The 56,443-nt window shown below is 62.5% G+C and carries 54 protein-coding genes and 1 tRNA gene (1 of these 55 running past the window's edge); 25 read left to right on the forward strand and 30 right to left on the reverse strand.

Features of this window, described 5'->3' with window-relative positions; translation table 11 throughout:
* The 4 genes from AAGS40_RS01540 to AAGS40_RS01555 all read left to right on the forward strand — a co-directional run.
* On the forward strand, positions 1-492 hold the 3' end of the coding sequence (locus AAGS40_RS01540) for a COX15/CtaA family protein (RefSeq protein ID WP_345812759.1). It extends 618 nt beyond the left edge of the window; the window shows 492 of its 1,110 coding nt (coding positions 619-1,110); its start codon lies off the left edge, out of view; it ends in the stop codon at positions 490-492.
* A 5-nt stretch (positions 493-497) separates the two neighbouring features.
* Complete coding sequence (cyoE, locus tag AAGS40_RS01545; RefSeq protein ID WP_345812760.1) at positions 498-1,403, forward strand: heme o synthase; 906 nt, start codon at positions 498-500, stop codon at positions 1,401-1,403.
* 4 nt (positions 1,404-1,407) lie between these two features.
* On the forward strand, positions 1,408-2,046 hold the full coding sequence (locus tag AAGS40_RS01550) for an SCO family protein (protein ID WP_345812761.1): 639 nt from the start codon (positions 1,408-1,410) through the stop codon (positions 2,044-2,046).
* A gap of 226 nt (positions 2,047-2,272) precedes the next feature.
* Positions 2,273-3,085 (forward strand): MetQ/NlpA family ABC transporter substrate-binding protein, encoded by an 813-nt coding sequence (locus tag AAGS40_RS01555; protein ID WP_345812762.1) that lies wholly within the window; start codon positions 2,273-2,275, stop codon positions 3,083-3,085.
* Between the two features lie 170 nt (positions 3,086-3,255).
* On the opposite strand, the gene AAGS40_RS01560 is transcribed toward AAGS40_RS01555, so the two are convergent.
* Positions 3,256-4,182, reverse strand: a complete 927-nt coding sequence (locus tag AAGS40_RS01560; protein ID WP_345812763.1) for a bifunctional helix-turn-helix transcriptional regulator/GNAT family N-acetyltransferase — start codon at positions 4,180-4,182, stop codon at positions 3,256-3,258.
* Between the two features lie 369 nt (positions 4,183-4,551).
* Here AAGS40_RS01560 and AAGS40_RS01565 point away from each other — a divergent pair, with 369 nt between their 5' ends.
* The 5 genes from AAGS40_RS01565 (at position 4,552) to nagE (ending at position 12,061) form a co-directional block, all read left to right on the forward strand.
* On the forward strand, positions 4,552-5,286 hold the full coding sequence (locus tag AAGS40_RS01565) for a GntR family transcriptional regulator (RefSeq protein ID WP_345812764.1): 735 nt from the start codon (positions 4,552-4,554) through the stop codon (positions 5,284-5,286).
* A 135-nt stretch (positions 5,287-5,421) separates the two neighbouring features.
* Positions 5,422-6,525, forward strand: a complete 1,104-nt coding sequence (gene nagA, locus AAGS40_RS01570) for an N-acetylglucosamine-6-phosphate deacetylase (RefSeq protein ID WP_345812765.1) — start codon at positions 5,422-5,424, stop codon at positions 6,523-6,525.
* Positions 6,518-7,525: an SIS domain-containing protein gene (locus AAGS40_RS01575; protein ID WP_345814461.1), complete on the forward strand. Its 1,008-nt coding sequence runs from the start codon at positions 6,518-6,520 to the stop codon at positions 7,523-7,525. The genes nagA and AAGS40_RS01575 overlap by 8 nt, the downstream gene beginning before the upstream one ends.
* 11 nt (positions 7,526-7,536) lie before the next feature.
* Positions 7,537-10,128 carry a phosphoenolpyruvate--protein phosphotransferase gene (gene ptsP / locus AAGS40_RS01580; protein WP_345812766.1) on the forward strand — a complete coding sequence of 864 codons (2,592 nt, stop codon included), beginning with the start codon at positions 7,537-7,539 and terminating at the stop codon, positions 10,126-10,128.
* Between the two features lie 127 nt (positions 10,129-10,255).
* Entirely contained in the window at positions 10,256-12,061 is a 1,806-nt protein-coding gene (nagE, locus tag AAGS40_RS01585; protein ID WP_345812767.1) for an N-acetylglucosamine-specific PTS transporter subunit IIBC, read from the forward strand.
* Positions 12,062-12,267: 206 nt separating this feature from the next.
* On the opposite strand, the gene cydX is transcribed toward nagE, so the two are convergent.
* The 5 genes from cydX to rpoH all read right to left on the reverse strand — a co-directional run bounded on the left by cydX (position 12,268) and on the right by rpoH (position 16,731).
* Positions 12,268-12,396: a cytochrome bd-I oxidase subunit CydX gene (gene cydX / locus AAGS40_RS01590; protein ID WP_345812768.1), complete on the reverse strand. Its 129-nt coding sequence runs from the start codon at positions 12,394-12,396 to the stop codon at positions 12,268-12,270.
* A 28-nt stretch (positions 12,397-12,424) separates the two neighbouring features.
* Positions 12,425-13,561 carry a cytochrome d ubiquinol oxidase subunit II gene (gene cydB / locus AAGS40_RS01595; RefSeq protein WP_345812769.1) on the reverse strand — a complete coding sequence of 379 codons (1,137 nt, stop codon included), beginning with the start codon at positions 13,559-13,561 and terminating at the stop codon, positions 12,425-12,427.
* A 34-nt stretch (positions 13,562-13,595) separates the two neighbouring features.
* A complete protein-coding gene (locus tag AAGS40_RS01600) occupies positions 13,596-15,191 on the reverse strand; it encodes a cytochrome ubiquinol oxidase subunit I (RefSeq protein ID WP_345812770.1) in 1,596 nt (531 codons plus the stop codon).
* Entirely contained in the window at positions 15,181-15,441 is a 261-nt protein-coding gene (cydP, locus tag AAGS40_RS01605; RefSeq protein WP_345812771.1) for a cytochrome oxidase putative small subunit CydP, read from the reverse strand. Before cydP ends, AAGS40_RS01600 begins: the two co-directional genes overlap by 11 nt.
* Before the next feature lie 354 nt (positions 15,442-15,795).
* Positions 15,796-16,731: an RNA polymerase sigma factor RpoH gene (gene rpoH / locus AAGS40_RS01610; protein WP_345812772.1), complete on the reverse strand. Its 936-nt coding sequence runs from the start codon at positions 16,729-16,731 to the stop codon at positions 15,796-15,798.
* A 366-nt stretch (positions 16,732-17,097) separates the two neighbouring features.
* On the opposite strand from rpoH, the gene AAGS40_RS01615 reads away from it, so the two are divergent.
* Together AAGS40_RS01615 and AAGS40_RS01620 are read left to right on the forward strand one after the other, a co-directional pair.
* On the forward strand, positions 17,098-17,661 hold the full coding sequence (locus AAGS40_RS01615) for an acyloxyacyl hydrolase (RefSeq protein WP_345812773.1): 564 nt from the start codon (positions 17,098-17,100) through the stop codon (positions 17,659-17,661).
* A gap of 43 nt (positions 17,662-17,704) precedes the next feature.
* Positions 17,705-18,088: a nuclear transport factor 2 family protein gene (locus AAGS40_RS01620; protein ID WP_345812774.1), complete on the forward strand. Its 384-nt coding sequence runs from the start codon at positions 17,705-17,707 to the stop codon at positions 18,086-18,088.
* A 147-nt stretch (positions 18,089-18,235) separates the two neighbouring features.
* Here AAGS40_RS01620 and ybiB read toward each other — a convergent pair whose 3' ends face one another.
* A complete protein-coding gene (gene ybiB / locus AAGS40_RS01625; protein WP_345812775.1) occupies positions 18,236-19,207 on the reverse strand; it encodes a DNA-binding protein YbiB in 972 nt (323 codons plus the stop codon).
* Between the two features lie 249 nt (positions 19,208-19,456).
* Between ybiB and AAGS40_RS01630 the strand changes: the two genes are divergently transcribed.
* Together AAGS40_RS01630 and maiA are read left to right on the forward strand one after the other, a co-directional pair.
* On the forward strand, positions 19,457-20,155 hold the full coding sequence (locus AAGS40_RS01630; protein WP_345812776.1) for a fumarylacetoacetate hydrolase family protein: 699 nt from the start codon (positions 19,457-19,459) through the stop codon (positions 20,153-20,155).
* A gap of 23 nt (positions 20,156-20,178) precedes the next feature.
* Positions 20,179-20,823, forward strand: coding sequence for a maleylacetoacetate isomerase (gene maiA, locus AAGS40_RS01635; protein WP_345812777.1), 645 nt, complete (start codon positions 20,179-20,181; stop codon positions 20,821-20,823).
* Between the two features lie 142 nt (positions 20,824-20,965).
* On the opposite strand, the gene ftsY is transcribed toward maiA, so the two are convergent.
* Positions 20,966-22,111 carry a signal recognition particle-docking protein FtsY gene (gene ftsY, locus AAGS40_RS01640; RefSeq protein ID WP_345812778.1) on the reverse strand — a complete coding sequence of 382 codons (1,146 nt, stop codon included), beginning with the start codon at positions 22,109-22,111 and terminating at the stop codon, positions 20,966-20,968.
* Between the two features lie 262 nt (positions 22,112-22,373).
* Between ftsY and rsmD the strand changes: the two genes are divergently transcribed.
* The 3 genes from rsmD (at position 22,374) to AAGS40_RS01655 (ending at position 23,941) form a co-directional block, all read left to right on the forward strand.
* Positions 22,374-22,997, forward strand: a complete 624-nt coding sequence (rsmD, locus tag AAGS40_RS01645; protein ID WP_345812779.1) for a 16S rRNA (guanine(966)-N(2))-methyltransferase RsmD — start codon at positions 22,374-22,376, stop codon at positions 22,995-22,997.
* A gap of 110 nt (positions 22,998-23,107) precedes the next feature.
* Positions 23,108-23,620 (forward strand): pantetheine-phosphate adenylyltransferase, encoded by a 513-nt coding sequence (coaD, locus tag AAGS40_RS01650; protein ID WP_345812780.1) that lies wholly within the window; start codon positions 23,108-23,110, stop codon positions 23,618-23,620.
* A 63-nt stretch (positions 23,621-23,683) separates the two neighbouring features.
* Positions 23,684-23,941: a YfhL family 4Fe-4S dicluster ferredoxin gene (locus tag AAGS40_RS01655; RefSeq protein WP_345812781.1), complete on the forward strand. Its 258-nt coding sequence runs from the start codon at positions 23,684-23,686 to the stop codon at positions 23,939-23,941.
* A 95-nt stretch (positions 23,942-24,036) separates the two neighbouring features.
* Here the strand turns inward: AAGS40_RS01655 and hisC are convergent, their stop codons facing one another.
* From hisC to AAGS40_RS01695, 8 genes are all read right to left on the reverse strand, one after another.
* Positions 24,037-25,116 (reverse strand): histidinol-phosphate transaminase, encoded by a 1,080-nt coding sequence (hisC, locus tag AAGS40_RS01660; RefSeq protein WP_345812782.1) that lies wholly within the window; start codon positions 25,114-25,116, stop codon positions 24,037-24,039.
* Positions 25,117-25,183: 67 nt separating this feature from the next.
* Positions 25,184-25,786, reverse strand: a complete 603-nt coding sequence (gene pth / locus AAGS40_RS01665) for an aminoacyl-tRNA hydrolase (RefSeq protein ID WP_345812783.1) — start codon at positions 25,784-25,786, stop codon at positions 25,184-25,186.
* A gap of 160 nt (positions 25,787-25,946) precedes the next feature.
* On the reverse strand, positions 25,947-26,567 hold the full coding sequence (locus AAGS40_RS01670) for a 50S ribosomal protein L25/general stress protein Ctc (protein WP_345812784.1): 621 nt from the start codon (positions 26,565-26,567) through the stop codon (positions 25,947-25,949).
* 162 nt (positions 26,568-26,729) lie between these two features.
* A complete protein-coding gene (locus AAGS40_RS01675) occupies positions 26,730-27,686 on the reverse strand; it encodes a ribose-phosphate pyrophosphokinase (protein ID WP_006048037.1) in 957 nt (318 codons plus the stop codon).
* Between the two features lie 46 nt (positions 27,687-27,732).
* Positions 27,733-27,809: transfer RNA gene (locus AAGS40_RS01680), tRNA-Gln, on the reverse strand.
* A gap of 52 nt (positions 27,810-27,861) precedes the next feature.
* Positions 27,862-28,743: a 4-(cytidine 5'-diphospho)-2-C-methyl-D-erythritol kinase gene (ispE, locus tag AAGS40_RS01685; protein ID WP_345814463.1), complete on the reverse strand. Its 882-nt coding sequence runs from the start codon at positions 28,741-28,743 to the stop codon at positions 27,862-27,864.
* 64 nt (positions 28,744-28,807) lie between these two features.
* The gene (lolB, locus tag AAGS40_RS01690) at positions 28,808-29,440 is read right to left on the reverse strand and encodes a lipoprotein insertase outer membrane protein LolB (RefSeq protein ID WP_345812787.1); all 633 of its coding nucleotides are present in this window, start codon (positions 29,438-29,440) and stop codon (positions 28,808-28,810) included.
* Positions 29,440-31,281 (reverse strand): tetratricopeptide repeat protein, encoded by a 1,842-nt coding sequence (locus tag AAGS40_RS01695; protein WP_345812789.1) that lies wholly within the window; start codon positions 31,279-31,281, stop codon positions 29,440-29,442. The genes lolB and AAGS40_RS01695 overlap by 1 nt, the downstream gene beginning before the upstream one ends.
* A gap of 87 nt (positions 31,282-31,368) precedes the next feature.
* On the opposite strand from AAGS40_RS01695, the gene mutM reads away from it, so the two are divergent.
* Both mutM and mutY read left to right on the forward strand, forming a co-directional pair.
* The gene (mutM, locus tag AAGS40_RS01700; protein WP_345812790.1) at positions 31,369-32,199 is read left to right on the forward strand and encodes a bifunctional DNA-formamidopyrimidine glycosylase/DNA-(apurinic or apyrimidinic site) lyase; all 831 of its coding nucleotides are present in this window, start codon (positions 31,369-31,371) and stop codon (positions 32,197-32,199) included.
* Positions 32,200-32,205: 6 nt separating this feature from the next.
* Complete coding sequence (gene mutY / locus AAGS40_RS01705; protein ID WP_345812791.1) at positions 32,206-33,330, forward strand: A/G-specific adenine glycosylase; 1,125 nt, start codon at positions 32,206-32,208, stop codon at positions 33,328-33,330.
* A 47-nt stretch (positions 33,331-33,377) separates the two neighbouring features.
* On the opposite strand, the gene AAGS40_RS01710 is transcribed toward mutY, so the two are convergent.
* From AAGS40_RS01710 to kdsD, 11 genes are all read right to left on the reverse strand, one after another.
* Positions 33,378-34,013, reverse strand: a complete 636-nt coding sequence (locus tag AAGS40_RS01710) for an LON peptidase substrate-binding domain-containing protein (RefSeq protein WP_345812792.1) — start codon at positions 34,011-34,013, stop codon at positions 33,378-33,380.
* A 39-nt stretch (positions 34,014-34,052) separates the two neighbouring features.
* Complete coding sequence (gene rapZ / locus AAGS40_RS01715) at positions 34,053-34,946, reverse strand: RNase adapter RapZ (RefSeq protein ID WP_345812793.1); 894 nt, start codon at positions 34,944-34,946, stop codon at positions 34,053-34,055.
* Between the two features lie 190 nt (positions 34,947-35,136).
* The gene (gene hprK, locus AAGS40_RS01720; RefSeq protein ID WP_007179412.1) at positions 35,137-36,105 is read right to left on the reverse strand and encodes an HPr(Ser) kinase/phosphatase; all 969 of its coding nucleotides are present in this window, start codon (positions 36,103-36,105) and stop codon (positions 35,137-35,139) included.
* A 120-nt stretch (positions 36,106-36,225) separates the two neighbouring features.
* A complete protein-coding gene (locus tag AAGS40_RS01725) occupies positions 36,226-36,741 on the reverse strand; it encodes a PTS sugar transporter subunit IIA (RefSeq protein WP_345812794.1) in 516 nt (171 codons plus the stop codon).
* A gap of 273 nt (positions 36,742-37,014) precedes the next feature.
* A complete protein-coding gene (raiA, locus tag AAGS40_RS01730) occupies positions 37,015-37,371 on the reverse strand; it encodes a ribosome-associated translation inhibitor RaiA (RefSeq protein WP_345812795.1) in 357 nt (118 codons plus the stop codon).
* Positions 37,372-37,542: 171 nt separating this feature from the next.
* A complete protein-coding gene (locus AAGS40_RS01735) occupies positions 37,543-39,057 on the reverse strand; it encodes an RNA polymerase factor sigma-54 (RefSeq protein ID WP_345812796.1) in 1,515 nt (504 codons plus the stop codon).
* Positions 39,058-39,298: 241 nt separating this feature from the next.
* On the reverse strand, positions 39,299-40,084 hold the full coding sequence (gene lptB / locus AAGS40_RS01740) for an LPS export ABC transporter ATP-binding protein (RefSeq protein ID WP_345812797.1): 786 nt from the start codon (positions 40,082-40,084) through the stop codon (positions 39,299-39,301).
* A complete protein-coding gene (lptA, locus tag AAGS40_RS01745) occupies positions 40,081-40,752 on the reverse strand; it encodes a lipopolysaccharide transport periplasmic protein LptA (protein WP_345812798.1) in 672 nt (223 codons plus the stop codon). Before lptA ends, lptB begins: the two co-directional genes overlap by 4 nt.
* 30 nt (positions 40,753-40,782) lie before the next feature.
* Positions 40,783-41,382 (reverse strand): LPS export ABC transporter periplasmic protein LptC, encoded by a 600-nt coding sequence (gene lptC, locus AAGS40_RS01750; protein ID WP_345812799.1) that lies wholly within the window; start codon positions 41,380-41,382, stop codon positions 40,783-40,785.
* Positions 41,379-41,939, reverse strand: a complete 561-nt coding sequence (locus AAGS40_RS01755) for an HAD family hydrolase (RefSeq protein WP_345812800.1) — start codon at positions 41,937-41,939, stop codon at positions 41,379-41,381. Before AAGS40_RS01755 ends, lptC begins: the two co-directional genes overlap by 4 nt.
* The gene (gene kdsD, locus AAGS40_RS01760) at positions 41,939-42,922 is read right to left on the reverse strand and encodes an arabinose 5-phosphate isomerase KdsD (RefSeq protein WP_345812801.1); all 984 of its coding nucleotides are present in this window, start codon (positions 42,920-42,922) and stop codon (positions 41,939-41,941) included. The genes AAGS40_RS01755 and kdsD overlap by 1 nt, the downstream gene beginning before the upstream one ends.
* A 161-nt stretch (positions 42,923-43,083) precedes the next feature.
* Here kdsD and AAGS40_RS01765 point away from each other — a divergent pair, with 161 nt between their 5' ends.
* The 5 genes from AAGS40_RS01765 (at position 43,084) to purU (ending at position 48,328) form a co-directional block, all read left to right on the forward strand.
* Entirely contained in the window at positions 43,084-45,087 is a 2,004-nt protein-coding gene (locus tag AAGS40_RS01765; RefSeq protein ID WP_345814464.1) for a cation:proton antiporter, read from the forward strand.
* Positions 45,088-45,199: 112 nt separating this feature from the next.
* Positions 45,200-45,766: an adenine phosphoribosyltransferase gene (locus AAGS40_RS01770; protein ID WP_345812803.1), complete on the forward strand. Its 567-nt coding sequence runs from the start codon at positions 45,200-45,202 to the stop codon at positions 45,764-45,766.
* A 58-nt stretch (positions 45,767-45,824) separates the two neighbouring features.
* Positions 45,825-46,439 carry a LysE family translocator gene (locus tag AAGS40_RS01775; protein ID WP_345812804.1) on the forward strand — a complete coding sequence of 205 codons (615 nt, stop codon included), beginning with the start codon at positions 45,825-45,827 and terminating at the stop codon, positions 46,437-46,439.
* Between the two features lie 53 nt (positions 46,440-46,492).
* A complete protein-coding gene (locus AAGS40_RS01780; RefSeq protein WP_345812805.1) occupies positions 46,493-47,341 on the forward strand; it encodes a DUF4743 domain-containing protein in 849 nt (282 codons plus the stop codon).
* Positions 47,342-47,458: 117 nt separating this feature from the next.
* Positions 47,459-48,328: a formyltetrahydrofolate deformylase gene (gene purU, locus AAGS40_RS01785; protein WP_345812806.1), complete on the forward strand. Its 870-nt coding sequence runs from the start codon at positions 47,459-47,461 to the stop codon at positions 48,326-48,328.
* A gap of 98 nt (positions 48,329-48,426) precedes the next feature.
* Here the strand turns inward: purU and AAGS40_RS01790 are convergent, their stop codons facing one another.
* From AAGS40_RS01790 to uvrA, 3 genes are all read right to left on the reverse strand, one after another.
* On the reverse strand, positions 48,427-49,662 hold the full coding sequence (locus AAGS40_RS01790; RefSeq protein WP_345812807.1) for a PepSY-associated TM helix domain-containing protein: 1,236 nt from the start codon (positions 49,660-49,662) through the stop codon (positions 48,427-48,429).
* A 180-nt stretch (positions 49,663-49,842) separates the two neighbouring features.
* Positions 49,843-50,928: an AI-2E family transporter gene (locus AAGS40_RS01795; protein ID WP_345812809.1), complete on the reverse strand. Its 1,086-nt coding sequence runs from the start codon at positions 50,926-50,928 to the stop codon at positions 49,843-49,845.
* 33 nt (positions 50,929-50,961) lie between these two features.
* The gene (uvrA, locus tag AAGS40_RS01800) at positions 50,962-53,835 is read right to left on the reverse strand and encodes an excinuclease ABC subunit UvrA (protein WP_345812810.1); all 2,874 of its coding nucleotides are present in this window, start codon (positions 53,833-53,835) and stop codon (positions 50,962-50,964) included.
* A 356-nt stretch (positions 53,836-54,191) separates the two neighbouring features.
* Between uvrA and AAGS40_RS01805 the strand changes: the two genes are divergently transcribed.
* Complete coding sequence (locus tag AAGS40_RS01805; RefSeq protein ID WP_345812811.1) at positions 54,192-55,379, forward strand: MFS transporter; 1,188 nt, start codon at positions 54,192-54,194, stop codon at positions 55,377-55,379.
* Positions 55,380-55,511: 132 nt separating this feature from the next.
* A complete protein-coding gene (locus tag AAGS40_RS01810; RefSeq protein WP_345812812.1) occupies positions 55,512-56,051 on the forward strand; it encodes a single-stranded DNA-binding protein in 540 nt (179 codons plus the stop codon).
* Positions 56,052-56,443: the final 392 nt, after the last annotated feature.

Here is a 56,443-nt window from a genome sequence, read left to right on the forward strand (position 1 = left end):
ATCCTGCTGATCGCGCAGATCGCGCTGGGCGGTTGGGTCAGCACGAACTACGCGGTGCTGGCCTGTACGGACTTCCCGACCTGCAACGGCCAATGGATTCCGTCGATGGATTTCGCGCACGGCTTTCACCTGTGGCGCGCGCTTGGCATGACCGGCGACGGCGACATGATCACGCAGGACGCTCTTGTCGCCATTCACTGGACGCACCGCACTTTTGCGATCGTCGTGGTCGCCTATCTCGTATGGCTCGCGCTGAAACTGCGCCGCTTCGAGTCGCTGCGGCGGCCGGCGAACGGCGTGCTGCTGGTGGTGTTGATCCAGTTCGTGACCGGGCTGTCGAACATCGTTCTGCAATGGCCGTTGCCCATTGCTGTCGCGCATAACGGGGGAGCCGCGATCCTGCTGCTTCTGCTCGTTATGTTAAACTTTCGGATCGCTTATAGCCGTCCCGGCCGTGCTGCGCTTCCTGCGCGCGACGCCGCGCCAGCGTGACCCACATGGACAGCACAACACTCTCCCAAACGCCCGGTAGCCGGGTCTCCCAGTACATCGCCCTGACCAAGCCGCGCGTCACGCAACTCGCGGTCTTTTGCGCCGTCATCGGTATGTTTCTGTCAACGCCCGGCATGGTGCCCTGGACCGTTCTGATCGGCGGCACGGTCGGCATCTGGCTGCTGGCCGGTGCGGCCTTCGCGATCAATTGTCTCGTCGAGCAGAAGATCGACGCGAAAATGCGTCGCACGTCGTGGCGGCCGTCCGCTCGCGGCGAGATCACCACTTCGCAGATCCTGCTGTTCTCGGCGGTGCTGGGCGGCCTCGGCATGTGGACGCTTTACACCTATGCCAATCCGCTCACCATGTGGCTGACGCTCGCCACGTTCGTCGGTTACGCGGTCATCTATACGTTGCTGCTCAAGCCGGCCACGCCGCAAAACATCGTGATCGGCGGCGCGTCGGGCGCCATGCCGCCGGCGCTCGGCTGGGCCGCGGTCACAGGCCATGTTCCGGGCGACGCGTGGATTCTGGTACTGATCATTTTCGTGTGGACGCCGCCGCATTTCTGGGCGCTCGCACTTTATCGCCGCAAAGATTACGAAAACGCCGGCCTGCCTATGCTGCCGAACACGCACGGCGAGAAATACACGCGTCTGCATATTCTGCTGTACACCGTGATCCTGTTCGCCGTCACGATGATGCCGTTCATCTCCGGCATGAGCGGGGCCGTGTATCTCGTGGCCGCGGTGTTGCTCGGCGCGGTCTTCCTCGCTTATGCGTGGAAGATCTATCGCGAATACTCTGACGATCTCGCACGCAAAACCTTCCGCTATTCGATCGTCTATCTGTCGTTGCTGTTCGCCGCACTGCTGATCGACCACTATGCGCGCGTCGTGATCGGCGCGTAACACCATGCTGACAAACCGTTTCACGCGTTCGGCGCGTTCGGCACGTGCTCTCGTGCGTGCCGTTCTGATTTCCTGCGCGCTAGGCGGCGCGGTGTTGGCGGCGGGTTGCGGCAAGCAGCCGCCTGCTTTCACGAATCTCGACATTACCGGCAACACGCAATTCGCGAGCAACTTCTCGCTGCCCGACACGTCCGGCAAAATTCGCACAATGGCGGATTACAAGGGCAAAGTGGTGGTGCTGTTCTTCGGCTACACGCATTGTCCGGATGTGTGTCCGACCACAATGGCCGAACTGTCGCAAGCGCTGCAGCAACTCGGTCCCGAAGACGCGAAGCGCGTGCAGGTGCTGTTTGTCACCGTCGATCCGGATCGCGACACGCCCGCTCTGCTCGCGCAATACGTGCCGGCGTTCAACCCGAGTTTCGTCGGCTTGCGTCCTGCCAATCAGGCACAACTCACGCAGATCACCAAAGACTTCCGCGTGTATTACGCGAAGGTGCCAGGCAAGACGCCCGACAGCTACACGATGGACCACACGGCGGCGAGCTACGTGTTCGACACGGACGGCAAACTGCGTCTTTTCGCGCGAGACGGCCAGGGCGCAACGCCTTGGGTGCACGACATCAAGCTTCTGCTCGACTGATTCGCTCAAACGCGGCAACGTGCCGCCGGTCAGCCAAAGACCGGCAAATGGGTGCCGGGCGCAACGCGCGTTGCAGCGCGTGGCATACCCATATGCGATCGTGATATTTCCCATTGCGTTGCGCTTATGAGACCATTTGCGGTCCAGTTGGCGGCGCAGGCCATCAGCCAGACCGCCGCCGGCTTCAACCGAATCTGACATCGATCAGAGAGAACGCGAGAATCACATGCAGCGCAGAAACATCATCAAAGCCCTCTCCGCAGTCATCGCCGGTGCGGCGATTTTCAGTAGTGTCGGCGCGCACGCCGACGACAAGGTGATCAAGGTCGGCACGATCGGCGGCCCGGATGCGCAGATCTGGGAAGTCGTCACCAAAGTAGCGAAGCGTGAAGGCCTGAACGTGAAGGTCGTCGAATTCAATGATTACGTGCAGCCGAATGCCGCGCTCGATGCCGGCGATCTCGACGCCAACAGCTTCCAGCACCAACCCTATCTCGACAGTCAGATCCAGCAACGCGGCTACAAGATCGTGAGCGCCGGTCTCACCTACATTTCGCCGCTCGGCATCTATTCGAAGAAACTGAAGTCGTTGAAGGACTTGCCGCAAGGCGCCAAGGTCGCGGTGCCGAACGATCCATCGAATGAAAATCGCGCGTTGCTGTTGCTGCAGGCACAAGGCGTGATCAAGCTCAAAGCCGGCGCGGGCACGAAGGGCAATAACGCGACCGCGCTCGACGTGGCCGAGAATCCGAAAAAGATCAAACTGCTCGAACTGGACGCCGCGCAACTGCCGCGCTCATTGTCGGACGTCGACGCGGCCGCAATCAACACGAACTTTGCGCTCGCCGCCGGTCTGCAGCCGACCAAAGATGCGATCGCGCTGGAAGACATCCACAGCCCGTATGCGAATCTGATTGCCGTGCGCACGCAGGACAAAGACAAGCCGTGGGTCAAGAAACTCGTGGCCGCATACCAGTCGCAAGACGTGCGGCAGTTCATCAACACGCAGTTCAAGGGTTCGGTGGTGCCGTCGTTCTAAGCGGATCGCCCAGTCGGGCGTGAAGAACGCGGCTGAACAGCCAGGTATAGCTGGCCGCAGTCAGATCAGAAACGCCACGGCAAATCCGTGGCGTTTTTTTTGCCCGTTGTCCGTCGCCCGTCGCCCGTCGCCCGTCGCCCGTCGCCCGTCGCGTGCTGTAGCGTGACTTTCTAAAGATTCAGTTCCCAACGCTCGATCGTCAGATCCTTGCCGAAGCGTCGCTCCGGTGACGCCGCAACAACCTTGAAGCCGGTGCGCTCGCACAGTTGACGCGGCTCGATCAGGCTGCTCGCCGTGGTCAGCGTGAGTTTGGTGTAGCCCGCACGGCGAGCGAAACGCAGGCACGCGTTGATGAGCTGTGTACCAATACCGAGCCGCTGCATGTCCGGTTCGACCCACAGCAGACGCACACCGGCGACCGTCGTCGAAACACTGACGAGACACACGGAGCCAACCACCAGTCCGTTCTGATCGGCGACCCAGCACATTTCGCGCACCGGATCACTGCGCTGCGTGTAGTCGGCGACCACCCTGGCAAGCAGCCCTTCGAACGATTGATCCCAGCCGTGCTGTGAGCGAAACCATTGCGCCTGCCGATGCACGAGCCAACCACATTCGCCGGACTGAGGCTGCCGCAACACGACGAGTTCGTGCGACGGCTCTGCACCGAGAAGCCGTTCGATGGTCTTCATCGCGGTGATCAGTTGTTCCTGAGCAAGCGGATTGAGTCCGGCGAGGAGCGATGAGACCTCTTTGATGGCGGCGGTGTCGAGCGGCGCGTAGGCGGCGTGGCCGGATTCGGTAAGCGAGATCAGCGACTGACGCGCGTCGAATTCCGACGGACGCCGGGTGATCAGACTGCGCCGTTCGAAGTTGGTGAGCAGGCGGCTGAGATAGCCGCTATCGAGTGCCAGTGATCGCCCAAGCACAGAAGCCGTCTGCGCCCGCCCACGGGAGAGCTCGTGCAGCACACGCACTTCAGTCAACGAGAACTCGCTCTTCGCCAGATGCTCGTGCAAAGCACCAATATGCTGAGTGTAGAAGCGGTTGAAATGGCGGACGGCCTGAGCGCGTCGTAGCGCCTCGGAATCTGTCAAATGCGGCTCCCCCGGAATTGTTATGGCTTGGGTACACAGCACTATATTGGAACCGCGGTGATTAAAAAAGGCACGCAAGCGCTGCGCAGCCTCCACTGGTATTAAAGAGGTCTTCGCAATGACTGCGCTTCTCGTTTTGCGCAGCGAAAAAATGCGTTTCCGTGCGGGCCGGTACGGTGTGTACGGGTAAATCCTGGTCAACCAAAACCCCCTGCCGGGCGCCCGAATAATCGCAGGAACGCCCGTCCAGCAAGGATTTGAGCCCCATCATACCAACATGAGACCACTAGATTGACTGGTATTATGTTGGTTATATAATGGGCTCTCATTTCGTTGCGCCGCTTTTCTTCTGTCGACCGCCGGAGCCCCATGGAAACTCGCTGGTCCGCCCTTATGCCTGACGCTCGCAACGTCACGCCGCTCTATTTGCAGCTCGCGCGCAATCTTGCGACGGCAATCCATTGCGGCGTGTGGTCAGCGGGTGAGGCGCTGCCGTCGGAGCGTACGTTGTCGGACGCCATCGGCGTCTCGCGCATTACGGCGCGCAAGGCGATCGAGCTACTGGTCGAGCAGGGGCTGATCCGGCGGGCGCGCGGCGCGGGCAGCTTCATTACGCCGCGCGTTGAGGATCCGCTTTCCCGCCTCACCGGCTTCACGAAAAAGATGCAGCAGCGCGGCTTCCGGCCGGACTCAGTGTGGCTCGAGCGCGATATCCGCGCCGCCAATCGCGACGAACTGGTGCATCTCGGGCTGTCGCCCGGCGCCGTGGTAGCGAGTCTGCGGCGGCTGCGCCGTGCGGACGGCATCGTGATGGCGGTGGAGCATTCGGCGCTGCCGGTCGCGATCGTGCCGGATCCGCAGGCGATCGGCGTATCTCTTTACAGTTATCTGGAACAGCGCGGTGCAGCCGTGGTGCGCGCGCTGCAACACTTTCGGGCGGTGAACGCGTCGAGCGAAATCGCGTCGTTGATGGATATCGAACCCCGCTCGGCGCTGCTGGTCATTACGCGTATTGGCTACAGCGCGGACCAGCGCGCAATCGAATTGACTGACACCTATTGCCGCGACGACTACTACGACTTCGTCGCCGAACTGCGCACCTGAAGCGACACCTCTGAACCTGGCGCCCGGGCTGCGCGCCTGAATGGCAAGCGGACCCGGCCATGACGCCTGCCGCCCGAGCGGCGCCAGCCAACCCGATTCAGTCACATCACGTATCACGCCTCATCAGAGAGACACATGCTGACCGGAAACATACTCACTACCGACGGTTGGATTCACGGCACGCTCGAATACGAAAACGGCCGTATCACGTCGCTGACGGGCGAGCCCGTCGATCCGTCCAGGAACGACGCGCCGTACATCCTGCCTGGCTTCATCGATCTTCACGTGCATGGCGGCGGTGGTTCCGACGTGATGGAAGGCGGCAACGCCATCGAGGCCATCACGCGCACGCATGCGCGCCACGGCACCACGAGCCTGCTCGCCACCACGATGACTGCGCCGCGCGACGAACTGATGAGCGTCGTGGCGGGCCTCGGCGACAACGCGCGGGTTCGCACGCCGGGCGGCTCGCGCGTGCTCGGCGTCCATCTGGAAGGGCCGTACATCAACCCCGGTAAGCTCGGCGCGCAGCCGGACGCGGCCGTCTCCGCGGTGATGGACGAAGTGCTGAAGTACCTGTCGATCGCACCGATTCGCGTGGTCACGCTGGCGCCGGAAATCGCAGGGCACATGGAGATCATCTCCGAAATGGCGGCGCGCGGCGTGCGCGTGCAACTCGGCCATTCGCTCGGAACTTACGACGACGCAGTCGCCGCGCTCAAACATGGCGCGTGTGGCTTCACGCATCTGTTCAACGCAATGTCGCCGCTGCATCACCGCAATCCTGGCCTCGTCGGCGCGGCGCTCGCGCACGCTGAATTCGCCGAGATCATTCCCGATCTGCTGCACGTCCATCCGGGCGCGATTCGCGCTGCGTTGCGCGCGATTCCGCGTCTGTACGTGGTGACGGACAGCACGTCGGCCACCGGCATGCCCGACGGTGAATACCGTCTCGGCAGCCAGCACGTGACCAAGTGCCTCGGCGGCGTGCGCCTTGCCGACGGCACGCTCGCCGGCAGCACCCTGACGATGGATCAGGCGCTGCGCAATCTCGTGTCGATCGGTCTGCCGATCGACGACGTATCACACCGTTTGTCGCGCTACGCCGCCGACTATCTCGGCATCGAAGACCGCGGCCGCATCGCGCGCGGTGCGTGGGCCGACGTTGTCGTGTTCGATCGTGAACTGGCGTTGACCGCGACTTACGTCGAAGGAGAAGCAATTGTCGAATATGCTTAAAGAGGCGCTGGCGTCCGCTGAAACGGTCGCCGCGCAACTCTCGGACACCTCGCGCGTCGAGGCGCTCGCAGCCAGGCTCGCGCAGCAGCCGCGCCACGTGGCGCTGACAGTCGCACGCGGCAGCTCGGACCATGCGGCAAGCTATTTCGCCAGCCTGACGATGAGCCGCCTGGGTGTTCCCGTCGCGTCGCTGCCGATGTCCGTCGCCACGCTCCAGCAGGCGCCGTTGCAGGTGCGCGATCAGCTCGCGCTCGCGTTTTCGCAGTCGGGCAAGAGCCCGGATCTGGTCGGCACGATGGAGGCGTTGCGCAGAGCCGGCGCGCTGACCGTCGCCGCCGTCAATGCGCCGGGCTCGCCGCTCGCCGACGCCTGCGAATTCCATCTGCCGCTCGTTGCCGGACCTGAGCTGAGCGTCGCGGCGACAAAAAGCTATATCGCGATGCTGTCGATCGCCGCGCAACTGGTCGCGCATTGGCAGAAAGACGCCGAACTGCTCGCCGCGCTGACTACGCTGCCTGAGGCGCTGCAAGCCGCGGGCAAGCTGGACTGGTCGACGGCTGTCGAAGAACTGCGCGGCGTGGAACGCATGATCGTGATTGGCCGCGGTTTGGGCCTCGCGATCGCGCAGGAAGCCGCTCTCAAGCTGAAAGAAACGTCCGGCATCCAGGCCGAAGCGTTTTCGAGCGCGGAAGTGCGGCACGGTCCGATGGAACTGATCGACCGCGATTACCCGTTGCTGGTGTTCGCACCGCGCGGCCCGGAGCAGGCCGGCCTGCTGCAACTCGCCCGCGACATGCAGGCGCGTGGCGCGCGCGTGCTGCTCGCCGCGCCCGCCGACGTGCCCGAAGCGACGCTGCCGCTCGCCACTACCGCCCACGCGGCGCTCGATCCGATCGCCGCAATCCTGTCCTTTTACGTGATGGCCGCCGGCCTTGCCGCCGCGCGCGGGCGCAATCCTGACGCGCCGCGCCATCTCAACAAAGTCACCGAAACTCACTGACGAGACATCAGATGCGACGTGTCGAGGAGTCCCGCTTGAAGAGCCATTCTGAAGGCCACATTGTTTTGCTCGCGCCGATGACCGGTCCGGTCGTGCCGCTCGCCAACGTGCCCGACCCTGTGTTTTCGGGTGGCATGTTCGGCGACGGCATAGGCGTCGATCCGCTCGAAGGCCGCCTCGTCGCGCCGTGCGACGGAATCGTCACGCATCTCGCGCGCACCGGCCACGCGGTCACGATTGCGACCGGGGAAGGCGCAGAAATTCTGCTGCATATCGGTATCGACACAGTCGGACTGAACGGCAAGGGTTTCGCGCCGATGGTCGAGCAGGGCGCCCGGGTGCGTGCCGGCGACATCCTGATCGAGTTCGACCAGGACCAGATCGCGCTGAATGCGCCAAGCCTCGTGTCGGTGATCGCAATCGCGAATTCGGACGCTTTCGAGATCATTGAGCGCGTGCAGGGCGGCGTGCTGAAGGCGGGTGAAACGCCCATGCTGATCCTCCGCGCGCGTGACGGCGCGGCAGCCAAGGCGTCGCGCGAGGCGAGCGCGACCAACGTGACGGAGGAGGCCCGTGCCAACGTGACGCTGATTCACGCCGGCGGCTTGCATGCGCGTCCGGCGGCACGGGCTCGTGAAGCGGCGCGCAGCTTCGACGCGCGCGTCGAAGTGCGCTACGAAGGACGCAAGGCGGCGATCGAAAGCGTAGTCGGTCTGCTCGGACTGGGCGCTGGGCAAGGCGCGACTGTCGAGCTGCTCGGCGTGGGTCCGCAAGCGCGCGCCGCGGTCGATGCGATCGCGCACGAACTCACGCGTGAAGCGCACGGCGAAGTGGAAGAGAAGCCGGCGCGCACGCCGTCACCTGCGCCGCAAGCGGCGGCGCGTCCGTCCGGCGAAACGCTTGCACCGAATACGCTCGCGGGCGTGTGCGCGGCGCCGGGCGTCGCGCTCGGCAAGCTGGTGCGCTGGGACGACGCCGATATCGATCCGCCCGAGCAGGCAACCGGTACGTCGGCAGCGGAAAGCCGTTTGCTCGACCGGGCGATTGCCACTGTCGACGCGGATCTCGGCACCACGGTGCGCGATGCGTCGCAACGCGGCGCGGTTGGCGAGGCGGGCATTTTCGCGGTGCATCGCGTGCTGCTGGAAGACCCGACGCTGCTCGATGCCGCGCGCGATCTGATCAGCCTCGGCAAGAGCGCCGGCTTTGCGTGGCGCGAAGCGATCCGCGCACAGATCGCGATCCTCGCCCGGATCGAAGATGCGCTGCTCGCGGAGCGGGCGGCGGACCTGCGCGACATTGAAAAACGCGTGCTGCGCGCGCTTGGTTACACGAACGCGGCGGCGCGCACGCTGCCCGATGAAGCGGTACTGGCGGCCGACGAGTTCACGCCCTCCGACCTTTCGTCGCTCGACCGGTCGCGCGTGACTGCATTGGTGATGGCACGCGGCGGCGCGACCTCGCATGCGGCGATTCTCGCGCGCCAGGCGGGCATTCCGGCACTGGTCGCCGTGGGCGATGCGTTGCACGCGATTCCGCCAGGCTCGCAAGTGGTAGTGAACGCCACGGCCGGGCGTCTCGAATTCGCGCCGACCGAACTCGATGTGGAACGCGCGCGCGCTGAACGCTCGCGCCTTGCGGACGTGCGCGAAGCGAATCGCCGCACCTCGCAGCAGGCAGCGCTCACGTCGGATGGGCGCGCGATCGAAGTGGCCGCGAACATCGCCACGCTCGACGATGCGAAGGCCGCTGTCGCAAACGGCGCCGACGCGGTCGGTCTGTTACGCACCGAGCTGCTGTTCATTCACCGTGCGGCGGCGCCGACCACCGACGAGCATCGCCAGAGTTATCAGGGCATCGTGGATGCACTGAGCGGCCGTACCGCGATTATCCGCACGCTGGATGTCGGCGCGGACAAGGAAGTCGATTATCTGACGCTGCCGCCCGAGCCGAACCCCGCGCTCGGCCTGCGCGGCATTCGCCTCGCGCAGGTGCGTCCCGATCTGCTCGACGATCAGTTGCGCGGGCTGCTGGCCGTGCAGCCGCTCGGCGCAGTGCGCATCTTGCTGCCGATGGTGACCGATGTCGGCGAACTGATCCGGATTCGCGCGCGCATCGATCAATTCGCGCGCGAAATGGGCCGCACGGAACCGATCGAAGTCGGCGTGATGATCGAAGTGCCGTCGGCGGCGCTGCTCGCCGATCAGTTGTCGAAGCACGCGGATTTCCTGTCGATCGGCACCAACGATCTGACGCAGTACACGCTTGCGATGGACCGCTGTCAGGCGGACCTCGCCGCGCAGGCGGACGGTCTGCATCCAGCTGTGTTGCGCCTGATTTCGGCGACCGTGCAAGGCGCTGACAGGCACGGCAAATGGGTCGGCGTCTGCGGCGCGCTGGCGGGCGATCCGCTCGCGGTGCCGCTGCTCGTCGGTCTCGGCGTGACCGAGCTGTCGGTTGACCCGGTTTCCGTGCCGGGCATCAAGGCACGTGTGCGCAATCTCGATTATCAGCTGTGCCGCCAGCGCGCCCAGGATGCCCTGGCGCTCGAATCGGCACAGGCGGTAAGAGCAGCAAGTCGCGAAACCTGGCCTTTGGACTGAAGTCCGCACGGTCGGCTGCCAGCTTCGCTTACCAGACGCTCATGGCGACAAAACCTAACGACGGCGGTCGGTCACGGCCGTCGTCCAACAACGACGTTTAACGAAGAGACAAGGATTGGAGGTATCAATGGATGGGAATCCGTTTTTGAAAATTCAGCGCCTGGGACGCGCGCTGATGCTGCCGATCGCGGTGCTGCCGGTGGCCGGCCTGCTGCTGCGCCTCGGCCAGCCCGATGTGTTCAACATCAAGATGATCGCCGACGCCGGCGGTGCGATCTTCGACAACCTGCCGCTGCTTTTCGCCATCGGCGTGGCGGTTGGCTTCGCGAAGGACAACAACGGCGTGGCGGGCCTCGCGGGCGCGATCGGTTATCTGGTCGAAGTCGCGGTGATGAAGGACATCAACGACAAGCTCAACATGGGCGTGTTGTCCGGGATCGTGGCGGGTATTGTCGCGGGCTTGCTGTACAACCGGTACAAGGACATCAAGCTCCCGGATTACCTCGCGTTCTTTGGCGGGAAGCGGTTCGTGCCGATTGTCACCGGGGTGGTGTGTCTGGTGCTCGGTATCGTGTTCGGCTACGTCTGGCAGCCGGTGCAGGGCGTGATCGACACGGCCGGCCATTGGCTGACCACGGCGGGCGCGCTTGGCGCATTCGTGTTCGGCGTGCTGAACCGCCTGCTGCTCGTGACCGGCTTGCATCACATCCTGAACTCGCTGACGTGGTTCGTGTTCGGCACGTTCACGCCGCCCGGCGGCGCGCCGGTGACGGGCGACCTGCATCGCTTCTTCGCGGGCGATCCGACCGCGGGCACGTTCATGACGGGCTTCTTCCCGGTGATGATGTTCGGCTTGCCGGCCGCGTGTCTCGCGATGTTCCACGAAGCACCGAAGGAGCGCCGCGCGGTAGTGGGCGGCCTGCTGTTCTCAATGGCGCTGACCTCCTTCCTGACCGGCGTGACCGAGCCGATCGAGTTCAGCTTCATGTTCCTCGCGCCGGTGCTGTATGTGATCCACGCATTGCTGACGGGTCTGTCACTCGCGATCTGCTCGGCGCTCGGCATTCACCTCGGCTTCACCTTCTCGGCTGGTGCAATCGACTATGTGCTGAATTACGGCCTCTCGACCCGCGGCTGGTGGGCGATTCCGATTGGCCTCGTGTACATGGTCGTGTACTACGGGTTGTTCCGCTTCTTCATCCGCAAGTTCAACATGGCGACGCCGGGCCGGGAGCCGGCAGCAGCGGACGAACCGGTGGAATCGTCAGCGGCCGGCGGTTTCGTTTCGCCGGTAGCGGGCGCCGCAGTGCCGCGCGCGCAGCGTTATATCGCGGCGCTGGGCGGCGCAGCGAATCTCTCTGTAGTGGATGCCTGCACGACGCGTCTGCGTCTTTCGGTGGTGGACTCCAACAAGGTCTCGGAAAGCGAACTGAAGACGATCGGCGCACGCGGATTACTCAAGCGCGGCGCGACCAACGTGCAGGTGATCATTGGGCCGGAGGCGGACATCATCGCCGATGAAATGCGGACGGTCATTGCACAGGGTGGCGATGCGGTGGGCAAGCCTGCCGCTGCTGGTGGCGCTGCCGTTGCGCCTGCGAGGGCCGCTGCTCCGGCCGTCGCGACGCCGCAGGCACATGTGGCAACCGGCGCGCAAGGCGGTCCGCTCGATCCCGATCCGCTGCGCTGGCTCGCCGTGTTCGGCGGCGCGGGCAACGTGGTCTCGCTGGATGCGGTGGCGGCGACGCGTCTGCGCATCGTCGTCAGCGATCCGACGGCGGTGGATCGCCAACGCCTGTCGACGCTCGACACGGCTTGGGTGTCGGCGGATACGTTTCATGTGGTGGTCGGCGAAGCGGCGCAACGCTACGCCGCACAGCTGGCGACGCGCGTGTCGCCGGCCGGCGGCGGCGCCACGCCGTTGCCTGCCTGAGCGGACACCGAAGGAGCGGCTTGCGCCTTTGCGCTACTGTCAATCGCTTGGCCGTAGAGCGCTGGAGTAGTAGCCGTGATACGGCAGTCGTGAGAAGGCAGCCATGAAAAAGCAGCCATGAAAAAGCGGCACGCCGGATTGAATCCAGCGTGCCGCTTTTGCGATTACCGCCTGACAGACGTACGCGGCAGTCAGGCCACCTCTACCTAGTGCGCTGATGTGCGCGTTTTCGGCGCCGTCGTGTCCAACGGCTTACGCGATTCCAGCCACATCACATTGATGACGCCGAACGCCAGCGCCACGCCAATCCCAAGAATCCAGCTGAAGTACCACATCTTTAACTCCTATGATCCGGCTGCCCGGTCAGTACATCGTGTGATGGTTTTCTTCGATGGCTGCCGCCGTGACCTTGCCGCGCATCACGCGATACACCCAGCTCGTGTAGATCAGGACGATCGGCAGAAACACGACGACCGCGACCAGCATGATTTGCAGCGTCATGCGGCTCGACGTCGAATCCCATACGGTGAGACTGCTGCGGCCGTCGAGCGACGAAGGCATGATGAACGGAAACATCGAGAAGCCGGCCGTCAGAATCACGCCAATGATCATCAGCGACGTGGACAGAAACGCGCTTTTCTCGAAGCGCGAGCGCGCCAGCAGCAACGCCAGCACGCCGCCGACGATTCCCGCCACCGGTGCGATCGCCATCCACGGATAGTTGGCGTAATTCGTGAGCCACAGGCCCGGTGCGCCGATCACATTCTTCTCGAGCGGATTGGCTACCGCGTCGAGCGGCGGCGCGTCGATGACCTGATAGCCGCCGATCATCGTCGCGATCAACGCCCCGGCGATCACGAACAGCACCACGCCCGCAAGCGCCGCGATTCGCAATGCGAGCGACGCGCGCTGGGCGACGATGCCGTCCGTCTTCATTTTGATGAAGGCTGCCCCGTGCGCGGCCAGCATCGACACGCTGACCAGACCGCATAGCACCGCAAACGGATTGAGCAGTCCGAAAAAGCCGCCGTGATAGGACACGCGCAGATCGGTGTCGAACGAGAACGGCACGCCTTGCAGCAGGTTGCCGAATGCGACGCCGAACACGAGCGCCGGTACGAAGCCGCCGACGAAGAGCGCCCAGTCCCACGCGGTGCGCCAGCGCGGGTCGTCGCGTTTGCCGCGATAGTCGAAGCCGACCGGGCGGAAGAACAGCGAGAACAGCACCAGCAGCATCGCAAAGTAAAAGCCCGAGAACGACGCGGCGTACACGAGCGGCCACGCGGCGAACATCGCGCCGCCGGCCGTGATGAGCCACACCTGATTGCCTTCCCACGTGGCACCCACGGTGTTCACGACGATGCGCCTTTCCCCATCCGTTTTGCCGACGAACGGCAGCAGAATCGCGGCGCCCATGTCGAAGCCGTCGGTGAGCGCAAAGCCGATCAGCAGCACGCCGATCAGCACCCACCAGATCAGTTTGAGGGTTGCGTAATCCATGATGATCTTGTCCTCGATGCGGTGTGGCGGCGAATCAGGCAGCCGAGTTGGACGGCAGCGGCTGATGCAGCGGCTGGTTGAGTTCGTGGTGATAGCGGCCCGTGTGCAGCGACGACGGCCCGAGCCGCGCGTACTTGAACATCAGCGTGATTTCGATGATGAACAGCACGGTGTAAAACACCACGAAGCCGGCAATACTCAGGTACAGATCACTCGCGGTGAGACTCGAAGCAGAGAGGTTGGTCGGCAGAATGCCCGCGATGGTCCACGGTTGACGGCCCACCTCGGCGACGATCCAGCCGAACTCCGCCGCTAGCCACGGCAACGGAATGGCCCACACGGCCCAGCGCAGGAACCAGCGACGTTTGTCGAGCAGCAACGAGCGTTGCGCACAGAACCAGAAGGCCGCGACGAACGTGGCGAGAAACAGCACGCCGAGCCCGACCATCACGCGAAACGAAAAAAACACGGGCGCGACGGGCGGGATGGTCTTCTTCGCGGCTTGCCTGATCTGAGCGGGCGTGGCGTCGGTGACGGCGGCGGTGAACTGCTTGAGCATCAGACCGTAACCGAGGTCCGCCTTGTGCGCTTCGAATGCGGTTTTGGTTTCGTCGGTCACGTCGCCCTGCTTGAGCTTTTGCAGCGCGGCGTAGGCCAGCATGCCGTTGCGGATCCGCACTTCGTTGTGTGCCATCAGATCCTTCAGGCCGACTACGGGCTCGTCGATCGAACGGGTTGCGATCAGGCCGAGCGCGTAGGGCACGCGGATCGCATAGTCGGTGCGCTCCTCCTGCTGGTTCGGAATGCCGATGATCGTAAACGGCGCCGGTGCGGGCGCGGTTTCCCACTCGGATTCGATCGCGGCCAGCTTCACCTGCTGCACTTCACCGGTGCGGTAGCCGGATTCGTCGCCGAGCACGATCACGCACAGTGTCGACGCGAGCCCGAAGCCCGCGGCGATCGCGAACGAACGCAGCGCGAATTCAGTGTCGCGGCGCTTGAGCAGATACCACGACGAAATCCCCAGTACGAACATCGACGCCGTCACATAACCGGCGGAAACGGTGTGCACGAACTTGACCTGCGCAACCGGGTTGAACAGCACGGAGAAAATGCTGTCGAGTTCCATCCGCATGGTTTCGTAGTTGAAGGTCGCGCCGACCGGATTGTTCATCCAGCCGTTGGCCACGAGAATCCATAGCGCGGACAGGTTCGACCCGAGTGCCACGAGGAACGTGACGATCACGTGCTGCACGCGCGAGAGCCGGTTCCAGCCGAAAAAGAACAGCCCCACAAAGGTCGATTCGAGGAAGAACGCCATGAGCCCTTCGACCGCGAGCGGCACGCCGAAAATGTCGCCCACGTAGTGCGAGTAGTACGACCAGTTGGTGCCGAACTGAAATTCGAGCGTGAGACCGGTCGTGACACCCATCGCGAAATTGATACCGAAAAGCTTGCCCCAGAACTGGGTCATGTCCTTGTAGATCTGTTTGCCGGTCATCACGTAGACCGACTCCATGATGACGAGCAGCCACGACAGACCGAGCGTGAGCGGCACAAAAAGGAAGTGGTAAAGCGCCGTGATGGCGAACTGGAGGCGCGACAGTTCTACGACATCGCTAACGGGCATGTTGGTCACCTTGAGACGGATGCGCGGCGGGCGCGAAGAGCAGCGCCTGTGCGACTTGCTCAGGCGGCAGCGACATGTGCTGCGCCTGTGGATGGTTAAAGAATGTGTATTTGAGCGCCATTAGCAGTACGAACTTGATGGACAGCACGATGGCGATATCCCGCGCCAATGTCGGACCGCGTACCCACGCCGCAAACCGCTTGCGTAGGGTCGAGCGGAGCGTGTTGCGGCGATGGAGGACTATGGTCATGATCGGTCGAAGGCAACTTCACACCGGAATTCCGGCTGGCCCCAGACCGTGAACGATCTGGCGAGTGCGTCCCGATATTAAGAGGATCGACGCGACGCGCGTGATCCGACCGTGCGGCATTGCGTCGCGAACGACATCCCTTTCAAACAGTATTGGTAGGGAGTTTGAGATACGTCAAGAAAGTGCACTTTCTTTGCCCGATCGCAACCCAAGGCGAGCACACGCGAAAGCGTTGCCAGGTGGGCCGCCGGGCAAGCCGCGCGGCAGACGAAAAAAAGCCCCGCCATCTTGCGAAGGCGGGGCTTTCTAACTGGCTGCGCGCCGGGAGGTCCGGCGTGCGTTTATGCTCTGGCGTTATGCGTACTCGGTCAATGCGCCGCGCATTTTCTTCATGGCGCTTGCTTCGATCTGGCGAATACGTTCCGCGGACACACCGAACTCGTCCGCCAGTTCGTGCAGCGTCGAGCCGCCCGAACCGTCGTCTTCTACCTTCAGCCAGCGTGCCTCGATAATGCGGCGGCTGCGGGCGTCGAGCGCGTCCAGCGCGCTTGCAATGCCGTCGCTTTGCAGCTTGTCGCGCTGACGCGAAGCCAGCACGGCGGTCGGCTCGCTGTGCGAGTCGGCCAGATAAGCGATCGGCGCGTAAGACTCTTCGCCGTCTTCGACCTGACCTTCCAGCGCGATATCGCCGCCAGAAAGGCGCGTTTCCATCTCTGCGACTTCCTCGCGCTTCACGTTCAGTTCTTTGGCGAGACCTTCGATCTCGTCTGGCGTGAAAGCGCCCAGGCCTTGCTTGTGGCTGCGCAGGTTGAAGAACAGCTTGCGCTGCGCCTTGGTGGTGGCCACTTTCACCATCCGCCAGTTGCGCAGAATGTATTCGTGGATCTCCGCCTTGATCCAATGCATCGCGTACGACACGAGACGTACGTTCTGCTCCGGATCGAAGCGCTTGACGGCCTTCATCAGGCCGATGTTGCCTTCCTGGATCAGATCGGCGTGCGGCAGACCATAGCCGAGATAGTTGCGCGCGATCGACACGACCAGCCGCAAGTGCGACAGGACGAGACGGCGCGCGGACTCCAGATTGTCCTGCTCGCGAAATTCGGTGGCGAACTGGCGTTCTTCCGCCGGCGTCAGCATCGGAATCCGATTAACGGCCTGGATGTAGGCGTCGATATTGCCCAGCTGGCCGGGCAGCAGCGAGGAATGCGAGAGCGCCAGCGCACCTGCCGGAGCGGCCTTAGCCGACGACGGGCTCAAAGTACTCGGAAGGGTCATTGCATGGCTCACGTGAAAAACTCCTTTGGAATCAGACAAAAGCGTATTCAGTTAAACGACTCCAGCGTTGGATGTTAGCACTCTGAATTGCCGAGTGCTAATACTTAGAGGCCGTAGGGGCATCCAAGTTCCGTAGATTCCTATTGAAATTTAGGTTTCGATAGTCATTTTACGCTTCTGCGCCCAAACATGTGGTAGCCGTATTATTTACCTGACAATTGGCCTTCACGATAATAATTGACCGACAATTCCAAAATTTGAAGCAACTAATTGCAGAAAATTAGATTTCTTCAGATGATCCGCGCGAGCCAGTTTGTCTTTAGAATAGCCAAAAAACTGTTACAGATTGTTCAACTTTCGACGGATCTCGGGTGTTAGATGGACAACAAAAAGAAAGCATTGCGTGGCCTGGCTCTAAAAGGGGCAGTTGCCGCTGTCCTGTTCGGTGCCGCAGGAATGGCCTCGGCCGATCAATTCGGCGTGCAGGTTGCGGCGGGTACAGCCGACCATCATGTCAAGAAGCTCGATCTGGGTCTGGTCTGGGATCCGGATTTGACGTGGTGGCACATCGGCTCATGGCACTTCGCGCTGATCGGCGAAGCGCACGCAGCCTGGTGGCATACCGACGAAGGGGATGTGCACGAGAACATCGGCGAATTCGGGGTGACGCCGTTCATCCGCTTCATCAGGGGCGCGGGGTATGTCCGGCCTTTTGTCGAGGCGGGCGTGGGCGTGCGGCTGCTGACCCATCCGCGTATTACTTCTGACTTCACGATGTCGACGGCGTTCCAGTTCACGCCGACGGCCGGGGTCGGCCTGCAGATCGGGAACCACCAGCAGTACCAGGTGGGTTACCGTTTCCAGCATATTTCCAACGGCGGTATCAAAGAGCCGAATCCTGGTATAAATTTCCACCAGCTATATTTGCAATATAACTTCTGACGACCGTGGCCATGTTCGGCTGACCGGTGCAAGGGGCTGAGCAATGGCTGGAAAGACGATCGAAGCGATCCGCGGGCTGGAGCGGGAGCGTTTTCGTGCGATGGTCGACGGCGACGGACCCTCACTCGACGCCCTCATCGCCGACAACGTGAGCTACGTGCACACCAACGGCAAGCGCGAGACGAAGCGGCAGTTCATCGACGGAATCACGGCCGGGCGCCGCCGCTATCGGCAGATCGAAGTCCAGTCCCAGGACGTGCTGCCGGTTGGCCGTGAAACCTGCGTCGTCACGGGCCGCGCGCTGATCGAGATGGAAGCGAATAACGGCGCCTTGCTGTTTCCGATCGCGTACATCGCGATTCATGCGCAGGAAGAAGGGCATTGGCGGCTGATCGCGTGGCAGGCGACGCGTTGCGCAATCGAATAGGGCTTCATCACGCAGCGTGCCTGTCGCTTTTTGCGTCGACGCGCCGATCGACTTGCCGCCGCAACCGCGTTGCCAACCCGCGCGCGAATCAACATACCTGAAAAACGTAGCGTAACGCCGCACCTTCCGTTGAGCGGCTGGCGCGCTTTAACGCGCGACTTTCGCCACGCCCGCAATCAGCTCGACCTGCCGCTCGATCGCGCTTGGAACGGGTGCTTCGCCGCGCAACACGGCGGCGATCCACGTGGCCGTGGTGGCGGCGTCGCGCGCTTCGGGCAACTCGACCTCCGGCGCATCGGACGACGAACGTTCGTGCGGCACGAGCGTTTCGCACACGCCGTCGTGCAGCCAGTCCACCTGAACCTGGCGGCGCGTATCGGCCACCGCCTCCCCTTCGGTGCCGCGCGCGAGCAGTGCGCCACCCGCGGCCGCGTCCGGATGCGTATTGAACAGTTGCGTGAGGCTGTCGCGATATGGCGGATGCGTGTAGTTGACGAGGCGCAGGCCCGCGGGCGCGAACGGCTGAAGGATTTTCACGAGCGTATGCGTGGAATTGCGCACCCCCATCCGGCGACGCAGCGACAGCAACCGCGCGAGCTTCGGCGCGAGCACGTCGATTGGCGCAAACGCGAGCCGGCGCGCGGCAAGACCCTCTTCGATATCGGCGTGCGAGCCCGCGTGCGGAATGTGCAGATGTGTGAATATTTCTGCGCTCGTGACACGGCCGGGATCTTCCGTCACGCCATGCACCAGCACCGGCACGCCCTCGCGTGCAAGCAGCAACGCGAGCAGAGGCACCAGGTTCGGCTGCTTGCGCGCGCCGTTGTAGGTCGGGATCGCAACCGGCCGGAATGCGCCGTTCGGCGCATGAATCGGCTCGAACGATGCGTGCGCGCCGGCCAGCATGGCCGCGAGTTCGTCGGCGGTCTCGCCTTTCACCCGGTAGGCCAACAGCACGGCGCCTAGTTCGAGTTCGGCGACGCGGCCGTCCAGCATGGCTGAATAGAGCGCCCGTGTGTCGTCGGCGGTGAGCGCGCGGGCTCCATTCGGGCCGCGCCCGATTTCCTTGATGAAGCGGGCGCAGGGGAACGGCGTGACGGTGTCGGCGGAGTCGGTCATGGGCGCAAAGAGGGCGGTGCGGCGTCTCGTGGTGAACCGCCAGCCGCCGCGATCGAAGATAGTGTCGCCTATGAGTATCGCATCTATGGCGGCCCGGCAAGGTGTCGCACGAGGCGACCGGATGTTCGGCCGCTCTGCCGCGTCGCACGCACGGCGCCTGGGCGCGCGTTACACTCGTTGTTTTAGCGCGGTGCCGGCCGCAAGCGCTGGCGCTGTCAGTCGCCCCCAGTCATGAAAACGGAGAATCGGATGAGTTACGTCTTTGCGCCCGCACCGCAGGTCGCGGTGCCGGTGGTCGGGTCCAGCGAGCAGTTTCCGGTGCGGCGCATTTACTGCGTGGGCCGCAACTACGAGGCGCACGCGCGCGAAATGGGCCACGATCCGGACCGCGAGCCGCCGTTTTTCTTCGCCAAGCCGGCCGACGCCGTGCTGTATGTCGCGCCGGGCAACACGGGTGAATTTCCGTATCCGTCACAATCGAAAAACGTTCACTTCGAGATGGAAATGGTGGCGGCGATCGGCAAGGGCGGCAAGAACATTCCGGCCGAAAGCGCGCTGGACCACGTGTACGGCTACGCGCTCGGGCTCGACATGACGCGCCGCGATCTGCAGGGCGAGGCGAAAAAGCTGGGCCGTCCGTGGGACACGGCGAAGGGTTTCGACCATTCCGCGCCGCTCGGGCCGATCCATCCAGTCGCGACGGTTGGGCACATCGGCCAGGGCGCAATCTGGCTGTCGGTCAACGGCGAAGAAAAACAGAAATCGGACGTGTCGCAACTGATCTGGTCGGTGGCCGAAACGATCGCTTATCTGTCGACGTTATTCGAGCTTCGGCCAGGCGACCTGATTTTCACCGGCACGCCTGAAGGCGTCGGCGCCGTGGCGAAGGGCGATCTGATGAGAGGCGGCGTGGACGGCCTGGGCGAACTCAGCGTGCGCGTCGTCTGACGCACGGCCGGAGGAGACACGATATGAAGCTCTATAGCTACTTCCGCAGCTCGGCGTCGTACCGGGTGCGCATTGCGCTCAACATCAAGAACCTGCCTTACGAGTACCTGCCGGTTCACCTCGTGCGCGACGGCGGCGAGCAGCTCAAACCGGAGTATCGGAAGGTGAATCCGGACGCCATTGTGCCGACCTTCGTCGACGGCGATGACGTGATGCCGCAGTCACTGGCGATCATCGAATATCTGGAGGAAACGCATCCGAAGCCGGCGCTGCTGCCCGATTCGGCGGTCGATCGTGCTTATGTGCGGTCCGTCGCGTTGCAGGTGGCGTGCGAGATTCATCCATTGAACAATCTGCGCGTGCTGAAGTATCTGAAGCACACCTTGCATGTCGACGACGACGCGAAAGACGCGTGGTACAAGCATTGGGTCGAGGCCGGTTTTGCGACGCTTGAAGCGCACCTCGCCGGCGACGGCCGCACCGGCAAGCTCTGTTTCGGCGACACGCCCACGCTGGCAGATACCTGTCTAATTCCACAGGTGTTCAACGCACAGCGCTTCAAGATCGACACAGCCCAATTTCCGACCATCCAGCGCATTTACGATCACGCGATGCAGATTGATGCGTTCGCGCGCGCCGCGCCGGGCGCGCAGCCGGACGCGGAATAAGCGCGCGTTCCTGCGATGAAAAAAGGGCGCTTCGTTTGACCGGAGCGCCCTTCTTTATCTGAATTTCTTGAAACCGGCGACGCGCCGCTCGGTCGCACCGCAGCACAGCCTGCCGGCGCGGCGGAAAGCTTCGGGACGTCGCTCAACCGCCCAGCAACGCGTCCGAAAACTCTTCGGCGCTGAACGGCTGCAAATCTTCCACCTTCTCGCCAACGCCGATGAAGTACACCGGGATAGGGCGCTGGCGTGCGATCGCGGCGAGAATGCCGCCTTTCGCCGTGCCGTCGAGCTTGGTGACGACCAGACCGGTGAGGCCGAGCGCGTCGTCGAATGCTTTGACCTGCGCGAGCGCGTTCTGGCCGGTATTCGCGTCGATGACGAGCAGCACTTCGTGCGGCGCGCCGTCCATTGCCTTGCCAATCACGCGTTTGACCTTGCGCAGCTCTTCCATCAGATGCAACTGGGTTGGCAGACGGCCGGCCGTATCGGCCATCATCACGTCGATCTTGCGGGCGCGCGCCGCGCCGACCGCGTCGAAAATCACCGCTGCCGGGTCGCCACTTTCCTGCGACACCACCGTCACGTTGTTGCGCTGACCCCAGATCGCAAGCTGCTCGCGAGCGGCCGCGCGGAACGTGTCGCCCGCTGCCAGCAGCACGGACTGATTGAAACTTTGCAGATGCTTGGCAAGCTTGCCGATGCTGGTGGTTTTACCTGCGCCGTTCACGCCCGCGATCATCATCACGAGCGGCTGCGCGTGGCCGAGCATCAGCGATTTTTCGAGCGGCTTGAGCAACTCGATCAACAGTGCGCGCAGCGCGGCCTTCACCTGTTGCGGCTCGGTGAGGCGCTCGGTGCGCACTTTCTCACGCAAGGATTCGAGCAGGAATTCGGTGGCGTCGATACCCGCGTCCGACATCAGCAGCGCGGTTTCGAGTTCTTCGTAAAGATCTTCGTCGATCTTCGTGCCGACGAAGATGCCGGTCAGGCTCGAACTTGTCTTCGACAATCCCGTTTTCAGGCGCGTGAGCCACGAGCGTTTCGTGCCGGCGTCCTGCTGCGGAGGCGGAACGATCTCAATGGACTCTTCGGCTTCGATCCCGGCTTCCGGCTCGACCGGCGCCGCGACCGGGTGCGGAAAGTCGGCCGCAGGTGCCTGTGACACGGCAGGTACGACTCGCGGGTCTTCAAAACTGTCCGGTGTCAGGTCGTCTGACGCCGACGGCGATTCGTCCGGCGCGTTATCGGACTCTTTCGAACCCTTGAATCGTTTGAAAAAGCTGAACATGATCTGGCATGGTGAGAGCGCGCGCCGATGCGCACGGCCGGCGTGAACCCGGCGGAAGCGGCAGGCGGCGTTGCGATGCGGGATGCAAGGCGCTGGAAGTCCCGCATTTTATCAGGCGCGCCGCCGACCGTCGTATCGGCCGATCGGCCAGGGTGGACGCGGCCTGGCCCTGTGGTAACGTTGGCGTTCCGGCCCCGGCGCCCAGGCTTCGTTTTCAGGCGTGCCTACTCGTCGCGGGCGCCCACCACGTCATTGATACTGCATGCCTCGCTCCACACCCTCTCGCGCCCACGGCGCCTCGTCCAAAGGCGGCAAGCCGCACGCCATTCGCATCATCGGCGGCGACTGGAAACGCACCCCTTTGCCCGTACTGGATCTCGACGGCCTGCGTCCTACGCCCGACCGCGTGCGCGAAACGCTGTTCAACTGGCTCGGTCAGCGGCTGGACGGCCAGCGGTGCCTCGACCTGTTCGCCGGCAGCGGCGCGCTGGGTTTCGAGGCCGCGTCGCGCGGCGCGGCACGTGTGGTGATGGTGGAGCGCAACGCGCGGGCAGCCTCGCAATTGCGCGCCAATCAGGAGCGCCTCACCGCGCGCACGATCGAAATAGTGGAGGCCGACGGCTTGCGCCTTGCCGCGAGTCTCGCCCCGGGTTCGTTCGATGTCGTATTTCTTGACCCGCCCTTTGCGCCCTTCGGTGACGGCCTGCTCGACAAGGCGCTGGCGCTGGCCGCGCCGCTGCTAGACGCTGACGGCTATCTGTACGTCGAATCCGGCGCAGCGCTCGAACTGGCAGGCAATGAGTCGCTTGCAGGCTGGGAAATCGTGAGGCAGGGCAAAGCGGGTGCGGTCCACTTTCATTTGCTGCAACGCGAAAATAAGGAATAATGCGCGTTCAAAATAAGCGCCGGGCGGTTGCTGTTACGTGCGCGGCGGGTGCCACAATGCGTCACGTGGACGCTTTGACGTGCCCATTTGTCTGAAGAGAGGAGATTCTCATGGTAGTCGCCGTGTACCCGGGCACGTTCGATCCGCTGACGCGCGGTCACGAAGACCTCGTTCGGCGCGCGTCGAGCATTTTCGACACGCTGGTGGTCGGCGTCGCCGACAGCCGCAACAAGAAGCCATTTTTCACGCTTGAAGAGCGCCTCGACATCGCGCACGAAGTGCTCGGACATTATCCAAACGTCCAGGTAATGAGCTTCAAAGGGCTACTGAAAGACTTCGTGCGAACCAACAATGCGCGCGTGATCGTGCGGGGTTTGCGCGCCGTGTCCGACTTCGAGTACGAGTTCCAGATGGCGGGCATGAACCGCTACCTGTTGCCGGATGTGGAGACGATGTTCATGACGCCATCGGATCAATATCAGTTCATCTCGGGCACCATCGTCCGCGAAATCGCTCAGCTCGGCGGCGATGTCAGCAAATTCGTGTTTCCATCGGTCGAAAAACGGCTGAAGGAAAAGGTTGCCGCGTTGGACGCGAACAGCGCTTCGGCGGGCCAGCCGTAACCGGCGTAAACTGTCGGTTTGACGGATCAAAGCCGGCTCTGACCGGCGCGAAGCGAGAGAAGTATGGCCCTGATGATTACCGACGAGTGCATCAATTGCGACGTGTGCGAGCCTGAGTGCCCGAACGACGCGATTTCGATGGGTACGGAAATCTATGTGATCGACCCGAAGAAATGTACGGAATGTGTCGGCCATTTCGACGAGCCGCAGTGTATTCAGGTGTGTCCAGTGGAGTGCATTCCGCGTGACCCTGAGCATCTGGAGACACCCGAGGGTTTGATGGCGAAGTATCACGCGTTGCAGGTTGCGAAGGGCGCCTGAGGGTTCGCAGATGTGACAAAGGCGAGGCTTCCTGCCTCGCCTTTTTTTCGCGCTTCTTTCTTTGCGTCGCGGGCGCGCTCTCGCCTCGTTTATGTTTAACCGACGTACGCGCCAAAAATGTCGCGCAGCGCGTCGAGCAACACGTTGCACTCAGCGTCGGTACCGACCGAAATCCGCAAGTACTGATCGATGCGCGGCGCCTTGAAGTGGCGCACGAAAATCTCCTTCTCCCTGAGACACTGCACAAGCATCGCGGCATCGTAGCCGTCGTGTCGCACAAATAGCATGTTTGCCGCCGACGGCACCACGTCGAAGCCAAGTGCCGTCAGTCCGGCAGCGAGGTGCTCGCGACTCGCGATCACCTTCGCGCACGTGTCGCGGAACCAGGCTTCATCGACATACGCGGCGGTGGCGGCGACTTGAGCGAGGCGGTCGAGCGGGTAGGAATTGAAGCTGTCCTTGACGCGATTCAGCGCGTCGATCAGTTCCGGGTTGCCGAACGCGAAGCCGACACGCATGCCGGCCAGCGAGCGTGCCTTCGACACGGTCTGGATCACCAGCAGGTTCGGATAGCGGTCGATCAGACCTATCGCCGATTCGGCGCCGAAGTCGACGTAGGCCTCGTCGATCACGACGACCGACTCCGTGTTTCGCGCAATCAGACGTTCGATATCGGTGAGCGGCAGCGGGCGGCCGGTCGGTGCGTTCGGGTTCGGGAAAAGCACGCCACCGTTGGGCGTTGCGTAGTCGTCCACGTTAAGTGCGAAGCTGGAGTCGAGCGCAATTGTCCTGTATTCGACCTCGAACAGCCGGGCGTAAGCGGGATAAAAGCTGTAAGTGATGTCCGGGAACAGCAGCGGCTTGTCGTGCTTGAGCAGCGCCTGGAAGGTGAGCGCGAGTACTTCGTCCGAACCATTGCCTGCGAAAACCTGCGCTGTAAGGATGCCGTGGTACGCCGCGACCGTTTCGCGCAACTTCAGCGCAGTCGGGTCCGGATAACGGCGCAGCGATTCGGCCGCGTCGCCTAATTCCTGACGGATCGCTTCGAGCACGCGCGGCGACGGCGGATAGGGATTTTCGTTGGTGTTCAGCTTCACCGGATGCGCGACCAGGGGCTGCTCGCCTGGCACATACGGCGTCAGATGGTGAACGACGTCACTCCAAAAGCGGCTCAAGCGGTTCTCCTGTTCGTGTGGCTGTAAAGCTGCGGCAACGTGAGACAGTGCGACGCGCTGGAATCCATCAGCCATTGCGATGCAGTTGCATCATCGCGCGCTCGAGTTCACCCTTGATGACCTGTGGCATTACGGCGAGCGCACGTTCAATGGAAGCGTCAATCACTTCCTGTTCCTCGCGCCGCGGCGGTTTCAGCACAAAGTTGGCGACGTCCGGCTTGGCGCCGGCGCGGGCGCTTTCCGGAATCAGGTCACGAGGATGGCCAATGCCGATCCGCAGTCGCCAATATTGTTGCGATGACAGATGAGCGGTGATGTCTTTCAACCCATTGTGGCCGCCGCTGCCGCCGCCGAGCTTCAGCTTGACGCTGCCGGGCGGCAAGTCGAGTTCGTCGTGCACGACCAGAATCTCGTCGGGAAGAATTTTGAAGAACTGTGCAACCGCGACGACGGACTGACCGGAGCGGTTCATGTAGGTTTGCGGTTCCAGCAGATGTACTTCCTCGCCGTGCAGGCGGGCTTTGGCATAGAAACCGTGGAAGCGTCGCTCGTCGCGCAGTGTCGTTCCTGCTTCGCGCGCCAGTTGATCGACCAGCCAGAAGCCGGCGTTATGGCGCGTCACGGTGTATTCGGCGCCCGGATTGCCGAGGCCGACGATCAGCTTGATCATGATTGCGTAGATCCATCTGGCTCAGGAGTCGAACATACCGAGCCCAAAAAGCCGAAAGAAGCCGAAAAAAAACCCGCCGGGGCGAACCTCGGCGGGTGACATCGACCGTCTCATTGAGACGGATCGAGAGGATTGCGTTGCTTGTCGCCTTGCTGGCAAGTTAAGCAGCCGGCGTTTCGCCTTCAGCTTGACCAGCGGCTTCATCTTCCGACACCACGCCAGCCGGGATCGTAGCTGCAGCCAGAACCGGGTTTTCTGCCGCGACGTGAGCCACCAGCGCCACACCTTCCGGCAGCTTGATGTCGTTCGCGTGAATCGAGTGGCCTGCTTCGATCGAAGCCAAGTCGACTTCAATGAATTCCGGCAGTGCCGACGGCAGGCACTCGACTTCGATTTCGTTCAGAACGTGCGTGATAACCGCGCTCGACAGCTTCACTGCCGGGTTGGTTTCCTGGTTCATGAAGTGCAGCGGCACCTTGGTGTGCAACTTCTTCTTCGCGTCGACACGTTGGAAGTCCACGTGCAGAACGAGCTGACGGAACGGGTGGTATTGCACGTCGCGCAGCAGCACCTGTTGCGTGTTGCCTGCCACTTCCAGTTCGAGAATCGACGAGTGGAAAACTTCTTTCTTCAGCGCGTGCCACAGTGCGTTGTGGTCCAGTTCGACCAATTGCGTTTCAGCACCAGCGCCATATACGATGCCCGGGGTCTTTCCCGAGTTACGCAGGCGGCGGCTCGCACCCGTACCTTGCAAAGAACGCTCGAAAGCGACTACTTTCATTTTGAATCTCCATTGCACTGCCCGCGACCAGGCAGTAAAAACGGGGCCTCCAAGCCGTAATGGCTGAGGCCCCAGAACTGCGGCACGAACCTTCGTTCGTTCGCGCCGATTGTGCAAAAGCGCAGCATTGCACGGATGCAGACGCTGCGCCTTCGCAAATACTTAACTTTCAGCGAACAGCGACATGACCGAATCGCCGCGGCGAATCCGCGAGAACGTTTCGGCCAGCAGGCCGGCGCTGGTCAACGAACGGATCTTTGCGCACGAGCGGGCTTCTTCGCCGAGCGGGATCGTGTCCGTGACAACCAGTTCGTCGAGCGCGGAGGCTGCAATACGCTCGCCTGCGCCGCCGGACAGAACCGGGTGCGTAGCGTAAGCGAAAACCTGCTTCGCGCCACGTTCCTTCAAAACTTGTGCTGCCTTGCAAAGCGTGCCGGCAGTGTCGACCATGTCGTCCATGATCACGCAGGTACGGCCCTCGACTTCACCGATGATATTCATCACCTCGGCGACGTTCGCCTTCGGACGACGCTTGTCGATGATCGCGAGATCGCAGTTCAGCTGCTTTGCCAACGCCCGCGCACGTACCACGCCGCCGACGTCCGGCGAAACGACCAGCAGGTTCTCGTAGTTCTGCTTGCGCAGATCGCCGAGCAGCACGGGCGTAGCGTAGATATTGTCGACCGGAATGTCGAAGAAGCCCTGGATCTGGTCAGCGTGCAGATCCATTGTGATGATCCGCTCGACGCCCGCGATTTCCAGCATGTTCGCCACGATCTTCGCCGAAATGGCGACGCGCGCCGAACGAGGGCGACGATCTTGACGTGCATAACCGAAGTAGGGAATGGCTGCGGTGATCCGGCCAGCAGATGCGCGTTTGAGCGCATCGACCATGATCATCAGCTCCATCAAGTTGTCATTCGCCGGTGCGCACGTGGACTGCAGGACGAAAACATCCTTGCCACGCACGTTTTCCTGAATCTCGACCTGAATTTCGCCGTCTGAGAAACGGCTAACCATTGCTTTGCCGAGGGGAATACCGAGGATCTTGACGACTTCCTGTGCAAGCGCAGGATTTGCGTTGCCAGTAAAAACCATCAGGCCGTCATGGCTGCTCATCGTGCACCTATTTCAGGCTGGGGGCGAGGGGAACTGCGAGAAAATTTGGCAGGGGAGAAAGGATTCGAACCTTTGCATGCCGGAATCAAAATCCGGTGCCTTAACCAGCTTGGCGACTCCCCTACACTAACTTTGAGCCCCGCCGAACGTGGAGTTTCGTTCGACGATGCAAAACTTATGACGCGAAAGCGAAGAGTGGATGCTGATCGAGGCCTGCTGCCACTGCGCTGTTCCATTCGCGAGGCAGTTTGGCTTGCACCACTTCTGCCTCAGCTTGACTACGGAACGCTGCAAAGACACTTGCACCTGATCCGGACATCCGCGCTGGTGCGACGTTCTCAAACCATCGCAGCACTTGCGCTACTTCCGCGTATTTTCCCACGACAACCGGCTGCATGTCATTCCGGCCAAAACTCTCCGGCCATTCAGTGTTGCAGCTAAGTTCTGCAGGAAAGTCCGTAATTATTAGGGACTTTGAATTCCGTGTCAACGCTTTTTCGGAAAAAATCGCTGCGGTTGGAACCTGAACCCGCGGCGTCACTACCAGGAAATGACGCGGCGGCAATTGTACAACGTCTAAAGCCTCTCCGACACCCTCCGCAAACGCATTTTTGCCGAAGACGAAAAATGGCACGTCGGCGCCGAGTTTCAACGCGAGCGCCTGCAATTCGAGTCGCGGCAAATCGAGCTTCCACAAACGGTTCAATGCCAACAGCGTGGTGGCTGCATCGGAGCTGCCGCCGCCGAGGCCCGCACCCATCGGCAGCCGCTTGTCGATTTCGATATCGACGCCGTGCCGCGAACCCGTGTGCGCTTTCAGAAGCGTCGCAGCGCGCACGGTGAGATCGTGCTCGGCCGGGACGTCGGCGATTTCAGTGCGGCGCGTGATAAGCCCATCGTCGCGCCGCGTGAAGTGCAGCGTGTCGCCCCAGTTCAGCAACTGGAAAACGGTTTGCAGCGTGTGATAGCCATCGGGACGACGGCCCGTGATGTGCAGGAACAGGTTGAGTTTCGCTGGCGCGAGACAATCGCGCAGCGAGTCGGTAGTTTCAATCATGAGTCGGCTACGTGCGCCACGAGGCGCTAAAAGTGCGGCAGGCCGCACGCGCGAGTGAACGCGGTTACTGATCCAGCACGAGCTTGATGTCGAGCGGCGGTTCCGAACGGCTCAGATTGAGCCGCTTCACACCGGTGGCGGGGGCGTCGGCATACGCGAGATAGTCGATCGTCCAGCCGTCCTGGGTAATCTGCTTGAGCCGCGCAGGTTGTTCGGGGTCTTTCTCCGTCTTTGCGCGCGACGTTGGCGCCGGCGACGGCTGCAACCAGTAACGCAGCCCTTCGACGGGCAACGCGAAGCCGAGCGCGTTCTGCATCAGCGTGGACACATTGTCGGCGGTAAGCGGCTGACGGTTCGGCAACTCGAGGGTGGCCGAAGCCGGCGACGACGTGACGATCGCCAGCGTCTGCCCCAACGGGTTGCGCAACTGCAAGGTCACGGTGTCGCCTATTTCCTGCCACGAGAAATTGCCGTACGCGTTACGCTGCTGGCCGTTCTGGTCGTTGTACTGAATGGCAAAGCGGCCCTGGTAACTGCGGCTCGTCTGTGCGGTGACGGAGGTCGCCGCGTTCGACGTGGACGGCCCCTGTGGTTTCACCGAAGCACACCCGGCAAGCGCGACAACCGCCGCCGCTACGAAGCCAAGCGCCGCGCCACGCGGCGCCTGGGGAAAGGAAATTAAGCGGGAAAGGCGCATCAAAGATCGTTCACCTGAAGTCGTTGGAGCGTTTTGACGAGCGTGTCGTTATCGGGTTCGAGCTTGCGTGCATCGCGGAACGCGGCGCGCGCCTGATCCTGTGCGCCGGTTTTCCACAACACTTCGCCGAGGTGCGCGCCGATTTCGGCATTCGGCTGAATGTCATAAGCCTTGCGCAACAGCCTGATCGCGTCCGACGTGTCACCCATCCGGTATTTGACCCAGCCGACGCTATCCATGATGAACGCGTCGTTTGGCGCCAGTGACGATGCCTTCTCGACCAGCTTGTCCGCCTCGGCCAGACGCTGACCGCGATCGGCGAGCGAATAGCCAAGCGCGTTGTACGCCTGTGGATTGTCCGGCTGAGTCTGGATCAGCTTGCGCAATTGCGCTTCCATCACGTCGTAATGGCCGTTCTTTTCCGCGGACATCGCGTAGTCATAGGCGAGGTCGGGGTCGTCGGGGAACATGGCCGTGGCCTGCTGCAGGCGCGACTCGGCTTCCGGATAGCGCTTCGCGTCGAACAGGATTGCTGCGTCCGTGCGTGCGATCAGCGCCTGGTCACGCGGATCGGGCGACTGCAGATTGGCGAGCAGCCTGCGCGCGTCGTCGGTCTTGCCCTGCTTCGCGAGCAGTTGCGCGCGCGTGATCTGCGAAGGCACGTACTGCTGGCTCGACGGCGAAATCTTGTTCAGCCAGTCGCTAGCCGCCGCTTCGTTCTTCTGCTCCAGCGACAACTGCGCGAGATAGATATACGCTTGCCCCGGATCGGCGCCCGGCGTCTTTTCGGCCTGAGACGCATACTGCGTCAGATAGCTCTGTGCGTCGTCGTAATTCTTCTGCTGAATCTTGATCAACGCGAGCGCCATGAGCGGCGTGAGATCGTTCGCGTTGTTCTTGTGCATGATCTCGAACTGCTTCTGCGCGTCGTCGAGACGGTCGCTCGCGAGATACAGCTGGGCAAGCGCAAGACGCGCGTCATGCGACTTCGGGTTCTGCTGCACGTATTTTTCGAGCGACGCAATGCCTTCCTTGCGCTCCTCCGGACCCATCTGCGACAACATCAACGCCGCCGGCAAAAAGTCGGGCTTCAGCGTGAGCGCCTGTTCGAGCGACTTGCGCGCGCCGGGCTGATCGTCTGCGAGAAGCTGCTGGCGTGCGATCGCCAACTGCGCTTCCGGACGGTTCATGTCGTTCTTCAGCAGGTCTTGCAGCACATGCAGGCCGCCGACCCGATTCGGGCCGCGCGCGAGCAGCAGTTGCAACGCGAGGATCGCATTGCCGCGGTTGTCGGGCGGCACCTTCGTCATTTCGTTCGCAAGCAGCGGCTCGGCGTCGTCGGGCTTGCCGGAGAGCACCAGCAGCGACGCATCCAGCTGCGCGGCGCGCTCCGAACTCGGCGCATACTGCTGCCACAACTGCGCAGCGGTCAGTGCGTCCGACGGGCTCTGCGCAGCCAGCGCGATCTCGGTGGCGCGCTGCGCCATGCGCGGATCGTGCGTGTCGCGTGCGAGCGCGAGGTAGGTCTGATAGGCCGGCGCCGGCTGATCACGTTGCAACGCGACTTCAGCGGCGAGCACCTGGAAAACGATCTGGCTCGTCAGCGGCACGCTGGGCAAAGACTTCTGATCTTCCGCCGTGGCCGGACCCAGCGGCTCGGGCAGCGTGACGGACGTGTCATCGGAGTCCGGCGAAGGGTCCTGCGCATGTGCGGGTACGGCCGCCAGCGCCCAGACGGCGAGCGCGGCCGCACCCAGCATCCGGCGGGCGGACACGGTGTGCGGCACGCGGGATGCGCTAGCCGGGCGCTTTGAAAACAGCTTCACGAAGGACAAGTTCATGGAAATCCGTTCAATGTTTCGGACGATTGTAACGCGCTCGCTACAATACGCGCACAACCACTCACGCAAGTTGCAGACCAGTTAGACATGCCAGAGTTGCCAGAAGTTGAGGTTACCCGACGGGGGATCGAGCCGTATGTCGCCGGCCGCAAAGTGGAGAGCGTCGATGTGCGCACGCCCGCGTTGCGCTGGCCGATTCCCGCCGACCTTGCGAAAACCTTGCGTGGTCACGTCGTCCGCAAAGTCGAACGGCGCGGCAAGTATCTGCTGTTCGAAATCGACGCCGGGTGGTTCATCGTCCATCTTGGCATGACCGGCACGTTGCGCGTGCTGCGCCACGTGCCGCATCCGCCGGCGGCGGCAAAACACGATCACGTGGACTGGATCTTCGACGACTTCATTTTGCGCTTTCGCGACCCGCGCCGCTTCGGCGCGATCCTCTGGCATCCGCGCGAGTCCGGCGACGTGCTCGACCATCCTCTGCTTGCCAGTCTCGGCGTCGAGCCGTTTTCGCCGGCGTTTTCCGGCGCGCTCATGCATCGGCTTACACGAGGGCGCAAGGTGTCGGTGAAGCAGGCGCTGCTGGCGGGTGTAATCGTCGTAGGCGTGGGAAATATCTACGCGTCGGAAAGCCTTTTCCGCGCCGGCATTCGTCCTACGACGGCGGCGGGCCGCGTCTCGCTCGTGCGCTACGATCTGCTCGCCGACGCCGTGCGCGTGACGCTCGCCGCTGCGATCGAGAAGGGCGGCAGCACGCTGCGCGATTTCGTCGGCAGCGACGGCGAGAGCGGCTACTTTCAGCTCGACTATTTCGTCTACGATCGCGCGGGTTTGCCGTGCCGCGTGTGTGGAACGCCGATCAAACAGATCGTCCAGGGACAGCGTTCCACGTATTTCTGCCCTACCTGCCAGCGTTAGAGTTCAATGCCCTCCCGTTTGTCCGCACCCTCCACTTCGTCCGCCGCCGCTGTCTCGCCCGCCTGCAGCGCCATGCCCGATTTTTCCGCGCGGCTGATCGCATGGCAGCGTCAGCATGGGCGCCATGATCTGCCGTGGCAAAACACGCGTGATCCTTATCGCATCTGGCTGTCTGAAATCATGCTTCAGCAGACTCAGGTGTCGACGGTGATCCCGTACTACGCGAAGTTTCTTGCGCGTTTTCCGACGGTCGTCGCGCTGGCCGCCGCGCCGGTGGACGACGTGATGGCACTGTGGGCCGGCCTTGGCTATTACACGCGCGCGCGCAACCTGCATCGCTGCGCGCAGGTGGTGGTCGAACAGCATGGCGGTGCGTTCCCGGCATCGGTCGACGCACTCGCGGAATTGCCCGGCATCGGCCGCTCGACGGCGGCGGCGATCGCGTCGTTCGCGTTCGGCGCGCGCGCGACGATTCTGGACGGCAACGTGAAGCGCGTGCTCGCGCGTGTGTTTGGCGTCGAAGGCTTTCCGGGCGAAAAGAAAGTCGAAAACGGGATGTGGACGCTGGCGGAATCATTGCTGCCGTCGAATGCATCGGACGACGAAGTTAGCGCCTATACGCAAGGGCTGATGGATCTCGGCGCAACACTATGCGTGCGCGGCAAACCTGATTGTCTGCGTTGCCCGTTCGCTGCCGACTGCGTCGCCAACGTGACCGGCCGTCAGCGTGAATTGCCCGCGGCGCGTCCGAAGAAGACGGTGCCCACGCGTCGTACATGGATGCTCGTGCTGCGCGACGGCAACGCGGTGATGCTGGAGAAGCGTCCGCCCTCGGGCATCTGGGGCGGTCTGTGGAGCCTGCCTGAAGCGCCGGATGAAGCCGCGCTTGCCAAGCGCGCGCGTGCTTTCGGCGGCGGCGAGGTGTCGCGGCTCGCGCCGCTCACGCATGTGTTCACGCACTTCAGGCTGGACATCGAACCGCGAATGACCGAGCTGGACCGTGGTATCGACGCGCTAACGGCGCTTGGCGACGCCGACACCGCATGGGTCGCGCTGGACGATCTCGATTCGTTCGGCGTGCCCGCGCCGGTGCGCAAACTGCTGGATGGTTTGCAAGGCTCGCTGATCTGATCTGATTCGATCTGACTGGGCCGGGCGGCGCAGCGCGAGCCCGCGGTTTATAGCAGCTGATGCTGCTGCATGTAGTGATGAACCACGTCGATCCGCGCGCCGGCGTCCTGCAGTTCCATCAGCTTTTGCCGCGCGCGCAGTGCGATCGGCAGCACTTCGGCGAGACGGTTCGACACCCACGACGGATCGTCCAGCCTGAACGGTTCGGCGAACGGCAAGCTGTCGGGGTCGCGCTCACGGATGGTCGCGATGATCCGCTCCAGTACTTCAGCACACGCGCCGAACTTCGCCAGTTGTTCGTTGCCTTCGAGCGGCGTGTCGTCACCGAGCGGGTCCGCCATGCCGACCAGCAAACCGCTGGATTCCACACGATGCGACAGCAGGCGAAAGCGCTTCGTGCCTCGCGCGCGGATCAGCAGCATGCCGAATGCTTCGACATCACACTCTTCGATTTCGGCGAGACAGCCGATTGTTTCGGGCACCGAAGGCTCGTCTTCACGCGCCACCTCGGCGCCGCTTTTCAGCAGACACACGCCGAACGGCGTTTTTTCCCGAAGACAGTCGCGCGCCATGTCGAGATAGCGCGCTTCGAAAATCTTCAGCGGCAGGAGCCCGTCGGGAAACAGCACCGTGTGCAGTGGAAAAAGCGGCACATCGGCAAGCACAGTAGAAGTGGTAGACATGGCGCAACGCTTCGAGTTAAGGCCGCGCGACGCGGCCGGTTAAGCCACTAACTTCGAGGATGCGCTGGGGTCCACCGGCGCATCGCGGTGCCGCACAATCACATTCGCCGCCGATGCGAGACGCGCGGCGAGCGTCTCGGCAATGAACACCGAGCGATGCTGCCCACCCGTGCAACCGATCGCGACCGTCAGATAACTGCGGTTGTCGTCACGGAAATGCGGCAGCCATTTGGCGAGAAACGCTTCGATGTCGCTGATCATTTCATGCACGACGGGCAGCGCATCGAGAAAATCCACTACCGGTTTGTCGAGGCCCGTAAGAGGCCGTAATTCACGATCGTAGTACGGGTTGGGCAGCGTGCGTACGTCGAAAACGAAATCGGCGTCGAGCGGCACGCCGCGCTTGAATCCGAACGATTCGAACATCAGCACGAGTCCCGCCGACTCCTGTTCGATGAAACGCTTGACCCATGCGCGCAACACGTTTGCGCGCAGATTGCTGGTGTCGATCTGCTGGCCGAACTCGGCAAGGCCTGCAACGAGTTCGCGTTCACGTTCGATCGCTTCGGCAAGCGACGTGAGCAGGCCGACATCGGCATCATACGCAGTGGAGCCTGAGAGCGGGTGGCGGCGGCGCGTTTCGGAGAAGCGTTGAATCAGCGCCTGCGTGCTGGCATTCAGGAACAGAACGCGAACATCGTGGGAGCGGGACAGGTCGCGGATCATCGCGGGCATTTCGTCGAGCGACGCGCTGGAACGCGCATCGATCGCGACCGCGAGGCGCTCCTGGCCGTCTTCGGCGAGATAGGCGGCGAGTTCCGGGAGAAAGCGCGGCGGCAGATTGTCGACGCAGTAATAGCCCGCGTCTTCAAGCGCGTTCAGAGCAACTGACTTGCCGGAGCCGGATATACCGGTGATCAGGATTATGCGCATGGAGTCGAGAGATGTGTACGTTTCATCATAGCATCTGGCCCGCGTGCGCGTACCGGCTCGCCAGCTTTGACGGTCGCACGTAAGGCGCGTTGAGCGGGGCGCTCCGGCCTGTTGGGGCAAGGCCGTTCATGCGCTTTTTCCGGGTCAGGCGATCGCTGCGGGCACTGGGAGCGCCGCGAGCGTCGCACGATCAGATCAGCTTGCCGGGGAACTGGCTGTCCGGGTCCTGCATCGCCAGACGCTGGCGATCCATGAAGTCGCGCAACGTGTCGATACCGCGCAATTGCAGGATTGTGTTACGCACGGCGGCTTCCACGAGCACCGCGAGGTTCCGGCCGGCCGCCACCTGGATCGTGACCTTGCTGATCGGCAGGCCGAGTACGTCGACGGTCTGGCTTTCCAGCGGCAGCCGCTGGAATTCACCGTCAGGACGGCGTACCAGTTGCACGATCAACTTCAGTTTCATTTTCCGCCGGACAGCCGTTTCACCAAAAATCGTTTTGATGTCCAGCAGGCCCAGTCCACGTACTTCCAGCAGATTCTGCAGAAGCGGCGGGCAGCGCCCCTCGACGAAGTCAGGGCCCAGACGCACGAAGTCCACCGCGTCGTCGGCCACGAGGCCGTGGCCGCGGCTGATCAACTCAAGACCGAGCTCACTTTTGCCAAGGCCTGAGTCGCCGGTGAGCAGCACGCCCATGCCGAGAATGTCGAGAAATACGCCATGCAGCGTGGCACGTGGCGCCAGAATGCGCGACATGTAGAGCCGCAGGCTGTCGATCACCGCGGCGGCTGACATGGGCGTGGTGAAAAGCGGCGTGGAGGAGCGCGTGCAACGCAGCACCAGTTCCGGCGGTGCCGCGACGCCGCCCGCCACCACCAGGAACGGCGGTTCCAACGCGATCAGCTCCGCCATGTGGCGCGAGCGGTCTTCGTCCGTCTGGCGTTTGTAGTAGTCGATTTCGGCGTCGCCCAGCACCTGGATCCGGTTCGGGTGGATCAGGTTCAAGTGGCCGACAAGGTCGGCGCTCGACGTGGCATTGGCGACCGATTCCGAAGAAAAGCCGCGTTCCCAGCCTTCATGCCCTGTCAGCCAGCTCAGTTTGAGTGTGGCTGCATTATCGTCGAAAATGCTTTGGGCGTTGATGCTGGACGTATCCATGAGTCAGTGACTCCAGTGTGGGCCGCTTTGCCAGGCAAGCGCCGCCGCTTGCCTGACGTTACCGCATGCGCGCGCGTGAGCGGCATGCGGCTAACCGGCGTGCGGATAACCGCCGATGCATCAAGGTTGCCACTGAGTGAGCAGGCGATGCAATGCTTCACGGTCTTCTTCTGTATGAAGACGCTCGCGAGCCTCGCGATCGGACAGCAATTGCGCAATTTCCGAGAGGATTTCGAGGTGCTGCTGCGTGGCCTGTTCCGGCACGAGCAGAAAGATCAGCAATGAGACCGGCTGACCGTCGGGCGATTCGAAGGGGATGGGTTCAGCAAGACGCACGAATGCAGCGAGCGGTTGCTTCAGGCCTTTGATCCGGCCATGCGGAATGGCAACGCCTTCGCCGAGCCCGGTGGACCCGAGGCGCTCACGCGCAAACAGATTGTCTGTGACCGTACTGCGGGCAATGCCGTTCTGGTTCTCGAAGATCAGGCCCGCTTGCTCGAACACGCGCTTCTTGCTGGTGACCGATAGTCCGACGACGACGTTCTCGAGGGGAAGAAATTTGGCTAAACGATTCATGTTGACAGGCGAAAACGTGGCCTGGGTGCTCCTCGCTGGGGCGTTTGGGTGGCGTTCCATTCGACTGATGCTCGCGGTGACATGCCTGGGAGTTCAGAAATGCAGGACTCCGGCCGACTTCCGTAAAAATCAGGTAGACCCCGATGGTAACCGGAACATTATAGAACAGGGTTGCCACCGATGGTGCGGCGCGCCATCCATGCGCAACAGGTTTTTAACGGTTTAGTCCACGCGTCGCGAAGCTGCGCGAAAACGGGCCCCAGAAGCGAAAAACCGCCCAGTTGCGGGCGGTTTGGCGACTACACGAGAAATGAGTAAAACCCTCTAATTTCCCTATTGCGGCGGCACGTCCAGTTGCGGCGCCGGCTGATACTTCAGGGCGTCGTGCGCGTGGCCCTGCAGACGATCCTTGTGGCGTAACACTTGCCGATCCAGCTTGTCGATCATCAGATCGATTGCAGCGTAAAGGTCGCTGTCGCAGCTCTCGACAAAGATGTCCTTGCCCTTGAGATGCAGGTTGATTTCAACCTTTTGACGCTTTTCCTTTTCCTTGTGGTTGTCGACCGAGAGGACCACACTGCCGTCGATGACCTGATCAAAATGTCTTAGCACCCTATCCAGTTTGGTGATCACGTATTCGCGCAACGCAGGCGTTACTTCGAGGTGGTGTCCACTGATCTGCAGATTCATAGTGCTTCTCCAAGCTAGTGGCCGCCTGGTCCGCACGATGACGTAGGTCCGGTCGATCTGTCGGCTTGCCTGAGTCGTTCCCCGTTGACTGACTTCTGGCAGGTCGCGTCGGCCGGCCTGTCCGCCAACTTGCGGAGCGGCCGGTAAATGCCCGCCGCAGGAAGCGACGCGCTATAAAGACTTGCGCAGGTTGACTGCTGGAATCTTGAGCGCTTCACGATACTTCGCGACGGTACGCCGTGCGACGACGAAGCCCTGTTCCGCCAGCAGTTCGGCTATGCGACTGTCTGAAAGAGGCGATTTTGAGTTTTCCGCTCCTATCAGTTGTTTGATGAGCGCGCGAATGGCCGTGGAAGAGGCTGCGCCGCCCGTGTCAGTCGAAACGTGTGATCCGAAAAAGTACTTGAATTCAAGCGTCCCGAATGGGGTCAGCATGTATTTACCGGTTGTCACACGCGAGACAGTTGACTCGTGTAAACCCAGCGTATCAGCAATTTCCCGCAAAACCAAGGGGCGCATGGCAATTTCGCCGTGCACAAAAAAGCTCTTTTGACGCTCGACAATGGCTTGCGCGACCCTGAGGATAGTCTCGAAACGCTGCTGGATATTCTTGATCAGCCAGCGTGCTTCCTGCAGTTGCTGGCGCAACGATCCACTGCCCGGGTCCCCCCGGTTATTGCGCAGAATATTGGCATACAGGTGATTGATGCGCAGCTTCGGCACCACCTCGGGGTTCAGCTCCGCCTGCCACCCCTGAGCCGTTTTGCGCACCATGATGTCGGGCACCACGTAGTCTGCTTCGGCCTTGCCGTAAGCCGCGCCGGGAAACGGTTCGAGCGAGCGAATCAGTACATGCGCATCGCGCAGATCGTCGTCGCTTGCCTTCAGGTGTTTGCGCAGACGCGTGAAGTCGCGCGCAGCGAGCAGTTCCAGATGATGCGCAACGATCTCCAACGCCAGTGTGCGCGTGGGCGACCCCGGAAGCCGCAACAATTGCAGCCTCAGGCATTCGGATGCGGAGCGCGCGCCGACACCCGCCGGGTCGAAGCTATGCAACAGCGCCAGGGCGGCGTTCAGTTCGTCCTGATCGACTTCGAGTTCTTCCGGCAGATCGGCCTGTACCTCTTCGAGCGTGGCGGAAAGATAGCCATCGTCGTCGAGCGATTCGATCAGGAAGGTGATCAGCGCGCGGTCGCGTTGACCCGCCGAAGTCACGCGCAATTGCGCCATCAGATGATCGCGCAGCGAAGTGCTCGATTCGTGGATCTGCAGAGGCGGCAGATCGTCGTCGTCGGAAGCGTTGCCGGAGCGGCCGTAGTCATCCAGATTCCACTGCGAAGCATCGCCGTTACCGTCGCCCGAGAGGCCGTTGTATTCATCCACGCCTTGGGGTTCGCCGTTTTCGGCGCGATCGCCGCTGCTGGACGATGACGAAACGTTGCCGCCCATCTGGTCGGGCGGCGCCGATGAGCCAGGCGCCTGAGCGATCAGCGAGCCGTCCGCCGCCACGCGAAGCGGGCTCGCGATCCAGTCGTCCTCGTTCTCGAGGAGCGGATTCTGCGAGATCGCCATGGAGACTTCCTGTTGCAGTTCGAGCGTAGACAACTGCAGCAGCCGGATGGACTGCTGCAGCTGCGGGGTCAGCGCAAGATGCTGCGATAGGCGGAGTTGGAGACTGGCTTTCATGGCAAATTGAGATTCATTGTAGAGAGTTTGCCACGACCGCGATACATTGCGACAGCCGCAATCACGCGTGAGCCCGATTTTTGCTCATGCCAGGCACAGTGGTGCCCAGGTCAAAAATGCTGATGTGCGGCGCCGCGAAGGGGCCGACGGAGTCGCCGCAAAGCGGGCGAGCAGGCTGGCCGGAATGTCCACTGGCAAGCTGGCCGTGGCCGCCGGACTGCGCCGACGGCCCTTTGCGCACTTACATGCGGAAGTGTTCGCCGAGATAAACGCGCCGTACGCTCTCGTTCTCGATGATTTCACTCGGCGCGCCGGCGGCCAGCACGCTGCCGTCGCTGATGATGTACGCGTGATCGCAAATGCCCAGCGTTTCACGCACGTTATGGTCGGTGATGAGCACACCGATATTGCGCTGCTTCAGGAATTTGACAATCTTCTGAATTTCGAGCACTGCAATCGGATCGACGCCGGCAAAGGGTTCGTCGAGCAGAATGAAGCTGGGGTTGGTGGCCAGCGCGCGTGCGATTTCGACGCGCCGGCGCTCACCGCCCGACAGCGACAGCGCCGGGTTTTCTCGCAAATGCGCGATCTGCAACTCATCGAGCAGCGCTTCAGTGCGGCTCGTGATCGTGTCCTTGCTGAGCCGCTTGCCGTTGTCTTCATGCTGCAGTTCGAGCACCGCGCGAATGTTCTGTTCGACGGTAAGCTTGCGAAACACCGAAGCTTCCTGCGGCAGATACGACAGACCCAGCGACGCGCGCTTATGAATCGGCAGCAGGCTGATGGACTTGCCGTCCAGATCGATTTCGCCTGCGTCGAGCGGCACGAGGCCCACGATCATATAGAACGACGTGGTCTTGCCCGCGCCGTTCGGGCCGAGCAGTCCGACCACTTCGCCGCTTTTGACGTCGAGCGACACGTCTTTGACGACCGTGCGTGAACCGTAACGCTTCTTCAGATTGCGCACCACCAGCGAGCTACTGGTGCCGGCCGGCTTGCGATTGGGAAGGGACGCTGAAGTGCTCACTGATTCGGCGCTCCCTGGAGGGTCGTGGACGGCGCGAGCGTGGCCGACGCGCCGTTCAGCGGCGCGGCGCCGCCATTGCGCGGAGCGAGCATGGCGCGCACGCGGCCGGTCGGGTTGCCCGGACCGGCAACGTCCTTGCCGGACTTCGCGGTATAGAAATCGTTCTGGCCGTCGTACGTGACGACGCTGCCATGCACCTGGTCCATCACGGTGGACAGGCCTTGCAGGCGCTTCACGGTCGCGTTGGTGGTGAGCGTGGTCAGATCCTGCTTGCCGTCGTAGTCGATGCGAACGGCCGTGCCTTCGATGTACTCGTCGAGACCTTCGCGCTTCTGGCGGAAGTACGACAGATTGCCGCCGCTCGACGTGCCGGTTGCATATTGGTAACCCTGCGGGTCTTGCGTCACTTCGACACGGTCGGCCTTGATCACGATCGTGCCTTTGGTGGCGACCACATGGCCGGTGAAGATGTTGACCTGCTTGAGGTCGTCGTACGTCATGTTGTCCGCTTCGATGTTCAGCGGCTTGTCCTTGTCGGCGCGGTCCGCGTGCGCGAGCGGCGCAAAGCCGGCGAGCGGCAACGCGACCAGCAGTGCGGCGAGCCCGGCGCGGCACGCGGACAAGGCGCGCGAGCGGCCGGTTTCAAAACGGGGGAACGATTCGTTCATGCAGTCACGCCTGGAGTGGATTTACCCGGGTTACTTGGGCGAGCTGCCACCGGCATCGGACGCGGCGATCGCGCCTTTGACATTGCCGAACAGTTGCATCACCCGGGTGACGTTGTTGTAGTTCATGCCGCTGGCAGTCATCACCGACATGCCGCGCTGAAGTTTAACCGGCTTTTCGGTCTCGATCACATCGTCGTTGACCAGCACTTTAAAATGCGCGGAATCTGCCTGCATCTGCGGATCGCCATTGCCGGGCGCGCGCAGAATGCGCGCATTTCCATAGAGATCGACGATCGAAGCGTCGCCGTTCACCGTGCCGGTGTCGCCCGTCGCGGTGACGATCGGCTTGCCCGGCTGGAACGCGCGCATGGCCGGCTTGACCAGATCGCTCAGTTCGTCGTCTTCATAATGAATCAGCGACTGGGCGGTCAGCCGGTATTGCGTCGAACCGGATTGATCGAGTTCGGAAACCGAAAAGTTGTCGGCGAAATAGTCCGGCGTGTGCTCCTTGGGACGCACCACGCCTTCGTTCTGCCGCGGCAGCGTAGCCTGAAGCAGCCACCAGGTGATGCCCGCGAGCGCCGCCATCGCAATGAGCGGAATCAGCGAAGTCAGGCGAAACTGATTCATCCGACGAGGCCTCGCTGTTCGCCGCTACACGCGGCCGCGAGCAGCGCGTCGTATTTGTGCTGTGCGCGCAGCAAAGTGTCGACGACTTCGCGCGCCGCGCCGTGTCCGCCACGCGCCTCGCTGACCCAGTGAGCGCGCGCGATCACTTCAGGATGCGAGTTGGCGGGCGCGGCCGCAAAGCCCACCTTCAGCATGACGGCGAGGTCGACCCAGTCGTCGCCCATGTAGCCGCACTCTTGCGCCGTGAGGCCGGTCTTCGCGAGCAGGTCGGCGAACGCCGCCGGCTTGTCCTGCACGCCCTGATAGAGATGCGCGACGTTCATCTCTTTGGCCCGCACGGCGACGATGCCGGACTTGCGCCCGGTGATGATCGCCGTCTCGATGCCGGCCTCGCGCAGCAGCTTCATGCCGTGACCATCCATGGAGTGGAAGGCCTTCATGGTGTCGCCTTCCGCGGTGAAGAGGAGGCCGCCGTCGGTCAGCACGCCGTCGACGTCGAAAATCATCATCTTCACGCGGCTTGCGCGTTCAGTAGCGGACAGGGACACGGAAGCCATCAGATCACCTTCTTCGAGAACAGGTCGTGCATATTGAGTGCGCCGATCAGCGTGCCTGCTTCGTCGACGACCAGCATCTGATTGATGCGGTGGCGCTCCATCAGTTCCACGGCTTCCACCGCGAGCTGGTCCGGACCGATGGTGCGCGGACCAGCGGTCATGACCGAAGCGATCGACAACGCGCGGAAGTCGCCATCGCGTTCGAGCACGCGGCGCAGGTCGCCGTCGGTGAAAATGCCGGCCACGCGGTCCTGATGATCGACGATCGCCGTCATGCCCATGCGCTTGGCGGTCAGCTGGAACAACGCGTCGCGCACGGTGGCCTCCGTTGTGACCTTCGGCACCTGGTCGCCCGTGCGCATCACGTCGCGAACATAGGTCAGGAGACGCCGGCCGAGCGCGCCGCCCGGATGCGAGCGCGCGAAATCGTCACGGCCGAAGCCGCGCGCGTCGAGCACCGCGACTGCGAGCGCATCGCCGAGCGCGAGCGCGGCGGTGGTGCTGGCAGTGGGTGCGAGATTCATCGGGCAAGCTTCTTTCGAGACCGCGGAATTCAGATGGACATCGGCCAGTTGTGCGAGACTCGACGACGGGCGTCCGGTCATTGCAATCAGCTTCGCGCCGAGCCGCTTGATCAGCGGCAGAATCGCCACGAGTTCTTCGGTTTCACCTGAATTGGAGAGGGCGATAAAGACGTCGTCCGAGGTCACCATGCCGAGATCGCCGTGGCTCGCTTCGGCGGGATGCACGAAGAAAGCCGGCGTGCCGGTGCTCGCCAGCGTGGCCGCGAGCTTGCGTGCCACGTGACCGGATTTGCCGATGCCGGAAACCACCACGCGCCCACGGCACCCCAGGATGAAATCGACCGCCCCGACGAAACCCTCGTCGAGTTGATCGCGAAGCGCGCGCACGGCGTCCGCTTCGATGTCGAGCACGTCACGAGCGAGCGCAAGTGCCCGGTCGCCATTGATTTTCGCTATCATTCGCGGAGTATAGCAAAAGGCGCCTGTTCGCCGCGCCGGGCCTGCTGTGCCAAGCTGCTCTCTTTACTGCTGTCTTAACGGCCCCTCAACCTTGTCGCACGGCGGTTTGCGTGCGCGGTTCCGCTGACGAACGAGGACGCTTCACGTATGCGTTTTTGCCGATGATTTCCCCACTCGAAATGACGCTGTTCCTGCTGCTGGCATCGGTAGCGGGCGTGGTGATCTTTCGCTTCCTGAATCTTCCTCCCATGCTCGGCTATCTCACGGTCGGCATCGTCGTGGGACCGCACGCATTCGGTCTGATTCCGGATTCGGTGGGCGCACAGAATCTCGCCGAATTCGGCGTGGTGTTTCTGATGTTTTCGATCGGGCTGGAGTTTTCGCTCGCCAAGTTGCGCTCCATGCGCCGTCTCGTATTCGGCCTCGGCCTGCTGCAGGTCATCGGCACGATTGCGGTAGCCGTGTCGCTCGGTTTTTTGCTGCAACGCTGGGTGCATATCACGTGGCAGGCGAGCGTCGCGTTGGGCGGCGCGCTCGCCATGTCGTCGACGGCGATCGTCAGCAAGATGCTCGCGGAGCGGCTCGAAATCGAAACGGAGCACGGCCGCAATATCTTCGGTGTGCTGCTGTTTCAGGATCTGGCCGTGGTCCCGCTGTTGATCGTCATTTCGGCGCTCGGCGGCGACTCGAAAGATCTCGTCAACGCATTGAGCATTGCCGCGGTGAAGATCGTCGTCGCGCTCGCGCTGCTGCTGATCGTCGGCCAGCGCTTCATGACGCGCTGGTTCAACGTGGTCGCGCGGCGCCGTTCGCAGGAACTGTTCATTCTGAATCTGCTGCTGGTCACGCTCGGCGCTGCGTTCATCACCGACAAGTTCGGCCTGTCGCTCGCACTCGGCGCGTTCATCGCCGGCATGCTGATTGCCGAGACGCCGTATCGTCATCAGGTGGAAGAGGACATCAAGCCGTTTCGCGACGTGCTGCTCGGTCTGTTCTTCGTGACCACCGGCATGCTGCTCAATCCGCGTGTGATCTGGGAGCACCCGCTGATCGTGCTCGGCTTCCTGATCGGTCCGCTGCTGCTGAAGGCCGTCATGATCACGGGCTTGTCGCGGCTCTTCGGCGCATCGCCGGGCGTGGCCATGCGCACCGGTATTGGTCTCGCGCAGGCGGGCGAATTCGGCTTCGTGCTGCTCAATCTGATTCTCGACAAACACCTCGTCGACGCCACCCTGCTGCAGGCGATTCTCGCCGCCATGCTGCTGTCCATGCTCGCCGCGCCGTTCCTGATTCAGAACGCGGATCGCATCGTGCTGCGGCTGTCGTCGTCGGAATGGATGATGCAATCGCTGCAAATGACCCGTATCGCGACGCAGAGCCTCAAGCAAAGCGGCCACGTGATCATCTGCGGCTACGGGCGCGCCGGTCAGAATCTGGCCCGCATGCTGGAGCATGAAGGGCTGTCTTACGTTGCGCTCGACCTCGACCCGGATCGCGTGCAGGCGGCCGCCGCAGCAGGCGAATCGGTCGTGTTCGGCGACGCCGGGCGGCGCGAGTCGCTGCTCGCCGCCGGTATCCACCGTGCGGCGGCGATCGCGATTACCTACGCGAACACGCCGTCCGCGTTGCGCGTACTTCATAACATCCATGAACTGGAACCCACGCTGCCGGTGATCGTGCGTACGGTCGACGACGCCGATCTGGAAAAGCTGCTGGCCGCCGGCGCGACCGAGGTGATTCCCGAGATCGTCGAAGGCAGTCTGATGCTGGCGTCGCATACGCTGGTCGTAATGGGCGTGCCGATGCGGCGCGTGGTGCGGCGAGTCGAGGAAATGCGCGACGAGCGCTACGCACTGCTGCGCGGCTACTTCCACGGCGCCGACGACGTGGAAGACGACGACGGCCACGAACAGGTGCGGCTACAATCGGTGCCGGTCGACGAAAACGCGGATGCGGTGGGTCGCACGCTCGCCGATCTGGGTTTGTTCGAAATGGGCGTCGAAGTGACAGCGATCCGGCGGCACGGCATTCGCGGCGTCGAGCCGGACCCGTCTACCAAGCTGCGCGCGAGCGACATCGTGGTGCTGCGCGGCTTGCCCGAACAACTGGCCGAAGCCGAGGAGCGTCTGTCGAAGCATCGGCGCGCCGGCGCAGCAGCGGCCTGAGCTTGCGCGCGGCCTGTTGCGCCGGCGGCGCTCTCTTACCTTTGCACGGCATGTCCGCCCCGGCTTGCCTGACTGAGATTTAATCGGACCGTCTGGTCCATCCGGAGACATCATGTCCAACGCGCTCACGAGCGCGCCGCTCGATGCGGCCGACTACATCAAAAGCCACATCCGCACGGTGCCGGACTGGCCGCAGCCGGGCGTGCAGTTTCGCGATATCACGCCGCTGCTGCAGGAGCCGAAATCATTTCGCGTGCTGATCGATCTGTTCGTGCAGCGGTACATCGGCGCGAAGCTCGACTACATAGCAGGCCTCGACGCGCGCGGCTTCATCATCGGGCCGATTCTAGCGTACGAACTGAACCTCGGCTTCATTCCGATCCGCAAGGCGGGCAAGCTGCCGTACAAGCGTGTCGCGCAGTCATACGAGCTTGAATACGGCACCGCGACCGTCGAGATTCACGAGGACGCCTGCAAGCCCGGCGACCGCGTGGTGATCATGGACGACCTGATCGCGACCGGCGGCACGATGATGGCCGGCAAGATTCTGCTCGAGCGCCTGGGCGCGGTGGTCGTGGAGGGCGCTGCAATCATCGATCTGCCGGAACTGGGCGGCTCGAAGCTGCTCGGCGAAGGCGGACTCGCGCTTTATACGGTGACGCAGTTCGGCGGCCACTAACCCGTTTTCGACCGTTCGTCGAGAACGGCGATTCCTGCTCATCAGAAGGGGCGCAGCGATGCCGAATTTTGTGTTGTTCCTCGTCACGTCGGTTGCCATCACGATGGCGCCCGGACCCGACAATCTGCAAGTGCTCGCGCGCGGCATCTCGCAAGGCCGCGCGGCCGGTCTCGTCGCCGCGCTCGGCTTTGCCGCCGGCATCACGTTTCACACGACGCTCGCCGCCTTAGGCGTGGCCGCATTGCTGCGTTCGTCGCCGGTCGCGTTCGAGGTCATCAAGCTCGCGGGCGCGGCGTATCTGATCTGGATCGGCATCAAGGCGCTACGCAGCCAGGGTCTTGCCACCGCGCACGAACGCGCGCCGCAACCATTGATGGCAGTGTTTCGCCAGAGCGTGCTCGGCAATCTGATGAATCCGAAGGTGACGCTGTTCTTCGTCGTGTTCCTGCCGCAATTCGTCAAACCCCTTGGACCGCAAAGCGTGACGGTACAGATGCTCGAACTCGGCGTGCTGTTCATGTTGCAGACCGTCATGGTGTTTTCACTGTTCGGCGTGTGCGCAGGGATGATCGGCAGCTGGCTCAAGCGGCGCCCGCGCGTGGGCGTGTGGCTCGACCGCCTCGCGGGCGCGACCTTCATCGCGATCGGCATTCGCGTTGCGTTGCGCGACTAGCGCAAAGCTGCACGCATGGCCTTGCACCGCAGCGAAACCGTCTGGAGCTCGACATGACTTTGCCTTGCATCACCGCCGCGCGCCGTTTCGACGTTCATGCGCATCTTCCGTTCTGGATCGACGCTGAACAGGTCGGCTGGATTCGCACTGGCGATGTGCCGTTGCTCACACGCTGGCCGGATGTATTCGACATTGACCACGCCGGCGTCAAGCTGGCGCCCACCTTCAACACCGTCGATCTGCGCAGCGCGGCGCTGGGCTCCGTAATCGGTGCGCTCGCTGCCGAGGGGCGCATTCCAGGCTGGCGCAACGAGACCTACGCGATCCGCAACGCGTTCGACTCGCCGCCGCTCGCATACATCGAGCGCGCGGCGTCGCGCTTCTTCGGCACGATGACGTACGCGGTGCATCTGAACGGCGTCGTAGAATACGCGGACGGTGCGCCGCAGCTGTGGATCGCGCGCCGCAGCGATACCAAGGCCACCGACCCCGGCATGCTCGATAACGTCGTGGCCGGTGGAATTGGCTGGGGCTTCGGCATCGAAGCGACCATCATCAAGGAGTGCTGGGAAGAAGCCGGCATTCCCGAGGACATCGCCGCACGCGCCGTGGCAGGCCGCACCGCGCACGTGCTGCAGTCGTTGCCGGAAGGTACGCAGGCCGAACAGATTTTCATCTACGACCTCACGTTGCCGGCCGATTTCGCACCGCGCAATCAGGACGGCGAGGTGGGTGAACATCGGCTTGCACGCATCGGCGAAGTCGCGCGCTGGATCGAAGAGGGCGCAATGACCGTCGACGCGAGTCTGGCTACGCTGGATTGCATGTTGCGGCGTCGCTGGATCGACGAAGAGGCGTGCGAAGGGATCGACGCGCTATTCGCGCCGCCCGTGTTCGCGTGAGCCAGGCTGACTGCACACGCGTTTTCCCACTCGCTCGTGAGAAGCACGCGGCAATGGCCCGCAGCAAAGCAGCACACTGAACGAAACCACGCATTGAAGAAGGGAGTCACCCAGGTCATGTCGACCGATCACAGCTTTATCCTCAAACTGTCGTGCGCCGACCGGCCCGGCATTGTCCACGCGGTGTCAGGCTTTCTGTTCGAGCGCGGCAGCAACATTCTCGACTCTGCGCAGTTCGGCGACAGCCGCACCGGCGAGTTTTTCATGCGCGTGCATTTTCAGCAGGTGGGCGGCGACCCGGGTCTGGAGGCGCTGCGCGAGTCGTTCGCAACGCTTGCCGAGCAGTTCGGCATGCGGTGGGAATTGCATGATGCGTCGGTGAAGCCGCGCGTCGTAATCATGGTGTCGAAGATCGGTCACTGTCTGAACGACTTGCTGTTCCGTTACCGCACGGGGCAGCTGGCCATCGAGATCGCAGCAATCATCTCGAACCACAAGGAGTTCTATCAACTCGCCGCGAGTTATGACATTCCGTTCCACCACTTCCCGCTGCTGGGCGGCACGCCCGAAGCGAAGGCCGCGCAAGAGGCGCGCGTGCTCGAAGTGATCGACGAACATCAGGCGGATCTGGTCGTGCTCGCGCGTTACATGCAGATTCTGTCGCCGAAACTGTGCGAAGCGTTGGCCGGTCGCGCGATCAACATTCACCACTCTTTCTTGCCCAGCTTCAAGGGCGCGAAGCCGTATTACCAGGCGTTCGATCGCGGTGTGAAGCTGATCGGTGCAACCGCGCATTACGTGACCACGGATCTGGACGAAGGTCCGATCATCGAGCAGGAAGTGGAGCGCGTCGATCACAGCATGACGCCGGAACAGTTGACGGCGATTGGCCGCGACGTCGAGTGCGTGACGCTCGCGCGCGCGGTGAAGTGGCACGTCGAGCATCGTGTCGTGCTGAACGGCAGCAAGACGGTCGTGTTCCGGTAGGCGACGTGAGCTAAAGGCGGGCGTGCTGATTCGCGCGCAAGGAAGAAAGGCGCGGGGCTTCTGGTTGAGCCCCGCGCCTTTTTGCATGCTGTCCAGGATCAGGTTCGCGCGGTCGAGCGGGCGCTGTCTCGTGTCTTCCGCGCATTCTGCGCGTTGTGCGCCGAGCGGCGGCGCGCATTGAGCTTCTTCAACCAGATCAGAAGGCCGGTCGCGCTCAGCACGGCGACCGCAACGCCCATCGCGCTAATCAGAATCCGTCCGCCCAGGCCGAGAATGCGGCCCGAATGCAGCGGGAACTGCACCTGCATGAAGACGTCACCCGCCGTGCCTTTGCCCGGAATCGACGCGCCGAGTGGCTGGCCGGTCGCCGCGTCCCAATACATCCACGGGTTGCCGAGGCCGAAGTCGCCGTGGTCGTTGCCGGTCGCGTAAAAGCCGACGCCGTACGCATGCATGAACTCCGCGTAATAGAGGCCGCCCGGCGCGACTTTCAGGCGTTGGGCTTTGCCGGCGTCTTCCGCGAGCCGCACGATGGTCTCGCGGCTCAACACCGGCTCGCCGGGTTGAGCGGGACGCAGCAATTCGGGATTGTTGATCGGGTCCGGCGTGAGCGGCGAAAGCAGCGAGACGAGCGGCCGCACCACCGGTCGTGACAGATTCATCGAGATCGACGTCAATGCAATCACCATCAGCACGCCCCAGATCCAGACGCCGCCGGAACGATGCAGGTCGAACGTGAGCGCGTAGCCGCCACGCCGGAGGCGGAACGCGAACGACTTACGCCATGCCTTGAAGCTCGGAAACGAAAGCCACAGCGCGACCATGCTGTCGAAAAACCATACGATGCCGACAATGCCCATCAACCACGTGCCGATGTCGATGCCGCCCGTAAATGGCAGATGCAGCGTGTAGTGCAGCTTGTAGATAAACGGAATCAGATTGATCCTGGCGAGCGAGACGGCGCCCCATTCGCGACGGCCCTGAATGGCGCCGGTTGCCGGATCGACGGCGATCTGATTGAAATCGAGCGGGTAGGGCTGCCGGGTGGCCGGGTTCACGCGCGGCGACACCATCATGAGAAGCGTGCGGCCAGGTTCCGCGTCGAGTGGGAGATAGGTGACCTGGACGCGCGGATCGGCGGCTTCGACCCGGCGCGCGAGTACCAGACCAGGCAGCGCCGGCGCGTCGGTGCGCGCATTGAAAAACGACGGATTCAACGCCGCGTCCAGTTCGTGATCCCATGCGATGATCGCGCCAGTCAGCCCGGCGACAAACAGGAAGAGCGCGGTGGCGATACCCAGCCAGCGATGAAGCCGCACGAACTGCCGCCTCATGCGCGAGCCAACGAATAGAGGCGGAAATTAAGACGGAACATCACGGCGAGCGTTTGAAAAGGTAAATGGGAATTGTTCTCATCTTATTGAATCGCGCGCCGCGCTGCAAGTCTTTCGTAAGTGCAAAAAAAACGGCACCGAAGTGCCGCTCTCATCTGCGTCCGCGCAAGGCCGCTATGTTCAGACGAGCCGTAAGTAAATCAGCTCCCGCTTGATATACGCATAGAAGATCGGCGCCGCGACCACGCCCGGAATGCCGAATGCGGCTTCCATCACGAGCATTGCGATCAGCAGTTCCCACGCGCGCGCCTCGATCTGTCCGCCGACGATCCGAGCGTTCAAAAAGTACTCGAGTTTGTGAATCAGAATGAGGAACACGAGCGACATCACCGCCGCCGGAAAACTCACCGACAGCGCGACCGCGACGATGATCGTGTTCGAAATCAGATTGCCGATCACCGGCAGCAGACCGATGATGAACGTGACGAGCACCAGCGTCTTGGAGAGCGGCAGCCGGTCGTGGAAGATCGGCAGAATGATCAGCAGGAAAATGCCGGTGAACACCGCATTGATCGCGGAGATTTTCACCTGCGCGAAAACAATGCGGCGAAACGCGTCGGCAAATCGTGTGACGCGCGTGACGAAAGCCGTGGAAAGCGGCAACCGGTGCATCTGCTTTTGGGCGCCGACCGCGATGATCGCGCCAATGATCATGCCGATCAGGATATGCGTGAACGCGCGCGCCGCCGTTTTGCCGCTTTGCTGCAGCATGCCCGCATGCGTCTGCATCAGTTCAGCCGCCTTGCTTTTCATCTGTTCGGCGTCGACCGGCAGATAGTTGGCGACAAACTGCGGAATGCGCCCGCGCGCCTGGTCAATCAGCTGCATGGCCTGATCGAGCAGCGCGTGCACGCTCGGCACATCGTTCTCGAAGTGCTCGATGATGCCGAGTGTGAGCCCGGTGAGCCCGCCCACGATCACCGTGGAGAGAATCACCACGGCGAGCCAGCGCGCCCGCTTGCTGGACATGTGCTTCTCGATACGCGGGGCGATCGTGTGGACGAGCTGGAACACCAGCAGCCCGGCGAGCAATGCGCCGAGTAGCCTGAGTTCGATCACCCCCCACATTCCGATCAGCATCAGCGCGTAGCTGCCGATTTCGACTGCCGACAGCTTCGGCAGGCTCATGTCGCTAGTCAGCCTGACCGGGCGTGGGCGTAGGTCCTGCACCTGCCCGTCGTCGCGCGCGTGAATCCGCTTGGCCATGGCGTGTTCCGTCTCCAACCGAGTTGTGCTGCGTTACTTTCTACTGGCGGCGCGTTTCAGAAGAGGCGCCAGATACTTGCCGGTAAAACTTGCCTTCGACTTCGCGACCTGCTCCGGGCTACCCTGAGCAATGATCTGACCGCCGCCCGCCCCACCTTCGGGTCCGAGATCGATCACCCAGTCCGCAGTCTTTATTACATCGAGATTATGCTCGATGATCACGACGGTATTACCCTGGTCCCGCAGCCGGTGGATCACTTCGAGCAGCAGCGCGATGTCATGAAAGTGCAAACCGGTGGTCGGTTCGTCGAGGATGTATAGCGTGCGACCCGTATCGCGCTTGCTCAGTTCCAAAGATAGTTTGACACGCTGCGCCTCGCCACCGGAAAGCGTGGTGGCCGACTGGCCCAGCCGGATATAGCCGAGGCCCACGTCCAGCAAGGTTTTCAGCTTGCGCGCGACCACCGGCACCGGCTTGAAGAACTCATGGGCGTTCTCCACCGTCATGTCGAGCACTTCGCTGATGTTCCTGCCTTTGTACTGGACGTCGAGCGTTTCGCGGTTATAGCGCTTGCCGTGACAGACGTCGCAGGGAACGTAGACGTCGGGCAAAAAGTGCATTTCCACTTTCAGCACGCCGTCGCCCTGGCAGGATTCGCAGCGCCCGCCCTTCACGTTGAACGAGAAGCGGCCCGGGTCGTAGCCACGCTCCTTGGCCGCTGGCACGCCGGCGAACAGCTCGCGGATCGGTGTGAACAGGCCGGTATAAGTGGCCGGATTGGAGCGCGGTGTACGGCCGATCGGCGACTGGTCGACGTTGATGACCTTGTCGAAATGCTCCAATCCTTCGATCGACTCATAAGGCGCGGGCTCCGTGGCCGAGCCGTACAGGTGATGCGCGACCGCGTGGTAGAGCGTGTCGTTGATGAGCGTCGACTTGCCCGAACCGGACACGCCGGTGACGCATGTCAGCAGCCCGACCGGCAGATCGAGCGACACGTTCTTCAGATTGTTGCCGAAAGCCTCGACGATCCGCAGACGCCGCTCGTCCGGCTCCTTGCGCTCGTCCGGAAATTCTATGTTGCGTGCGCCGGACATGTACTGGCCGGTCATCGACGCCGCATTCGCCTGCACCTGCTTCGGCGTGCCTTCCGCGATCACCATGCCGCCGTGCTCGCCCGCGCCCGGTCCCATGTCGACCACGTAGTCGGCCATGCGGATCATGTCCTCGTCGTGTTCGACGACGATCACCGAATTGCCCAGGTCGCGCAGATGCTTGAGCGTCGCGATCAGCCGGTCGTTGTCGCGCTGATGCAGGCCGATCGACGGCTCGTCCAGCACGTACATCACACCGGTGAGCCCCGAGCCGATCTGCGACGCGAGCCGGATGCGCTGCGCCTCGCCGCCCGACAGCGTCTCGGCGCTGCGTTCGAGCGACAGATAATCGAGGCCGACATTGTTCAGGAACATGAGCCGCGCGACGATTTCCTTGACCACCTTGTCGGCGATTTCGCGTTTCGAGCCTTCGAGGCGCAGCGTCTGGAAATAGCCGAGCGCGTCGCGCAACGGCCAGCCGCTGATTTCGAAGATACCGCGCGCGTCGCCGTCGGCGCCGATGCGCACGTAACGTGCTTCGCGGCGCAGACGCGTGCCGGCGCAATGCGGGCAGGGCTGGTTGTTCTGGTATTTGGCGAGTTCTTCGCGCACCGCGACCGAGTCCGTTTCGCGATAGCGCCGCTCCAGGTTCGGAATGATCCCTTCGAACACATGCTCGCGTACCGACGTGCGCCCGCGTTCATTGATGTACGAAAACGGAATTTCCTGCTTGCCGGAGCCGAACAGAAGAATCTTGCGGACCTTGTCCGGCAGATCTTCGACGGCGGTGTCGATGTCGAATTCGTAGAACGCCGCGAGGCTTTGCAGCATCTGGAAGTAGAACTGGTTGCGCCGGTCCCAGCCTTTCACGGCGCCCGCCGCAAGCGACAGCGAAGGATGCGCGACGACCCGCTTCGGGTCGAAGAACGTGATCTGGCCGAGGCCGTCGCATTCCGGGCATGCGCCCATCGGATTGTTGAACGAGAAGAGGCGCGGTTCGAGCTCCTGCAGCGAGTACGAGCAGATCGGGCAGGCGAATTTCGAACTGAACAGATGCTCCTTGTCCGTATCCATTTCGAGCGCGATCGCGCGGCCGTCCGCGAGACGCAGCGCGGTCTCGAACGACTCGGCAAGACGCTGCTTCATATCGCCGCGTACTTTCAGACGGTCGACCACCACGTCGATCGTGTGCTTGTCGTTCTTCTTCAGCTTGGGCAGCGAATCCACTTCGTAGATTTTCGCTTCGCCTTCATTGGCCGTGCCGCCGCCCGAGCGCACGCGAAAACGGATGAAGCCCTGCGCCTGCATTTCCTCGAACAGTTCCACGTGTTCGCCTTTGCGGTTCGCCACCACCGGCGCGAGGATCATCAGCCTGGTTTCTTCCGGCAACGCGAGCGCCGCGTCGACCATCTGCGAAACGCTTTGCGCTTGCAGCGGGATCTCGTGATCCGGACAGTAGGGGGTGCCGACACGCGCGAACAGCAGCCGCAGATAGTCGTGAATTTCGGTGACGGTGCCCACGGTGGAGCGCGGATTGTGCGACGTGGCCTTCTGTTCGATCGAGATGGCCGGCGACAAACCTTCGATCAGATCGACGTCGGGTTTTTCCATCAATTGCAGGAACTGGCGGGCGTAAGCAGAAAGACTTTCGACGTAGCGCCGCTGGCCTTCCGCATAGAGCGTGTCGAACGCGAGCGACGATTTACCCGAGCCGGAAAGGCCCGTAATGACGACGAGCTTGTGACGCGGGAGATCGAGATTGACGTTCTTCAGGTTGTGGGTGCGAGCCCCACGAATACGGATTTGTTCCACGGATTCATTCCATGAACTGGCGGGAGAGAGGAAGGCTAAACCTGCTACTATAACGACTTTTCAAGACCGCCGTTACGGGTTCCTGACGGCCTGAACAGGGCCAAAGGCGTGCTGTAAGACAGCGGTCCAGCGCCGCGGGGAAGAGGTCTAACTGGGGCCGTTTTCCGCGACTGCAAGGCCATTGCGAGGCACCCCGTGAAGCGGTAGCAGGTGTAGAGCGAAGCCGCCGGTCGCGAGCCGCGCCGCGTGCTTCGCGTCATTTCGCCGCCTCTGCGGCAGGCCGCGTGAAGCGCGGCTGTCTCGCCGGGCCGGCACGTTCCCGGCATCATGCCCAGCTCAATCTAAGAACGTTCCCGATGTCCAATCCGTCCGCCACCTCCTCACGCATGAGCGCGTCTGAAATGCGCGCGACCGTGTCGCTCGCCGCTATCTTCGCGCTGCGCATGCTCGGTCTGTTCATGATCATGCCGGTGTTCTCGATCTATGCGAAAACCATCCCTGGCGGCGATAACGTGCTGCTGGTCGGTATCGCGCTCGGTGCGTACGGCGTCACGCAGTCCATGCTGTATATCTTCTACGGCTGGGTTTCCGACAAGATCGGCCGCAAACCGGTCATTGCGACTGGCCTGCTCATCTTCGCGCTCGGCAGTTTCGTCGCGGCGGGCGCGCATGACATGACGTGGATCATCGTCGGGCGGGTCATTCAGGGTATGGGTGCGGTGTCGTCCGCGGTGATCGCGTTCATCGCCGATCTGACCGCCGAGGAGCATCGCACCAAGGCTATGGCAATGGTCGGCGGCAGCATCGGCATGTCGTTCGCAGTCGCGATCGTCGGCGCGCCGATCGTGTTCCAGTGGGTCGGCATGAGCGGCCTGTTTACGCTGGTCGGCATCTTTTCCATTCTCGCGATCGGCGTAGTGCTGTGGGTCGTGCCCGACGCGCCGAAGCCGGTCCACGTGCGCGCGCCGTTTGCCGAAGTACTGCACAACGTCGAACTGCTGCGCCTGAACTTTGGCGTGCTCGTGCTGCATGCGACGCAAACCGCGCTCTTTCTCGTCGTGCCGCGCATTCTCGAAGCCGGCGGCCTGCCGGTCGCGTCGCACTGGAAAGTGTATCTGCCGGTCATGGGCCTTTCGTTCGTGATGATGGTGCCCGCGATCATCGCCGCCGAAAAGCGCGGCAAGATGAAAATCGTGCTGCTGTCCGCTATCGGTCTTATCCTGATCGGACAGTTGTTATTAGGCGTCGCCGCGCATACGATTCTGACTGTGGCCGCGATCCTCTTCGTCTACTTTCTCGGCTTCAACATTCTCGAGGCGTCGCAGCCTTCGCTGGTGTCGAAGCTGGCGCCGGGAACCCGCAAGGGCGCGGCCGCCGGCGTGTACAACACCACGCAGTCAATAGGCCTTGCATTAGGTGGAGTGGCAGGCGGCTGGCTGCTGAAAGCGGATGGAGCAAGCGCGGTGTTCTTCGCTTGCTCGGGACTGGTTTTGTGCTGGCTTATAATCGCCGCCAACATGAAGCCGCCGCCGCGTAAAGCGTAGCAGGCTCTCACGACATACCCAGAACTCACCCGGCAGCGGGGCTGAGGCGCAGTTCTGGTCTCGGGCCGCCGGCCATGAGACGCGAATCGCGCATTGCCGCGTTGCCCGCAATGGAATCAACAGGAGAAACTCATGGCATCCGTGAACAAGGTCATTCTCGTCGGCAATCTCGGAGCCGATCCGGAAGTCCGTTATCTTCCGAGCGGCGACGCAGTGGCGAACATCCGCCTTGCGACGACCGACCGGTATAAGGACAAAGCGTCCGGTGAAATGAAAGAAGCCACCGAATGGCACCGTGTGTCGTTCTTCGGCCGGCTCGCCGAAATCGTGTCCGAATATCTGAAAAAGGGCTCGTCGGTGTATCTGGAAGGACGCATTCGTACGCGCAAGTGGCAGGCGCAAGACGGCACCGACCGCTATTCGACGGAAATCGTCGCCGAGCAGATGCAAATGCTGGGTGGCCGCGGTGGCTCGATGGGCGGCGGTGGCGACGAAGGTGGCTATAGCCGTGGCGAGCCGTCTGAGCGCAGCGGCGGCGGTGGCCGCGCGGCGTCCGGTGGCGCGCGTGGTGGCAGCGGCGGCAGCGGCGGCGGTGGCGGCGCTGGTTCGAACCGCCCGAGCGCACCGGCCGGCGGCGGGTTCGACGAGATGGACGACGATATTCCGTTCTAACGCCGCATGACACGCGTGCCGCAGATCATCGTTACCTGACGGCCCAGGCATCCAGCGTGTGATTCGCTGACTCAACAGCACATCGAGCGGGGATGAGACGTATGTCTTATCCCCGCTTTTCATTGCTTCGCGAGAATGGAAGGTGAACCAGTTGAAGCCGCGAGCCAAAGGATGCGCGCACAACGATGCGCTATAAATAGGCACCATTGCACCAACAACGAGCAAAACGTCGTGCGTCGCGCTGCGCGCAGCTTTTTAATTTTTTCACACTTGCTCTTCCGGTCTCAGCCGATCGATACTGAATTCGCCCGCGTTGTCTCCTCGGCGGGTGCATCAGTCTTGGCCCGCGCGCCACGCGGGCTTCTTTTCCGCAGTGTGAGGCCGTTTTCGCC

The organism is Paraburkholderia sp. PREW-6R (assembly GCF_039621805.1).
Lineage (GTDB): Bacteria > Pseudomonadota > Gammaproteobacteria > Burkholderiales > Burkholderiaceae > Paraburkholderia.

Coding starts and splice junctions, on each gene's coding strand:
- cyoE (WP_345812760.1), top strand. CDS start 498: ATGGACAGCACAACACTCTCCCAAACGCCCGGTAGCCGGGTCTCCCAG.
- AAGS40_RS01550 (WP_345812761.1), top strand. CDS start 1,408: ATGCTGACAAACCGTTTCACGCGTTCGGCGCGTTCGGCACGTGCTCTC.
- AAGS40_RS01555 (WP_345812762.1), top strand. CDS start 2,273: ATGCAGCGCAGAAACATCATCAAAGCCCTCTCCGCAGTCATCGCCGGT.
- AAGS40_RS01565 (WP_345812764.1), top strand. CDS start 4,552: ATGGAAACTCGCTGGTCCGCCCTTATGCCTGACGCTCGCAACGTCACG.
- nagA (WP_345812765.1), top strand. CDS start 5,422: ATGCTGACCGGAAACATACTCACTACCGACGGTTGGATTCACGGCACG.
- AAGS40_RS01575 (WP_345814461.1), top strand. CDS start 6,518: ATGCTTAAAGAGGCGCTGGCGTCCGCTGAAACGGTCGCCGCGCAACTC.
- ptsP (WP_345812766.1), top strand. CDS start 7,537: ATGCGACGTGTCGAGGAGTCCCGCTTGAAGAGCCATTCTGAAGGCCAC.
- nagE (WP_345812767.1), top strand. CDS start 10,256: ATGGATGGGAATCCGTTTTTGAAAATTCAGCGCCTGGGACGCGCGCTG.
- cydX (WP_345812768.1), bottom strand. CDS start 12,396: ATGTGGTACTTCAGCTGGATTCTTGGGATTGGCGTGGCGCTGGCGTTC.
- cydB (WP_345812769.1), bottom strand. CDS start 13,561: ATGGATTACGCAACCCTCAAACTGATCTGGTGGGTGCTGATCGGCGTG.
- AAGS40_RS01600 (WP_345812770.1), bottom strand. CDS start 15,191: ATGCCCGTTAGCGATGTCGTAGAACTGTCGCGCCTCCAGTTCGCCATC.
- cydP (WP_345812771.1), bottom strand. CDS start 15,441: ATGACCATAGTCCTCCATCGCCGCAACACGCTCCGCTCGACCCTACGC.
- AAGS40_RS01615 (WP_345812773.1), top strand. CDS start 17,098: ATGGACAACAAAAAGAAAGCATTGCGTGGCCTGGCTCTAAAAGGGGCA.
- AAGS40_RS01620 (WP_345812774.1), top strand. CDS start 17,705: ATGGCTGGAAAGACGATCGAAGCGATCCGCGGGCTGGAGCGGGAGCGT.
- ybiB (WP_345812775.1), bottom strand. CDS start 19,207: ATGACCGACTCCGCCGACACCGTCACGCCGTTCCCCTGCGCCCGCTTC.
- AAGS40_RS01630 (WP_345812776.1), top strand. CDS start 19,457: ATGAGTTACGTCTTTGCGCCCGCACCGCAGGTCGCGGTGCCGGTGGTC.
- maiA (WP_345812777.1), top strand. CDS start 20,179: ATGAAGCTCTATAGCTACTTCCGCAGCTCGGCGTCGTACCGGGTGCGC.
- ftsY (WP_345812778.1), bottom strand. CDS start 22,111: ATGTTCAGCTTTTTCAAACGATTCAAGGGTTCGAAAGAGTCCGATAAC.
- rsmD (WP_345812779.1), top strand. CDS start 22,374: ATGCCTCGCTCCACACCCTCTCGCGCCCACGGCGCCTCGTCCAAAGGC.
- coaD (WP_345812780.1), top strand. CDS start 23,108: ATGGTAGTCGCCGTGTACCCGGGCACGTTCGATCCGCTGACGCGCGGT.
- AAGS40_RS01655 (WP_345812781.1), top strand. CDS start 23,684: ATGGCCCTGATGATTACCGACGAGTGCATCAATTGCGACGTGTGCGAG.
- pth (WP_345812783.1), bottom strand. CDS start 25,786: ATGATCAAGCTGATCGTCGGCCTCGGCAATCCGGGCGCCGAATACACC.
- AAGS40_RS01670 (WP_345812784.1), bottom strand. CDS start 26,567: ATGAAAGTAGTCGCTTTCGAGCGTTCTTTGCAAGGTACGGGTGCGAGC.
- AAGS40_RS01675 (WP_006048037.1), bottom strand. CDS start 27,686: ATGAGCAGCCATGACGGCCTGATGGTTTTTACTGGCAACGCAAATCCT.
- ispE (WP_345814463.1), bottom strand. CDS start 28,743: ATGATTGAAACTACCGACTCGCTGCGCGATTGTCTCGCGCCAGCGAAA.
- lolB (WP_345812787.1), bottom strand. CDS start 29,440: ATGCGCCTTTCCCGCTTAATTTCCTTTCCCCAGGCGCCGCGTGGCGCG.
- AAGS40_RS01695 (WP_345812789.1), bottom strand. CDS start 31,281: ATGAACTTGTCCTTCGTGAAGCTGTTTTCAAAGCGCCCGGCTAGCGCA.
- mutM (WP_345812790.1), top strand. CDS start 31,369: ATGCCAGAGTTGCCAGAAGTTGAGGTTACCCGACGGGGGATCGAGCCG.
- mutY (WP_345812791.1), top strand. CDS start 32,206: ATGCCCTCCCGTTTGTCCGCACCCTCCACTTCGTCCGCCGCCGCTGTC.
- AAGS40_RS01710 (WP_345812792.1), bottom strand. CDS start 34,013: ATGTCTACCACTTCTACTGTGCTTGCCGATGTGCCGCTTTTTCCACTG.
- rapZ (WP_345812793.1), bottom strand. CDS start 34,946: ATGCGCATAATCCTGATCACCGGTATATCCGGCTCCGGCAAGTCAGTT.
- hprK (WP_007179412.1), bottom strand. CDS start 36,105: ATGGATACGTCCAGCATCAACGCCCAAAGCATTTTCGACGATAATGCA.
- AAGS40_RS01725 (WP_345812794.1), bottom strand. CDS start 36,741: ATGGAACGCCACCCAAACGCCCCAGCGAGGAGCACCCAGGCCACGTTT.
- raiA (WP_345812795.1), bottom strand. CDS start 37,371: ATGAATCTGCAGATCAGTGGACACCACCTCGAAGTAACGCCTGCGTTG.
- AAGS40_RS01735 (WP_345812796.1), bottom strand. CDS start 39,057: ATGAAAGCCAGTCTCCAACTCCGCCTATCGCAGCATCTTGCGCTGACC.
- lptA (WP_345812798.1), bottom strand. CDS start 40,752: ATGAACGAATCGTTCCCCCGTTTTGAAACCGGCCGCTCGCGCGCCTTG.
- lptC (WP_345812799.1), bottom strand. CDS start 41,382: ATGAATCAGTTTCGCCTGACTTCGCTGATTCCGCTCATTGCGATGGCG.
- AAGS40_RS01755 (WP_345812800.1), bottom strand. CDS start 41,939: ATGGCTTCCGTGTCCCTGTCCGCTACTGAACGCGCAAGCCGCGTGAAG.
- kdsD (WP_345812801.1), bottom strand. CDS start 42,922: ATGATAGCGAAAATCAATGGCGACCGGGCACTTGCGCTCGCTCGTGAC.
- AAGS40_RS01765 (WP_345814464.1), top strand. CDS start 43,084: ATGATTTCCCCACTCGAAATGACGCTGTTCCTGCTGCTGGCATCGGTA.
- AAGS40_RS01770 (WP_345812803.1), top strand. CDS start 45,200: ATGTCCAACGCGCTCACGAGCGCGCCGCTCGATGCGGCCGACTACATC.
- AAGS40_RS01775 (WP_345812804.1), top strand. CDS start 45,825: ATGCCGAATTTTGTGTTGTTCCTCGTCACGTCGGTTGCCATCACGATG.
- AAGS40_RS01780 (WP_345812805.1), top strand. CDS start 46,493: ATGACTTTGCCTTGCATCACCGCCGCGCGCCGTTTCGACGTTCATGCG.
- purU (WP_345812806.1), top strand. CDS start 47,459: ATGTCGACCGATCACAGCTTTATCCTCAAACTGTCGTGCGCCGACCGG.
- AAGS40_RS01790 (WP_345812807.1), bottom strand. CDS start 49,662: ATGAGGCGGCAGTTCGTGCGGCTTCATCGCTGGCTGGGTATCGCCACC.
- AAGS40_RS01795 (WP_345812809.1), bottom strand. CDS start 50,928: ATGGCCAAGCGGATTCACGCGCGCGACGACGGGCAGGTGCAGGACCTA.
- AAGS40_RS01805 (WP_345812811.1), top strand. CDS start 54,192: ATGTCCAATCCGTCCGCCACCTCCTCACGCATGAGCGCGTCTGAAATG.
- AAGS40_RS01810 (WP_345812812.1), top strand. CDS start 55,512: ATGGCATCCGTGAACAAGGTCATTCTCGTCGGCAATCTCGGAGCCGAT.